Origin of the sequence: Kitasatospora sp. NPDC088264 (assembly GCF_040685715.1) — a bacterium.
Lineage (GTDB): Bacteria > Actinomycetota > Actinomycetes > Streptomycetales > Streptomycetaceae > Kitasatospora.
Genome location: NZ_JBFBIR010000009.1, coordinates 114,472 through 172,142 on the forward strand (window position 1 = coordinate 114,472; position 57,671 = coordinate 172,142).

44 protein-coding genes, 1 pseudogene and 1 riboswitch (2 of these 46 only partly in view) are annotated in these 57,671 nt (G+C 71.7%); of the genes and pseudogenes, 26 read left to right on the top strand and 19 right to left on the bottom strand.

From position 1 onward, the window contains the following. Positions 1 to 1,534, bottom strand: the 5' portion of a protein-coding gene (gene pta, locus AB0O82_RS10215; RefSeq protein ID WP_363582052.1) for a phosphate acetyltransferase. It extends 620 nt beyond the left edge of the window; only the first 1,534 of its 2,154 coding nucleotides appear in the window; the start codon lies at positions 1,532 to 1,534; its stop codon lies off the left edge, out of view. Between the two features lie 178 nt (positions 1,535 to 1,712). On the opposite strand from pta, the gene AB0O82_RS10220 reads away from it, so the two are divergent. After that, positions 1,713 to 1,994 (top strand): type II toxin-antitoxin system prevent-host-death family antitoxin, encoded by a 282-nt coding sequence (locus AB0O82_RS10220; RefSeq protein WP_363582054.1) that lies wholly within the window; start codon positions 1,713 to 1,715, stop codon positions 1,992 to 1,994. Beyond that, positions 1,991 to 2,395: a type II toxin-antitoxin system VapC family toxin gene (locus AB0O82_RS10225; RefSeq protein ID WP_363582056.1), complete on the top strand. Its 405-nt coding sequence runs from the start codon at positions 1,991 to 1,993 to the stop codon at positions 2,393 to 2,395. The genes AB0O82_RS10220 and AB0O82_RS10225 overlap by 4 nt, the downstream gene beginning before the upstream one ends. 48 nt (positions 2,396 to 2,443) lie before the next feature. On the opposite strand, the gene glgB is transcribed toward AB0O82_RS10225, so the two are convergent. From glgB to AB0O82_RS10245, 4 genes are all read right to left on the bottom strand, one after another. Then, entirely contained in the window at positions 2,444 to 4,846 is a 2,403-nt protein-coding gene (glgB, locus tag AB0O82_RS10230) for a 1,4-alpha-glucan branching enzyme (protein WP_363582058.1), read from the bottom strand. Between the two features lie 109 nt (positions 4,847 to 4,955). Further along, entirely contained in the window at positions 4,956 to 6,446 is a 1,491-nt protein-coding gene (locus tag AB0O82_RS10235) for a phosphotransferase (protein WP_363582060.1), read from the bottom strand. A 241-nt stretch (positions 6,447 to 6,687) separates the two neighbouring features. Then, positions 6,688 to 8,412 carry a maltose alpha-D-glucosyltransferase gene (treS, locus tag AB0O82_RS10240; RefSeq protein WP_063347760.1) on the bottom strand — a complete coding sequence of 575 codons (1,725 nt, stop codon included), beginning with the start codon at positions 8,410 to 8,412 and terminating at the stop codon, positions 6,688 to 6,690. Beyond that, positions 8,409 to 10,364: an alpha-1,4-glucan--maltose-1-phosphate maltosyltransferase gene (locus tag AB0O82_RS10245; protein ID WP_363582158.1), complete on the bottom strand. Its 1,956-nt coding sequence runs from the start codon at positions 10,362 to 10,364 to the stop codon at positions 8,409 to 8,411. Before AB0O82_RS10245 ends, treS begins: the two co-directional genes overlap by 4 nt. Positions 10,365 to 11,372: 1,008 nt before the next feature. Between AB0O82_RS10245 and glgP the strand changes: the two genes are divergently transcribed. Continuing rightward, on the top strand, positions 11,373 to 14,054 hold the full coding sequence (glgP, locus tag AB0O82_RS10250; protein ID WP_363582063.1) for an alpha-glucan family phosphorylase: 2,682 nt from the start codon (positions 11,373 to 11,375) through the stop codon (positions 14,052 to 14,054). 25 nt (positions 14,055 to 14,079) lie between these two features. Here glgP and AB0O82_RS10255 read toward each other — a convergent pair whose 3' ends face one another. The 3 genes from AB0O82_RS10255 to glgX all read right to left on the bottom strand — a co-directional run bounded on the left by AB0O82_RS10255 (position 14,080) and on the right by glgX (position 20,129). Beyond that, positions 14,080 to 15,936, bottom strand: a complete 1,857-nt coding sequence (locus tag AB0O82_RS10255; protein WP_363582065.1) for an ABC transporter ATP-binding protein — start codon at positions 15,934 to 15,936, stop codon at positions 14,080 to 14,082. Continuing rightward, the gene (locus AB0O82_RS10260; protein ID WP_363582067.1) at positions 15,933 to 17,753 is read right to left on the bottom strand and encodes an ABC transporter ATP-binding protein; all 1,821 of its coding nucleotides are present in this window, start codon (positions 17,751 to 17,753) and stop codon (positions 15,933 to 15,935) included. Before AB0O82_RS10260 ends, AB0O82_RS10255 begins: the two co-directional genes overlap by 4 nt. A 168-nt stretch (positions 17,754 to 17,921) precedes the next feature. Continuing rightward, positions 17,922 to 20,129 (bottom strand): glycogen debranching protein GlgX, encoded by a 2,208-nt coding sequence (gene glgX / locus AB0O82_RS10265; RefSeq protein WP_363582069.1) that lies wholly within the window; start codon positions 20,127 to 20,129, stop codon positions 17,922 to 17,924. A gap of 281 nt (positions 20,130 to 20,410) precedes the next feature. Between glgX and AB0O82_RS10270 the strand changes: the two genes are divergently transcribed. From AB0O82_RS10270 to AB0O82_RS10295, 6 genes and pseudogenes are all read left to right on the top strand, one after another. Further along, entirely contained in the window at positions 20,411 to 21,709 is a 1,299-nt protein-coding gene (locus AB0O82_RS10270; protein ID WP_363582071.1) for an Ig-like domain-containing protein, read from the top strand. Positions 21,710 to 21,885: 176 nt separating this feature from the next. Next, complete coding sequence (locus tag AB0O82_RS10275; RefSeq protein ID WP_363582073.1) at positions 21,886 to 23,160, top strand: Ig-like domain-containing protein; 1,275 nt, start codon at positions 21,886 to 21,888, stop codon at positions 23,158 to 23,160. A gap of 299 nt (positions 23,161 to 23,459) precedes the next feature. Further along, positions 23,460 to 24,698, top strand: coding sequence for an Ig-like domain-containing protein (locus tag AB0O82_RS10280; protein ID WP_363582075.1), 1,239 nt, complete (start codon positions 23,460 to 23,462; stop codon positions 24,696 to 24,698). Between the two features lie 279 nt (positions 24,699 to 24,977). Further along, positions 24,978 to 25,475 carry an ATP-binding protein gene (locus tag AB0O82_RS10285; RefSeq protein ID WP_244293363.1) on the top strand — a complete coding sequence of 166 codons (498 nt, stop codon included), beginning with the start codon at positions 24,978 to 24,980 and terminating at the stop codon, positions 25,473 to 25,475. A gap of 647 nt (positions 25,476 to 26,122) precedes the next feature. Then, positions 26,123 to 27,076: an EamA family transporter gene (locus AB0O82_RS10290; protein ID WP_363582077.1), complete on the top strand. Its 954-nt coding sequence runs from the start codon at positions 26,123 to 26,125 to the stop codon at positions 27,074 to 27,076. 278 nt (positions 27,077 to 27,354) lie between these two features. Then, positions 27,355 to 28,058: pseudogene (locus AB0O82_RS10295) on the top strand (class I SAM-dependent methyltransferase). Positions 28,059 to 28,326: 268 nt separating this feature from the next. Here the strand turns inward: AB0O82_RS10295 and AB0O82_RS10300 are convergent. Then, on the bottom strand, positions 28,327 to 29,070 hold the full coding sequence (locus AB0O82_RS10300; protein ID WP_363582079.1) for a TetR/AcrR family transcriptional regulator C-terminal domain-containing protein: 744 nt from the start codon (positions 29,068 to 29,070) through the stop codon (positions 28,327 to 28,329). Positions 29,071 to 29,208: 138 nt separating this feature from the next. On the opposite strand from AB0O82_RS10300, the gene AB0O82_RS10305 reads away from it, so the two are divergent. After that, entirely contained in the window at positions 29,209 to 29,811 is a 603-nt protein-coding gene (locus AB0O82_RS10305; protein WP_363582081.1) for an NAD(P)H-dependent oxidoreductase, read from the top strand. A gap of 75 nt (positions 29,812 to 29,886) precedes the next feature. On the opposite strand, the gene AB0O82_RS10310 is transcribed toward AB0O82_RS10305, so the two are convergent. The 4 genes from AB0O82_RS10310 to gcvT all read right to left on the bottom strand — a co-directional run bounded on the left by AB0O82_RS10310 (position 29,887) and on the right by gcvT (position 34,510). Next, on the bottom strand, positions 29,887 to 31,254 hold the full coding sequence (locus tag AB0O82_RS10310; RefSeq protein ID WP_363582083.1) for an L-serine ammonia-lyase: 1,368 nt from the start codon (positions 31,252 to 31,254) through the stop codon (positions 29,887 to 29,889). Between the two features lie 157 nt (positions 31,255 to 31,411). Then, on the bottom strand, positions 31,412 to 32,680 hold the full coding sequence (glyA, locus tag AB0O82_RS10315) for a serine hydroxymethyltransferase (RefSeq protein ID WP_363582085.1): 1,269 nt from the start codon (positions 32,678 to 32,680) through the stop codon (positions 31,412 to 31,414). A gap of 94 nt (positions 32,681 to 32,774) precedes the next feature. After that, positions 32,775 to 33,149, bottom strand: a complete 375-nt coding sequence (gene gcvH, locus AB0O82_RS10320) for a glycine cleavage system protein GcvH (protein WP_350884663.1) — start codon at positions 33,147 to 33,149, stop codon at positions 32,775 to 32,777. 239 nt (positions 33,150 to 33,388) lie between these two features. Continuing rightward, complete coding sequence (gcvT, locus tag AB0O82_RS10325) at positions 33,389 to 34,510, bottom strand: glycine cleavage system aminomethyltransferase GcvT (protein ID WP_363582160.1); 1,122 nt, start codon at positions 34,508 to 34,510, stop codon at positions 33,389 to 33,391. A gap of 231 nt (positions 34,511 to 34,741) precedes the next feature. After that, a riboswitch (glycine riboswitch) is annotated at positions 34,742 to 34,847 on the bottom strand. A gap of 202 nt (positions 34,848 to 35,049) precedes the next feature. Between gcvT and AB0O82_RS10330 the strand changes: the two genes are divergently transcribed. The 7 genes from AB0O82_RS10330 to AB0O82_RS10360 all read left to right on the top strand — a co-directional run bounded on the left by AB0O82_RS10330 (position 35,050) and on the right by AB0O82_RS10360 (position 43,448). Continuing rightward, positions 35,050 to 35,892, top strand: coding sequence for an enhanced serine sensitivity protein SseB C-terminal domain-containing protein (locus AB0O82_RS10330; protein WP_363582088.1), 843 nt, complete (start codon positions 35,050 to 35,052; stop codon positions 35,890 to 35,892). Positions 35,893 to 36,009: 117 nt separating this feature from the next. Then, positions 36,010 to 36,933 (top strand): enhanced serine sensitivity protein SseB C-terminal domain-containing protein, encoded by a 924-nt coding sequence (locus AB0O82_RS10335; RefSeq protein WP_363582090.1) that lies wholly within the window; start codon positions 36,010 to 36,012, stop codon positions 36,931 to 36,933. A 442-nt stretch (positions 36,934 to 37,375) separates the two neighbouring features. Further along, positions 37,376 to 38,365, top strand: a complete 990-nt coding sequence (locus tag AB0O82_RS10340; RefSeq protein WP_363582092.1) for an ABC transporter permease — start codon at positions 37,376 to 37,378, stop codon at positions 38,363 to 38,365. 51 nt (positions 38,366 to 38,416) lie between these two features. Then, complete coding sequence (locus AB0O82_RS10345; protein WP_363582094.1) at positions 38,417 to 40,192, top strand: ABC transporter substrate-binding protein; 1,776 nt, start codon at positions 38,417 to 38,419, stop codon at positions 40,190 to 40,192. Between the two features lie 100 nt (positions 40,193 to 40,292). Further along, positions 40,293 to 41,303: an ABC transporter permease gene (locus AB0O82_RS10350; RefSeq protein ID WP_363582096.1), complete on the top strand. Its 1,011-nt coding sequence runs from the start codon at positions 40,293 to 40,295 to the stop codon at positions 41,301 to 41,303. Then, on the top strand, positions 41,300 to 42,370 hold the full coding sequence (locus AB0O82_RS10355; RefSeq protein ID WP_363582098.1) for an ABC transporter ATP-binding protein: 1,071 nt from the start codon (positions 41,300 to 41,302) through the stop codon (positions 42,368 to 42,370). The genes AB0O82_RS10350 and AB0O82_RS10355 overlap by 4 nt, the downstream gene beginning before the upstream one ends. Before the next feature lie 34 nt (positions 42,371 to 42,404). Further along, the gene (locus AB0O82_RS10360; protein WP_363582100.1) at positions 42,405 to 43,448 is read left to right on the top strand and encodes a dipeptide ABC transporter ATP-binding protein; all 1,044 of its coding nucleotides are present in this window, start codon (positions 42,405 to 42,407) and stop codon (positions 43,446 to 43,448) included. Positions 43,449 to 43,569: 121 nt separating this feature from the next. On the opposite strand, the gene AB0O82_RS10365 is transcribed toward AB0O82_RS10360, so the two are convergent. Beyond that, complete coding sequence (locus AB0O82_RS10365; RefSeq protein ID WP_363582102.1) at positions 43,570 to 44,841, bottom strand: MFS transporter; 1,272 nt, start codon at positions 44,839 to 44,841, stop codon at positions 43,570 to 43,572. Further along, positions 44,838 to 46,043, bottom strand: coding sequence for a cytochrome P450 (locus AB0O82_RS10370; RefSeq protein ID WP_363582104.1), 1,206 nt, complete (start codon positions 46,041 to 46,043; stop codon positions 44,838 to 44,840). Before AB0O82_RS10370 ends, AB0O82_RS10365 begins: the two co-directional genes overlap by 4 nt. Before the next feature lie 628 nt (positions 46,044 to 46,671). On the opposite strand from AB0O82_RS10370, the gene AB0O82_RS10375 reads away from it, so the two are divergent. Further along, on the top strand, positions 46,672 to 47,331 hold the full coding sequence (locus AB0O82_RS10375) for a trimeric intracellular cation channel family protein (RefSeq protein ID WP_363582106.1): 660 nt from the start codon (positions 46,672 to 46,674) through the stop codon (positions 47,329 to 47,331). Here AB0O82_RS10375 and AB0O82_RS10380 read toward each other — a convergent pair. After that, the gene (locus tag AB0O82_RS10380) at positions 47,237 to 48,025 is read right to left on the bottom strand and encodes an IclR family transcriptional regulator (protein ID WP_363582108.1); all 789 of its coding nucleotides are present in this window, start codon (positions 48,023 to 48,025) and stop codon (positions 47,237 to 47,239) included. The two genes, AB0O82_RS10375 and AB0O82_RS10380, sit on opposite strands and share 95 nt — an antisense overlap. Positions 48,026 to 48,305: 280 nt before the next feature. Between AB0O82_RS10380 and AB0O82_RS10385 the strand changes: the two genes are divergently transcribed. Continuing rightward, positions 48,306 to 49,487 (top strand): cysteine desulfurase family protein, encoded by a 1,182-nt coding sequence (locus tag AB0O82_RS10385; RefSeq protein WP_363582110.1) that lies wholly within the window; start codon positions 48,306 to 48,308, stop codon positions 49,485 to 49,487. A 51-nt stretch (positions 49,488 to 49,538) separates the two neighbouring features. Beyond that, positions 49,539 to 50,675, top strand: a complete 1,137-nt coding sequence (mnmA, locus tag AB0O82_RS10390) for a tRNA 2-thiouridine(34) synthase MnmA (protein WP_363582112.1) — start codon at positions 49,539 to 49,541, stop codon at positions 50,673 to 50,675. A gap of 46 nt (positions 50,676 to 50,721) precedes the next feature. Here the strand turns inward: mnmA and AB0O82_RS10395 are convergent, their stop codons facing one another. The 3 genes from AB0O82_RS10395 to AB0O82_RS10405 form a co-directional block, all read right to left on the bottom strand. Next, on the bottom strand, positions 50,722 to 51,897 hold the full coding sequence (locus tag AB0O82_RS10395; protein WP_363582114.1) for a methyltransferase domain-containing protein: 1,176 nt from the start codon (positions 51,895 to 51,897) through the stop codon (positions 50,722 to 50,724). Between the two features lie 354 nt (positions 51,898 to 52,251). Beyond that, positions 52,252 to 52,449 carry a hypothetical protein gene (locus tag AB0O82_RS10400; protein ID WP_363582116.1) on the bottom strand — a complete coding sequence of 66 codons (198 nt, stop codon included), beginning with the start codon at positions 52,447 to 52,449 and terminating at the stop codon, positions 52,252 to 52,254. Then, on the bottom strand, positions 52,446 to 52,934 hold the full coding sequence (locus AB0O82_RS10405) for an ATP-binding protein (RefSeq protein WP_363582118.1): 489 nt from the start codon (positions 52,932 to 52,934) through the stop codon (positions 52,446 to 52,448). Before AB0O82_RS10405 ends, AB0O82_RS10400 begins: the two co-directional genes overlap by 4 nt. A gap of 153 nt (positions 52,935 to 53,087) precedes the next feature. Between AB0O82_RS10405 and AB0O82_RS10410 the strand changes: the two genes are divergently transcribed. The 6 genes from AB0O82_RS10410 to AB0O82_RS10435 form a co-directional block, all read left to right on the top strand. Continuing rightward, positions 53,088 to 54,350: a helix-turn-helix transcriptional regulator gene (locus AB0O82_RS10410; protein WP_363582120.1), complete on the top strand. Its 1,263-nt coding sequence runs from the start codon at positions 53,088 to 53,090 to the stop codon at positions 54,348 to 54,350. Then, the gene (locus tag AB0O82_RS10415) at positions 54,347 to 54,859 is read left to right on the top strand and encodes an NUDIX hydrolase (protein WP_363582122.1); all 513 of its coding nucleotides are present in this window, start codon (positions 54,347 to 54,349) and stop codon (positions 54,857 to 54,859) included. Before AB0O82_RS10410 ends, AB0O82_RS10415 begins: the two co-directional genes overlap by 4 nt. 108 nt (positions 54,860 to 54,967) lie before the next feature. Continuing rightward, on the top strand, positions 54,968 to 55,123 hold the full coding sequence (locus AB0O82_RS10420) for a hypothetical protein (RefSeq protein ID WP_363582124.1): 156 nt from the start codon (positions 54,968 to 54,970) through the stop codon (positions 55,121 to 55,123). Between the two features lie 227 nt (positions 55,124 to 55,350). Next, on the top strand, positions 55,351 to 56,328 hold the full coding sequence (locus AB0O82_RS10425) for a hypothetical protein (protein WP_363582126.1): 978 nt from the start codon (positions 55,351 to 55,353) through the stop codon (positions 56,326 to 56,328). 288 nt (positions 56,329 to 56,616) lie between these two features. After that, positions 56,617 to 57,141 carry a TIGR00730 family Rossman fold protein gene (locus AB0O82_RS10430; protein WP_363582128.1) on the top strand — a complete coding sequence of 175 codons (525 nt, stop codon included), beginning with the start codon at positions 56,617 to 56,619 and terminating at the stop codon, positions 57,139 to 57,141. A gap of 13 nt (positions 57,142 to 57,154) precedes the next feature. Further along, on the top strand, positions 57,155 to 57,671 hold the 5' portion of the coding sequence (locus AB0O82_RS10435) for an SDR family oxidoreductase (RefSeq protein WP_363582130.1). 173 nt of this gene lie beyond the right edge of the window; 517 of the gene's 690 nt are visible here — the first part of the coding sequence; it begins with the start codon at positions 57,155 to 57,157; the stop codon falls past the right edge of the window.

Genomic DNA, 57,671 nt, shown 5'->3' on the forward strand with positions numbered 1-57,671 from the left:
CGCCGGAGACCATGCCGTCGGCGATGCCCTCCTGGACCATCAGGGTGCCGAAGTACGAGACGTCGGTGACCACGTCCAGCGCCAGCTCGACGGTCATCCCCTTGTGGGCGCGCAGCCGGGCGTACAGCTCGGCGAACTGGCGGCGCAGCGGGCTGGTGGTCGGGTCGACGATCCGGACCTGGGCGCGGTCGGTGCCCGACTGCTCCTGCGGGAGGTCGATGCCGAGGCTCGCGGCCTTGCGGCGCACCGCGTCGGCCTCGCCGAGCAGGGTGAGGTCGCAGATGTTGCGGCGCAGCAGGATCTCGGCCGCGCGCAGCACCCGTTCCTCGGTGCCCTCCGGCAGGACGACGTGCCGCCGGCTCGCCCGGGCCCGCTCCAGCAGCTCGTGCTCGAACATCATCGGGGTGACGCGCTCGGACCGGCCGACCTCGATCAGGTTGGTCAACTCGGCCGTGTCGACGTGCAGTTCGAACAGCCCGAGGGCGATCTCGGCCTTCCGCGGACTGGCCGCGGTGAGCTTGCCCTCCAGGTGGGTGAGGGCCGCGGCGGTCGGCCAGCTGCCCTCCGGGACGACCGCGACCGGGGTGCCGGGGGCGAGTCGGGCGGCCAGCGCCATCACGTTCGGGCCGGGGTGCTGGCCGAGCGTCAGCAGCACGCCGGCGATCGGCGGGGCGCCGGCGGCGTGCGCGGCCAGCGAGCCGATCACCAGGTCGGCGCGGTCCCCGGGGGTGACGACCAGGGCGCCCTCGGTCAGGGCGTCCAGGAAGGTGGGCAGCATGGCGCCGCCGAAGACGAAGCCGCGGACGTCCCGGGCCAGGCCGGCGGCGTCCCCGAGCAGGACCTCGGCGCCGGTCGTCTCGACCAGCTGGGCGACGGTCGGCGCGGCCAGCGCCGGCTCCTCCGGGATGACGTAGGCGGGGATCGGCAGCTTCTCGGTGAGCTTGCGCTGGATCCGCTGCTTGGCGCCCGGGGCGACCCGGTTGGCGATCATCGCCAGGGTCTCGCAGCCCAGGTCGGTGAACGCCCGGTGGGCGTTGCGGACCTCGGCGATGACGGCCTCCGGGTCCTCGGCGTGCCCGCCGACGACCGGCAGCACGGCGGCGCCGAACTCGTTGGCCAGCCGGGCGTTGAAGGCCAGCTCGTCCGGGATGTTGGTGTCGGCGAAGTCGGTGCCGAGCACCAGCACCGCCTGGCAGCGCCGCTCCAGCGCGCGGAAGCGGTCGACCAGGGCGGAGACCAGCTCGTCCTGCCCCCGGGCGGCCTGCAGCGCGGCGGCCTCCTCGTAGCTGAGCCCGTACAGCTCGGAACTCGGCAGGTCGATCCGGTACCGGCCGCGCAGCAGCTCCACCACGTGGTCCGAGCCCGGCTCGGACCCGGCCCGGTGGCCGGCAGACGCCCCCGCGTGCGCGTGCACCAGCGGCCGGAACACCCCGACCCGGTCCACCTGGCGGGTGAGCAGTTCCATGACCCCGAGTTCGACCGCCTGCCGGCCGTCCCCCCGGTCGATACCGGTCACGTACACGCTGCGCGCCACGTGGGTGTCTCCGTCCCGTCGTCTCGGAATATGGCCATATCGACCATACCTTCGCACCACGAACGGGCGTCCGCGAGCAGAGCGGCCGAGTCGGGGCAAGGGCTGAACGTCCTGGGCGTGGGGTTTGCGCCGCCGCCCGCCCTTGATGTACCTACATGACGTAGTTACATTGGAGGGCATGGAGACCATGGGACTGCGTGAGCTGAACCAGAACCCGTCCAAGGCGGTCGCGCGGGTCCGGGCCGGCGCGACGATCGTCGTCACCGACCGCGGGCGGCCCGTGCTGAGACTCGTGCCGGAGGAACCCCCGGCGACGGTCCTCGAACGCATGGTCGCGGCCGGCGAGGTCACCCCGCCCGCCGAGGAGGGCATGCCCGAGCTGGCCCTCGACCTGTTGCCGGAGATCGGCAGCCTCTCGGACCTCCTGGTGGAGGACCGCGAACGGGAGCGGAACCGTTGATCTACCTCGACTCCTGCGCGCTGCTGAAGTTCATCAAGCCGGAGCCGGAGACGGCCGCAGTGCGGGCGTGGCGGCAGGCGCTGCCCGCCGGGACCGAGCTGATCACCAGCGCGCTGGCCCGGCTGGAGATCACCCGCGCCCTGCTCCGCGCGGGCCTGGCCCACCAGCAGGTCCCCTACTACGTGGACCAGGCGCTCCGGGGCAGCCACCAGGTCGACCTCAGCAGCGCGGTGCTCGCCCGGGCGCTCTCCTACCGCACTCCGCGCCTCGGCTCGCTGGACGCGTTGCACCTGGCCAGCGCGGACCCGTTCCGCACGGAGCTGACCGAGTTCATCACCTACGACCGCGAGCTGGGCAGGGCCGCGGAGGACCTCGGCTTCCCGGTGTCGGCGCCGAGCTGAGCGCCTGCCCGGCCGGGCAGGCGCTCAGACACTCTGGTGCTCAGGCCCTCAGCGGGCCGGGCGGAGCCAGAGGGTGGCGAGCGGGGGGAGGACCAGTTCGGCGGAGCGGGGCTGGTCGTGCCAGGGGGTCGGTTCGGCCTTGACCGGGTGGGAGTTGCCGATGCCGCCGCCGCCGTAGGCCTCGGCGTCGGTGTTGAGCAGTTCCTCCCACAGCTGGTCGCGGCCGTCCAGGTCGGGCAGACCGACCCGGTGGCCGTGCCGGACGACGGGGGAGAAGTTGCAGACCGCGACCAGCGGCGAGCCGTCGGCCCCGTACCGGACGAAGGAGAGCAGGTTGTCCTCGGCGGCGCCGCCGTCGAGCCAGCGGAAGCCGTCCGGGGTGGTGTCCCGCTCCCAGAGGGCGGGGGTGTCCAGGTAGTGCCGGTTGAGGTCGCGGACCAGCCGGCGGACGCCGCGGTGGTCCTGGTGGGCGGGCCACTGCTCGTCGAGCACCCACCACTGCGGGCCCTGCTCGTGGTCCCATTCAGCTCCCTGGGCGAACTCCTGTCCCATGAAGAGCAGTTGCTTGCCCGGGTGGGACCACATGAAGCCCAGGTAGGCGCGGTGGTTGGCGCGCTGCTGCCACCAGTCGCCGGGCATCTTGGAGACCAGCGCCTGCTTGCCGTGCACCACCTCGTCGTGCGAGATCGGCAGGACGTAGTTCTCCGAGTAGGCGTACACCATCGAGAAGGTGATCTCGTTGTGGTGGAACTTGCGGTGCACCGGCTCCTTGGACATGTAGACCAGCGAGTCGTGCATCCAGCCCATGTTCCACTTGAGCCCGAAGCCGAGGCCGCCGGCGTCGGTCGGGCGGGTGACGCCGTCCCAGGCGGTGGACTCCTCGGCGATGGTGACCACGCCGGGGCAGCGCCGGTAGACGGTGGCGTTCATCTCCTGGAGGAACGCGGCCGCGTCCGGGTTCTCCCGGCCGCCGTGCTGGTTGGGCGTCCAGGCGCCGCCCTCGCGGGAGTAGTCGAGGTAGAGCATCGAGGCGACGGCGTCCACCCGCAGGCCGTCGATGTGGAACTCCTCGCACCAGTAGACCGCGTTGGCGACGAGGAAGTTGCGCACCTCCGTGCGGCCGTAGTCGAACTCCAGGGTTCCCCAGTCGGGGTGCTCGGCGCGCAGCGGGTCGGCCGGCTCGTACAGCGGCTCGCCGTCGAAGCGGGCGAGCGCGAAGGCGTCCTTGGGGAAGTGGGCGGGCACCCAGTCGACGATCACGCCGATGCCGTGCCGGTGCAGGGTGTCGACCAGGTGGCGGAAGTCGTCGGGGCTGCCGAGCCGGGCGGTGGGGGCGTAGTAGCCGGACACCTGGTAGCCCCAGGAGCCGCCGAAGGGGTGCTCCATGACCGGCATGAACTCCACGTGGGTGAAGTTCAACTCCTTGAGGTAGCGCGGCAGTTCCTCGGCGATGGCGCGGTAGCTGGTGAGGTCGGGCCGCCAGGAGGCCAGGTGCAGCTCGTAGACGGACATCGGCGCCCGGTGGTGTGCGGCGCGGGCCCGGCGGGCCATCCAGTCGCCGTCCTGCCAGCGGTAGTCGGAGGAGGTGACCACCGAGGCGGTGGCGGGCGGGCACTGGGCGGCCCGGGCGAGCGGGTCGGCCTTGTCGAGCACCCAGCCCTGCCGGGTGTGGATCTCGTACTTGTACGCGGCGCCCTCGGCGAGGCCCGGGACGAAGAGCTCCCAGATGCCGGACGAGCCGAGCGAGCGCATCGGGTGCCCGGTGCCGTCCCAGTGGTTGAAGTCGCCGATCAGCCGGACGCCGACGGCGTTCGGCGCCCAGACCGCGAAGGCGGTGCCGGCGACGCCGTCGACGGTGCGCACGTGCGAGCCGAGGGCCTGCCATAGCTGCTCGTGCCGGCCTTCGGAGATCAGGTGCAGGTCGAGTTCGCCGAGGGTGGGCGGGGTGCGGTAGCCGTCGTGCTGGGCCAGCGGCTCGCCGCCGGGGTAGGTCACCAGCAGCCGGTAGTCCACGGCGTCGGCGCCGGCCACCAGCCCCGTGAACAACCCGCCCTGCTGATGGGTGAGTTCGGCCGGGCCCTGGGTGGTCTCGACGACCACCCGCTCGGCGAACGGGCGCAGCACCCGGATCGCGGTGCCGCCGTGCACCGGGTGCGCGCTGAGCAGGGCGTGCGGGTCGTGGTGCTGCCCGCCGACCAGCCGGTCCACCTCGGACGGCGGCAGCGGCGCCTCGGGCAGGCGCAGCGAGGCCGTGGGCGGGGCCGTGACCGGTGCGGACGCCGCGACTGGTGCGGACGCCGCGACTGGTACGGACTCCTCCGTCGGGGCGGGTTCGCCGGCCGGCCCGGACTCCTCGGCCGGGACGGGCTCGGGCCGGGGCGAGTCCGGGCCGGCCAGGAAGGTGGCCGGGACGGGGCGGGTGGTGCGGCCGGGCGGGTCGAGCGGCGTCACGGCTGGGTCCTCCTGCGACGGGGGGTGGGCTAACTCCAGGGCGGCGGAACCGGGGGTGCGGGTGGGGCAGGGGGCGGGCAGGGCAGGGGGTGCGGGCGGGCCGGAGCGGTCAGACGGTGAGGGCGAGCCGGTTGATCGCGGCGAGCGGGATCGGCAGCCAGCTCGGCCGGTGCCGGGCCTCGTACACGACCTCGTACACCGCCTTGTCGATCTCCAGGGCCCGCATCAGCTCCGGTGAGGCCGCCGGGTCGGCGCCGCCGCCGGCGGTGTAGCCGGCGCAGAAGGCGGTGCGGTTGCGCTGGGCCCAGGCGGCGGCGAGGTGGGCGAGTTCCGGATCGACCGGGCCGCCGGCGAGCAGGTGGGCGGCCGCGTAGTCGAAGGAGCGGAGCATGGCGGCGACGTCGCGCAGCGCGGGCTGGGGTTCGCGGCGTTCGTTGACGGACTTGGCGGGTTCGCCCTCGAAGTCCAGCAGCACCCAGCCGTGCGGGGTGCGCATGGCCTGTCCGAGGTGCAGGTCGCCGTGGATGCGCTGGACGGGCAGGCCGTCGGGGTGGGCGTCGGCGAGTTGCTGGAAGGCGGTGCGCAGTGCGGCCCGGTAGCGCAGCAGGCCGGGGACGGCGGCGACGGCGCTGTCCAGCCGGTCGGCCATGGTGGTGGCGAGCCGGCTGGTCTGGGCGCGGTCGAGCCGGGCGACCGGCATCGAGCGGGCCAGGACCCGGTGGACTTCGGCGGTGGCCCGGCCGAGCCGGTGGGCCTCGATGGCGAAGTTGCCGGGGGAGGGGTCGCCCTTGAGCCGGCCGACCTGGTCGAGGGCGAGCTCCCAGCCGTCCTCGGCGTCCGGCAGGTAGCGCTGGAGCAGCCCGAGGGTGGCGGGTTCGGCGCGTTCCAGCCGGCTCTCGAACCAGGCGGCGACCCGGGGGATCCGGGTGGAGCCGGCCCGGGAGAGGGCGAGGGAGAGTTCGAGGTCGGGGTTGGTGCCGGGGTGGATGCGGCGGAACAGCTTGAGGATGTACGAGGTGCCGTAGATGACCGAGCTGTTGGACTGCTCGGCGGTGGAGGCGCGGCCTGGGAGGTTGGCGGGGAGCCCGGAGCCGGGGGTCCGGCGGAAGGACAGCGAGCCGAACCGGTCGCCGGTGGCGAGGTGTTCCAGCAGCCGCCCGGTGAGTTCGGGGTCGTGGACGGCGTCGTAGAGCGCCGCGCCGTCGTACGGGCCCTGGTTGAGCCGGCCGAGCACGGCGCTGGGCTCGATGTCCGCGGGCCCCTCCGAGCGGATGCCGAGCAGGAGTTGGTAGATGTCGCCGTGCGGGGCGCCGGCCGTGGTGGCGTGCTCGACCCGCAGCAGCAGGTGCAGCAGGGCGGGGTCGCCGACCTGGAGCGGGGTTCCGACCATCGGGGTGAGGCCGGTGATGGGCCGTCCCTTTCCGGCGTACCACCGCTGGGTGGGGAGCCACTCGGCGATCAGCGGCAGCGCGGCCTGGACGAGTTCGCTGACCCCCAGGGCGGTTCTCCGGGCCCCGGTGCTCCGCGCGCCCGCCGGCGCGGCGGTGTCGGCGGGGGCGTCCTGCTGCACATGGGCTTGAGAACGGGAGGTTTCGGACATGACTCCCTTTCCCCGGAAGCGGGCGGACTGCCCGACGGGTCTGGCCGGGTCCGTCAGTCTTCCGGATTTCGGCGGCGCGGCGGCGGCGGCACGCGAGCGGGGCTCAGGTGTCACGCCTTCGTGTGGGTGGCCGTTGGGCTGTTCTCCGTACGCGGCGGTGCAGAGAACTCCGGGGGCGCAGGGGTTCAACTCGCGCCCCCGGAGGGTCTGGTGGTGCTGTGGGGCAGGGTGTGGCGGATCGTTACTTCGAGCGCCTGGTCCCGCTCAGCCGCGGCGGCTGCCGGAGCTGGAACCAGTAGAAGCCGTGGCCGGCCAGCGTGAGCAGGTAGGGCCACTCGCCGATGGAGGGGAAGCGCACCCCGCCGATCAGCTCGACCGGGTACCGTCCGCCGTACTGCCGCAGATCCAGCTCGGTCGGCTGCGCGAACCGCGAGAAGTTGTTCACGCACATGACCAGGTCCCCCTCGTGTTCGCGCACGAAGGCCAGCACGGCGGGGTTGCTGGAGGGCAGTTCGGTGTACGTACCGAGGCCGAACGCCGGATTGAGCTTGCGGATCTCGATCATGCGACGCGTCCAGTGCAGCAGCGAACTCGAACTGCTCTGCTGTGCCTCGACGTTGGTCACCTGGTAGCCGTACACCGGGTCCATGATGGGCGGCAGACTGAGCCTGCCCGGGTCGGCGGAGGAGAAACCCGCGTTGCGGTCCGGGGTCCACTGCATCGGTGTGCGCACGCCGTCCCGGTCGCCCAGCCAGATGTTGTCGCCCATGCCGATCTCGTCCCCGTAGTAGAGGACCGGCGAGCCGGGCAGCGAGAACAGCAGGGCGGTGAACAGCTCGATCTGGTTGCGGTCGTTCTCCAGCAGCGGGGCGAGCCGGCGGCGGATGCCCACGTTGGCGCGCATCCGGGGGTCCTTGGCGTACTCCGCGTACATGTAGTCGCGCTCCTCGTCGGTGACCATCTCCAGGGTCAGCTCGTCGTGGTTGCGCAGGAAGATGCCCCACTGGCAGCCGCCGGGGATCTGCGGGGTCTTGCTGAGGATCTCCGACACCGGGTAGCGGGACTCCCGCCGCACGGCCATGAAGATCCGGGGCATCACCGGGAAGTGGAACGCCATGTGGCACTCGTCGCCGCCCGCGGTGAAGTCGCCGAAGTAGTCGACGACGTCCTCGGGCCACTGGTTGGCCTCGGCCAGCAGGACGGTGTCGGGGTAGTCGGCGTCGATCTCCTTGCGGACCCGCTGGAGGAACTCGTGGGTCTCCGGCAGGTTCTCGCAGTTGGTGCCCTCGCGGGCGAACAGGTACGGCACCGCGTCCAGCCGGAAGCCGTCGATGCCGAGGTCGAGCCAGAACCGCAGTCCGGCGATCATCTCCTGCTGGACGCGGGGGTTGTCGTAGTTGAGGTCCGGCTGGTGGGAGAAGAACCGGTGCCAGAAGTACTGCTTGCGGACCGGGTCGTAGGTCCAGTTGGAGGTCTCGGTGTCGACGAAGATGATCCGGGCGTCCGGGTACTGCTTGTCGTCGTCGGCCCACATGTAGAAGTCGCCGTACGGGCCGTCCGGGTCCGTCCGGGAGGCCTGGAACCACGGGTGCTGGTCGCTGGTGTGGTTCATGACGAAGTCGATGATCACGCGCATGCCGCGGGCGTGCGCGGCGTCGACGAACTCCATGAAGTCGGCGAGGTCGCCGAACTCCGGCAGCACCGACTTGTAGTCGGCCACGTCGTACCCGCCGTCGCGCAGCGGCGAGGCGAAGAACGGCGGGAGCCAGAGGCAGTCGACCCCGAGCCACTGCAGGTAGTCGAGTTTGGTGGTGAGCCCCTTCAGGTCCCCGACCCCGTCGCCGTTGCTGTCCTGGAAGGACCGCACCAGCACCTCGTAGAAGACCGCACGCTTGAACCACTCCGGGTCCAGGTTCTTCTTCGAGGTCTCCGGGAAGGTGTCGGGGACGGGCTCGTTCACAGTCACGCTGGGTTCCTCCGAACCGTGAGGAGGTGAGCCGGCTCGGCTGAGGGATCGAGCCGGACGTAGTTGTGCCGGCCCCAGGTGTAGACGGCGCCGGTGAGCTCGTCGTGCACCGCGTACGGGCCGTCGCCGTCGAGGGTGACGGTGGCCTCCTGGACGTGGTGCGGGTCGAGGTTGACCACGGTGACGACCTGGTCGGTGAGGCCCTCGGGGGTGGTCGCGGTCTTGGAGTAGGCGAGCACCTGGTCGTTGTCGGTGGGGTGGAAGCGCAGGTTGCGCAGCTGCTGGAGGGCGGGGTGGCGCCGGCGCAGCCGGTTCAGCACGGTGAGCAGCGGGGCGAGGGAGTCGGTGCGGGTCCAGTCGCGCGGGCGCAGCTCGTACTTCTCCGAGTGCAGGTACTCCTCGGAGCCGGGGTGGGCCGGCTCGTCCTCGTACAGCTCGAAGCCGGCGTAGACGCCGTAGCTGGGGGCGAGGGTGGCGGCGAGCACGGCGCGGATCGCGAACGCGGCGCGGCCGCCGTGCTGGAGGTAGCCGTGCAGGATGTCCGGGGTGTTGGCGAAGAAGTTGGGCCGCATGTAGGCGGCGGCGTCACCGGTGAGTTCGGTGAGGTACTCGGTGAGTTCCGGCTTGGTGGTGCGCCAGGTGAAGTACGTGTACGACTGGTGGAAGCCGATCTTCCCCAGGGTGTGCATCATCGCGGGCCGGGTGAAGGCCTCCGCCAGGAACACGACGTCCGGGTCGGTGCGGGCGATGTCGGCGAGCACCTTCTCCCAGAACGCCACCGGTTTGGTGTGCGGGTTGTCGACCCGGAAGATCCGAACGCCGTGGGACATCCAGAACCGGAGGATCCGGATGGTTTCCTTGACGATTCCGTCCATGTCCTGGTCGAAGTTGATCGGATAGATGTCCTGGTACTTCTTCGGAGGGTTCTCGGCGTACGCGATGGTGCCGTCCGCGCGGTGGCTGAACCATTCCGGGTGCTTGTTCACCCACGGGTGGTCGGGGGAGCACTGGAGGGCGAAGTCCAGCGCCACCTCCAGGCGCAGGGCCTCGGCCTCGGCGACGAAGTGGTCGAAGTCCTCGATCGTGCCGAGGTCGGGGTGGACGGCGTCGTGGCCGCCCTCGGGGGAGCCGATCGCCCAGGGCGAGCCGACGTCGTGCGGACCGGCCGTCAGGGCGTTGTCCGGCCCCTTGCGGAAGGCTCGCCCGATCGGGTGCACCGGCGGCAGGTAGACCACGTCGAAGCCCATCGCGGCGACGGCCGGCAGCCGCTCGGCGGCGGTGCGCAGGGTGCCCGAACGCGGCGGCTCGACGCCGCTCGGATCCACCACCGCGCCCTCCGAGCGGGGGAAGAACTCGTACCAGGAGCCGTACAGCGCGCGCTCGCGGTCCACCTGGAGCGGCAGCGGGCGGGAGGCGCTGAGCAGTTCGCGCAGCGGGTACCGGGCCAGCAGGTCCAGCACCTCGGGGGCGAGCGCGGCGGCCAGCCGGGACAGCGGCGGCAGGCCGGGGTCGCGCAGCGCGTCGGCGGCCGCCAGCACGTGCGCGCGGCCCTCCTTCTTCGGCACGCCGACCGCGGCCTGCTCCAGCAGCCGGGCGCCGTCCTCCAGGACCAGCGCGGTGTCGATCCCGGCGGGCAGCTTCACGGCGGCGGTCCGGCGCCAGGTGGCGACCGGGTCGCTCCACGCCTCGACCAGGTACGACCAGCGGCCGGGCGCGGTCGGGGTGACGTGCGCGCCCCAGCGGTCGGTGCCCTCGGCCAGCTCGCGCATCGGCGTCCACGGGCCGCCGCGGCCGCGCGGGTCGCGCAGCACCACGTTGGCGTTGACGGCGTCGTGGCCCTCGCGGAACACGGTCGCGGTGACCAGGAAGGTCTCGCCGACGACGGCCTTGGCCGGGCGGCGGCCGGAGTCGACGAGGGGGCTGACGTCCAGGACGGGGATGCGGCCGATCACGGTGTCGCTCTCTGTCGTCTTGCGGGCGGCGGGCTTGCGGGCGGAGGCCTTGCGCGGCGCGGCGCCGGAGGCGCCCTCGGCGGTGGTCCCGGCGGTCCCGGCGGCGTCGGCGGGGGCCTTCGCGGTGGCGGCGGCGCGGCGCGTGGTGGTGGTGCGCCTGCGCGGTGCCGCGGTCCGGCCCTCCTCGGCCCCGGGTTGTCGGGCCGCTTCGGCCGGCTCGGTGCGGACCGCCCCGGCGGCCCGCGGTGCCGGCATCGCCGGATCCGTCCGAGTGTCAGAATCCATCCGTCCGGCGGATTCCGCGACCGCTGCGTCGTGGCTGTCGGCCACCGGTGTGGACTGGTCCCGCGTGTCGCCGTGCATGTCAAACTCCTGCCCGAGATCGGCGGCAGCTCCCGCGGGCCGGGGATGGGCCAGGGGAGTACCGGGAGGACTGCTGGGTGGGGAGGACGTGCGACCGGAAGCCTGCCCGCGCCGCCGTCCCCGGCAACCTGCCCGGCGCCCGCCGAGTCCTCGACGGGAGGCCCTGGAGCCGCGCGCGTCCCGGCGCGCGCCTCCAGGGGCACGCCCCTGGGCGACCCGGTCGACCCGTGAACGAGCAGGCCGAGTACGAGGACACGCGTCGGTGCGAGGTGAGCGCCGAATGGGCTAAGAAGAAGGGGAACGATCAACGCGAAAAGGATTCGGACGTGCTGCTTCAAGGCGGACGCCACCCGCCGCCGCACTCCCCGCAGCATCAACGACCTTGAGTCATCCTCGCACCGGGGACAAGACTTTTGCAGCGGTACGACAGTAGTTTCGGGCTTTGTCCTGAGCGGATGAGCCATCGGAAATGGACCTGTTCCGCAGTGTTCATGCATTGGTAGCGCAGGACCCCGGAAATGTGCGCCGCGCGCGCCCCCCGTGCAGACCAATGCGCCGAATGCGATCTCATCAATAGGCCGAACGGATGCCCAATAGCCCACTTGACGCACTGTCATGACGGACATCGCGGCTACGCTTCACGCCGTGAAGGCAATCCGCAGATTCACCGTCCGCACCGTCCTGCCCGAACAACTCCAGCCGCTGCACGAGCTGGCCCTCAACCTGCGCTGGTCCTGGCACCCCGAGACCAGGGACCTCTTCCGGTCCGTGGACCCGGAGGTCTGGGCCGCGACCGGCGAGGACCCGGTGCGGCTGCTCGGGGAGGTCCCGGCCGCCCGGCTCGCCGCCCTCGCCGCCGACCGGCGGTTCCTGCGCAGACTCGGCGACCTCGCCGACGACCTGCGCGAGTACCTCAGCGGCCCGCGCTGGTACCAGGCCCAGCAGGAGGCCGGCGCCACCCCGCTGCCCGCCGCCATCGCCTACTTCTCGCCCGAGTACGGCATCGCCGCCGCGCTGCCCCAGTACTCCGGCGGGCTCGGCATCCTGGCCGGCGACCACCTCAAGGCCGCCAGCGACCTCGGCGTCCCGATCATCGGCGTCGGCCTGTTCTACCGGCACGGCTACTTCCGGCAGTCCCTCAACCGGGACGGCTGGCAGCAGGAGCGCTACCCGCTGCTCGACCCGGACGAACTCGCGGTCAGCCTGCTCCGGGAGGACGACGGCACCCCCGGCCGGGTCGACCTCGCCCTGCCCGGCGGCCGCACCCTGGCCGCGCACATCTGGAAGGCCCAGGTCGGACGGGTCCCGCTGCTGCTCCTCGACTCCGACATCGAGGCCAACTCGCCCGCCGAGCGCGACGTCACCGACCGGCTCTACGGCGGCGGCAGCGAGCACCGGCTGCTCCAGGAGATGCTGCTCGGCATCGGCGGCGTCCGCGCCGTCCGCGCCTACTGCCGGCTCACCGGGCACCCCGCCCCCGAGGTGTTCCACACCAACGAGGGCCACGCGGGCTTCCTCGGCGTCGAACGGATCCGCGAGCTGGTCTCCACCGGCTCACCCGGCCCCGACAGCGTCGGCCTGGACTTCGCCGCCGCCCTGGAGTCCGTCCGGGCCGGCACCCTGTTCACCACCCACACACCCGTCCCGGCCGGCATCGACCGCTTCGACCGCGAGCTGGTCGCCCGCCACTTCAGCGGCGACGCCGCGCTGCCGGGCGTCCCGGTCGAGCCGGTGCTCGCGCTCGGCGCCGAGACCTGGCCCGGCGGGGACCCGAAGCTCTTCAACATGGCCGCCATGGGCCTGCGGCTCGCCCAGCGCGCCAACGGGGTCTCCACCCTGCACGGCGAGGTCAGCCGCTCCATGTTCAACGGCCTCTGGCCCGGCTTCGACGCCACCGAGGTGCCGATCACCTCCGTCACCAACGGCGTCCACGCCGCCACCTGGATCGACCCGGCGGTCGTGCGGCTCGGCGCCGCCGAGATCGGCGCCGACCGCGCCGAGGACGCCATGACCACCGGCGACGCCAAGCGCTGGACCGGCCTGGAGCGGATCGGCAACACCGAGATCTGGGACCTGCGCCGCAGCCTGCGCGCCCAACTGGTCGACGAGGCCCGCCGCCGACTGCGCGACTCCTGGCGCCAGCGCGGCGCCGGCGAGGCCGAACTCGGCTGGGTCTCCTCGGTGCTCGACCCCGACGTGCTCACCATCGGCTTCGCCCGCCGGGTGCCCTCGTACAAGCGGCTCACCCTGATGCTGCGCGACCCGGACCGGCTGCGCGCCCTGCTGCTGCACCCCGTCCGGCCGGTGCAGATCGTGGTCGCCGGCAAGGCCCACCCGGCCGACGACGGCGGCAAGCGGCTGATCCAGCAGATGGTCGCCTTCGCCGACGACCCGGCCGTCCGGCACCGGATCGTCTTCCTGCCGGACTACGACATGGCGATGGCCCGGCACCTCTACCCGGGCTGCGACGTCTGGCTGAACAACCCGCTGCGCCCGCTGGAGGCCTGCGGTACCTCCGGGATGAAGGCCGCGCTCAACGGCTGCCTCAACCTGTCCGTCCTGGACGGCTGGTGGGACGAGTGGTACGACGGCCAGAACGGCTGGGCGATCCCCACCGCCGACGAGACCGACGGCGTGCTCGACCCGGAGAGCAGCGAGGCCGAGCGCCGCGACGACATCGAGGCCGCCGCGCTGTACGACCTGATCGAGGACCAGGTCGCCGGCCGGTTCTACGACCGGGGCACGGACGGGCTGCCGCACCGCTGGATCGCCATGGTCCGGCACACCCTGGTCACCCTCGGCCCCAAGGTGCTGGCCGGGCGGATGGTCCGCGAGTACGTCGAACGGCTGTACACCCCGGCGGCGCTGGCCCAGCGGGAGCTGGCGGCGGCGGAGCACCACGGCGCCCTGGAGCTGGCGGCCTGGAAGGCGAAGGTCCGGGAGGCCTGGCCGGCCGTCCGGGTCGAGCACGTCGAGGCGGACTGTCCGGACGAGGCGCAGGAGCTGGGCAGCTCGCTGGCGCTGCGGGTGCAGGTCACGCTCGGGGCGCTGGAGCCGGGCGACGTCGAGGTGCAGGCGGTGTCCGGCCGGGTGGACGAGACGGACGGCATCTCGGACGGCTGCGTGCTCGCCCTCAAGCCGGTCGGCGGGTCCGACCTGGACGGCCGGACCCGCTACGAGGGCTCGCTGGAGCTGTGCCGGACCGGCCCGTTCGGCTACACCGTCCGGGTGCTGCCGGCCCACCCCCGGCTGGCCTCCCCGGCGGAGCTGGGGCTGGTGGCCCTGCCCGCCGAGTCGTCGGGGATGGACGCGGGGGTGCTGCGCTGAGGCCCTGCCGGGGGGAGCGCCGGCCCTAGACCAGGCTGTCCCGCCAGGCCTGGTGGAGGGCGGCGAAGCGGCCGGATCCGTCGATCAGCTCCTGCGGGGAGCCGTCCTCGACGATCCGGCCCTGGTCCATCACCAGGACGCGGTCGGCGATCTCCACGGTGGAGAGCCGGTGCGCGATGATCACCGCCGTCCGGCCGGCCAGCACCGTGCGCATGGCCCGCTGGACGGCCTGCTCGCCGGGGACGTCCAGCGAGCTGGTCGCCTCGTCGAGGATCAGCACCGCCGGGTCGGCGAGCAGGGCGCGGGCGAAGGCGACCAGCTGGCGCTGCCCGGCGGAGATCCGGCCGCCGCGCTTGCGCACGTCGGTGTCGAAGCCGTCCGGGAGCGCCGCGATGAACTCGTACGCGCCGATGTCCCGGGCGGCCTGCTCGACCTCCTCGCGGCCGGCGCCGGGGCGGCCGATCGCGATGTTCTCGGCGACGGTGCCGGAGAACAGGAAGGACTCCTGGGTCACCATCACCACGCCGCGCCGCAGCTCGGGGGTGGCGAGGTCGCGCAGGTCCACGCCGTCCAGCCGGATCCGGCCGTCGGTCGGGTCGTAGAAGCGGGCCAGCAGCTTGGCGACCGTCGACTTGCCGGCGCCGGTCGCGCCGACCACCGCCACCGTCTGCCCGGCCGGGATCACCAGGTCGAACGGCGGCAGCACCTGCTTGCCGGTGCGGTAGGCGAAACGGGTCTCCTCGAAGCGGACCTCGCGCCCCTTGCCGGCGGCCTGCGGCAGTTCGGCGGGCGCGGCCGGTTCGGCGACGGTCGGCTCGTGGGCGAGCAGGCCGGCGATCTTCTCCAGCGCGGCGGCGGCCGACTGGTAGCTGTTCAGGAACATCGCCAGCTGGTCGATCGGGTCGTAGAGCCGGCGCAGGTAGAGCACGAAGGCGGTGAGCACGCCCAGCTCGACCGTGCCGTCGGCGACCAGGTAGGCGCCGAGCAGCACCACGCCGGTGGTCCACAGGTTGGCGGTGACGCGGGAGAGGCCGACGTAGCGGGCGATCTCCAGCAGGCCGTCCGCCGTCGCGGTGGCGGACTGCCGGTTGACCACGGCGAAGGCCTCGTCGTTGGCCTTCTCGCGGCGGAAGGCCTGCACCGGGCGGATGCCGTTCATGGTCTCGGTGAAACGGACGATCAGTGAGGCGGCCGAGGTGCGGGAGCGGCGGTAGACCCGGCGCGAGCGGCTGCGGAAGGACCGGGCGATCAGCGCCAGCGGCAGGATCGACGCCAGCGAGACCAGTCCGAGCCGCCAGTCCAGCACCAGCAGCAGCACCGAGATGTAGCAAACCGACAGGAGGACGGTCAGCAGCTCCTGGAGGCCCTCGGAGAGCAGCTCGCGCAGCGCGTCCACGTCGCTGGTGGCGCGGGAGATGATCCGGCCCGAGGTGTAGCGCTCGTGGAAGTCCAGGCTCAGCCGCTGGGCGTGCCGGAAGATCCGGCCGCGCAGCTCCAGCAGGATGTCCTGGTTGACCCGGGCGCTGATCTTGATGAACGCCCACTGCAGCAGCAGGCTGAGCAGCGCGCAGCCCAGGTAGGCGCAGACCACCGCGATCAGCGGGCCGCTGTCGCTCTCGCGCAGTGCCGGGATGCCGCGGTCCATCGCGATGGCGACCAGCAGCGGGCCGGACTGCAGGGCCGCCTGCTGGATGAGGATCACCAGCATCGCGACGGCGATCCGGGCCCGGTGCGGGCCGAGCAGCGAGCGCAGCAGAGCCCGGGGCGCGCCGGGCGGGACGGGGATGTCCTCCTCGTCGGCCGGGGGCGGCGGCAGCTGTTCCTCGACCGGTTCGGCGGTCTCCCGTTCGGCGGGGCCGACGGGCGAGATGGTGGTGGTCATCGGGTGGTGCCCCCCTCGGAGACCAGGACGGCCTCGGGCATCGGGGCGGACTCGCCCGACATCAGTTCGCGGTAGTGCGCGCAGTCGCGCAGCAGGTCCTGGTGGGTGCCGACGGCCTCGATCCGGCCGTCGGAGAGCACCGCGACCCGGTCGGCGAGCAGCACGGTGCTCGGGCGGTGGGCGACCACCAGGGCGGTGGTGGCGCCGAGGACCTGGCGCAGCGCCCGTTCGACCAGGGCCTCGGTGTGCACGTCGAGGGCGGAGAGCGGGTCGTCCAGCACCAGGAAGGCCGGGTCGCCGACCACCGCACGGGCCAGGGCGAGGCGCTGGCGCTGGCCGCCGGACAGGCTCAGGCCCTGCTCGCCGACCTCGGTGTCCACGCCGTCCGGGAGCTTGTCCACGAAGGAGGCCTGGGCGGTGGCCAGGGCGGCGCGCAGCTGCTGGTCGTTCGCGCCCGGGGCGCCCATCAGGACGTTCTCCCGGACGGTGGCGGAGAACAGGGTGGGCTCCTCGAAGGCGACCGCGACCAGCTCGCGCAGCCGCTCCCGGGGGAGGTCGCGGATGTCCCGGCCGTCCAGGGTGATGGTGCCGGCGGTGGCCTCGTACAGGCGGGGGAGCAGCGCGGTGAGCGTGGTCTTGCCGCTGCCGGTGGCGCCGACCAGGGCCATCGTCTCGCCGCTGCGGATGTGCAGGTCGATGCCGGCCAGCAGGTCGGGGGTGTCGTCGGGGGCGTCGGGGTAGCGGAAGCGGACGCCGGTGAAGCGGATGCCGTCGGGGGCACCGCCGAGGCCGTCGGCGGTGCCCGGGTCGGCGGTCTCGGGCTCGTCCAGCACCTCGAAGAAGCGGTCGGTGGCGGTGGCGGCCTCGTTGGCGTAGGCGAGCAGCCAGCCCAGGGACTCGACCGGCCAGCGCAGCGCCAGCGCGGTGGAGAGGAAGGCGACCAGGGTGCCGGCGCTCAGCTCGTCGTGGGCGACCAGGTAGGCGCCGGCGGCGAGGGCGCAGCCGAGGGCGATCTCGGGCAGGCCGACGATGACCGCCCAGAGGTTGGCGAGCAGCCCGGCCTTGCGCAGTTCGGTGCGGCGCAGGTCGTGGGCCTGGGCGCGGAAGCGCTCGGCCATCGAGCGGTGGCGGCCGAAGGCCTTGAGGATGCGGATGCCGAGGACGGACTCCTCGATGACGGTGGCGAGGTCGCCGTTCTGGTCCTGGGCGCGGCGGGAGGCGCCGGAGTAGCCGGCCTCGAACCGCCGGGTGAGCACGAACAGCGGGACGGCGGGCAGCAGGATGATCAGGGCGAGCCGCCAGTCCTGGGTGAACATCACCGCCGTGCCGGCGAGGAACATCACCGAGTTGACGACCAGGAAGACCAGCGGGAAGGCCAGAAACAGCCGCATGGTGTACATGTCGGCGGTGGCCCGGGAGAGCAGCTGGCCGGATCCCCAGCGCTCGTGGAAGGAGATCGGCAGCCGCTGGAGCTTGGCGAAGAGGTCGCCGCGCATGGCCGTCTCCAGCCCGGCCAGCGGGCGGGCCAGGACCACCCGGCGGGTGTAGAACAGCGCGGCCTCGACCAGCCCGAGGACCAGCAGCAGGCCGATCAGCGGCCAGAGTCCGCTCAGGTCGTGTTCGGCGAGCGGACCGTCGACGATCCGGCCGAGGACCAGCGGGACGCCGAGGACGCTCAGCATGGCGACCAGGGCGGCGGCCACCGAGGTGGCCAACCGGCGGCGGACGGCTCGGGCGTAGGGCCACAGGCGCAGGAGGGAGCGGACCGTGGAGCGGTGCCCGGTCGCGGTGTCGTCGTGTTGTCGGTTCTCGGCCATCGTCGTGAGGGTAGGACGAGGTCGCGTCATTTCTCATCAGGTTTTTCACCCCTGACAGAACCCTTCGGCGAGAACCGGCCACCCGTACGGGTGGGGCGCGGGTGAACGGCGGGGCGCGTGGGGCCGGCCGTACGGGCCGGAGTGCGCCGCACGCGCGGCCGACGCCGCTCAGGCCGTGGCGGCGGGCGCGCGCAGCAGCCGCAGCGAGCGCCCGGCCAGCAGCGTCGCGCCCTGCGGACAGGGCTCGCCGCCGCCCTCGACGGCGGTGTCGACCACCGTCTCGTACGCCTCCTCCGGCGCGGCCCAGGGCTCGCCGGGGAGGGTGAACAACACCGGTTCGTGACCGGCGTTGAGCAGCAGCAGGAAGCTGTCGTCCAGCGTCGGCCGCCCGGCCTCGTCCCGTTCGGACATCGCGGTGCCGGACAGCAGCATGCCCAGGCAGGCGGTCGGGGCGAACCAGTCGGCCTCGGTCATCTCCTTGCCCAGCGGCGTGAACCAGGCGAGGTCCGGCTGGCCGCCCGGAGCGGCGGCCCGGCCGGAGAAGAACGCCCGCTGCCGCAGCACCGGGTGGGCCCGGCGCAGCCGGATCAGCCGGGCGGTCAGCTCGCACAGCCCGCGCCAGCGGGGATCCGCCAGGAGCGACCAGTCCAGCCAGCCGAGCTCGTTGTCCTGGCAGTAGGCGTTGTTGTTGCCGCCCTGGGTGCGGCCCAGCTCGTCCCCGGCGGTGAGCATGGGGACGCCGGTGGAGAGCAGCAGCGTGGCCAGCAGGTTGCGCAGTTGGCGCAGCCGCAGGGCGTTCACCTCCGGGTCGGTGGTCTCGCCCTCGACGCCGTGGTTCCAGGACCGGTTGTCGTCGGTGCCGTCCCGGTTGGCCTCGCCGTTGGCCTCGTTGTGCTTGCGGTCGTAGCTGACCAGGTCGCGCAGCGTGAAACCGTCGTGCGCGGTCACGTAGTTGACGGAGGCGTACGGGCGGCGGCCGCCGCGCTGGTAGAGGTCGGAGGAGCCGGACAGCCGGTAGCCCAGCTCGCGCACGTCCGGGCGGGCGCCGCGCCAGAAGTCCCGCACGGTGTCCCGGTACTTGTCGTTCCACTCGGCCCACAGCGGGGGGAAGCCGCCGACCTGGTAGCCGCCCGGGCCGACGTCCCAGGGCTCGGCGATCAGCTTCACCCGGCTGAGCAGCGGGTCCTGGGAGACGGCAGCGAGGAAGGGGTGGTCCATGTCGACCCCGTCGGTGCCGCGGGCGAGGGCGGCGGCGAGGTCGAAGCGGAAGCCGTCCACGCCCATCTCGGTGACCCAGTACCGCAGCGAGTCGGTGACCAGCCGGACCACCTGCGGGCGGCGGGTGTCCAGGGTGTTGCCGCAGCCGGTGAAGTCGGCGTAGCCGCGCGGGCGGTGCGGGGCCGGGCGGTAGTAGGCGGTGTTGTCGATGCCGCGCAGCGAGAGCATCGGGCCGAGTTCGGCGCCCTCCGCGGTGTGGTTGAACACCACGTCGAGGATCACCTCGATCCCGGCGGCGTGCAGGGCGCGGACCATCCGCTTGAACTCGCCGACCTGGCCGCCGCGCGAGCCGGCCGCCGAGTAGCCGGCGTGCGGGGCGAAGTAGCCGATCGTGTTGTAGCCCCAGTAGTTGACCAGGCCGCGCGACTGGAGGTGGTCCTCGCTGGCGTACTGGTGCACCGGCAGCAGCTCGACGGCGGTCACGCCGAGGCGGGTCAGGTGGGCGACGGCGGCCGGGTGGGCCAGGCCCGCGTAGGTGCCGCGGAGCTCCGGCGGGACGTCGGGGTGGCGCATGGTGAAGCCGCGCACGTGCAGTTCGTAGAGCACCGTCTCGGCCCACGGGGTCTTCGGGCGGTGGTCGTCGTACCAGTCGTCGTCATCGTGGACGACCACGGATCTGGGCACGTAGCGGGCGGAGTCGCGGTTGTCCCGGACGGTGTCGGCGACGTCCGCCTCCGGCCAGTTGCGGACGGCGGCGCAGACCGCGTCGTGGCTGGTGTAACAGCCGTCCACGGCACGGGCGTACGGGTCGAGCAGCAGCTTCGCCGGGTTCCAGCGGGCGCCGGTCCACGGGTCCCACCGGCCGTGCACGCGGAAGCCGTACCGGCTGCCGGGGCGGACGCCGGGCAGGAAGCCGTGCCAGGTCTGGAAGTCCTGCTCGGTGAGGCGGTGCCGGGCCTCCCGGCCGTCCTCGTCGAACAGGCAGAGGTCGACCGCCTCGGCGCCGGCCGCCCAGAGCGCGAAGTTGGTTCCCTGGCGGCCCTGTTGGTCGGTCCGGAAGCGGGCGCCGAGCGGCTGCCAGCTGCCGGGCCACGGTGGCTCGGCGGTGTCCCCGCCGGGCGGCCGCACTCCGGCTTCCAGCTCCTGCCCTGACGCCATGGCCGCACCCTCCCTGGACGGGGTGTCCCGGACCCCGTTCACTTCCTCTTTCCCGGATTGCGCAGATCGGAAGCGGCTGAACGGGGGCTTACCGGCGGATGGCGGCCGATGGATGGGGGGATTTCGCGCGGCTGCGCGTGTCCCCGCCGCGATTGCCCTCGTTGTTCCCGGTATCGGGCGTTCCCGCCACCGGACGTTCCTGGCATCGGGCGTCCCCGGTGGCGGAGGCTCCCGGTACCGGACCTTCCCGGTACCGGACGTGGACAGTGGGAGGCCCCGGGATGCGGCGCCGAGGACGGGTGTGGGCGCGGCGGGCGGCGGCGGTGGCCTGGGGCCTCGCCGTCCTGACGGGGTGCGGCGGCTCCCCGGCGGCCCCCGCGCAGGACGCCGCCGGGCCCGGGGCGCACACCCCGCCCCCGCCGCCGTCCCGGGCGGTCGTCACGGCGCTGCCCGCCGACGGCGCCCAGGACGTGCCGCCGGAGGGCCCGGTCCGGGTGACGGCGGCGCAGGGCCGGCTGGTCACCGTCCGGCTGGCCGACACCAAGGGCACCGAGGTCCCCGGCACGATCGCCCCGGACGGCGCCGCCTGGACGCCCGACGGCCCGCTGCCGCTGGGCACCGCGTACACCCTGGACGCCGTCGCCGAGGACGACCAGGGCCAACGGGCGGCCCAGCACTCGGCGTTCTCCACGATGGCCCGGGCGCACACCTTCGTCGCCTTCTTCACCCCGGAGGACGGCTCCACCGTCGGTGTCGGCATGCCGGTGTCGTTGCGCTTCAGCCGGCCGATCACGGACCGGGCGGCGGTGGAGAAGGCCGTCCAGGTGAGCGCCGACCCGCCCGTCCCGGTGGCCGCGCACTGGTTCGGCAACCAGCGGCTGGACGTCCGCCCGCAGCAGTACTGGGCGGCGGGCACCAAGGTGACGGTGGCGCTGCGGCTGAAGGACGTGCAGGGCGCGCCGGGCGAGTTCGGGACCCAGACCAAGGACCTGCACTTCACCGTCGGCCGGGCCCAGGTCTCCACCGTCGACCTGGACGCGCACACCCTGACCGTCCGGGCCGGGCAGGGCGGCAAGGTGGTGCGGGTGCTCAAGGTGTCCGGCGGCAGCCGTGACCACTCCACCTACCGGGGCGTCATGGTGGTGTCGGAGAAGTACAAGGTGACCCGGATGAACTCGCAGACCGTCGGGATGGGCGACGAGTACGACATCAAGGACGTGCCGCACGCGATGCGGCTGACCAACTCCGGCACCTTCGTGCACGGCAACTACTGGGCGGACCCCGGGGTGTTCGGCGCCGCCAACACCAGCCACGGCTGCATCGGCCTGGCCGACGCCAAGGGCGGAGCGAGCAAGGACTCCCCGGCGGGCTGGCTGTTCGAGCACACCATCCCGGGCGACGTGCTGGAGGCGAAGGCCTCCGCGGGGGACTTCGTGCCGCCACAGAACGGCCTCAACGGCTGGAACATGCCGTGGGAGCAGTGGGTGGCGGGCAGCGCCCTCGGGCCGGTCGCCGGGCCGGTTGCCGGGCCCACGGCCGGGCCCACGGCCGGGCCCGCCTCCAGCCCCGTCGCGCAGTAGTCGATCTTCACCGCCGATTCACCCCCGATCCACCCACCTCCCCCCGGGACCCGCTCAGACGGCCCGGCTATCCTGCTCCGGCGTGCGCCCTGGTCCGGCGCGAAAGATCGGCGTCCGGTGCAACTCATGGGGGCACTCAACGCGTCGAGAGAGTGAATACCGGGAGGGGAGAAACCGTGAAGACGGGGAAGACGGCCGACGCCGCGATACGTACCACCAGCCGTTACGGGCGCAGGGGTGCGATGGCGTTGGTCATGGGCGGGGTGCTGCTGCTCACCGCGGCCTGCGGCGACGACAAGGGCGGAACGGGCGGCGGGGGCGACAACGCGGCGCCCGCGGCGACGGCGGGTGCGGGCGGGACGGCGGCCCCGGCGGGCGCGTCGGGCGAGCCGAAGGCCTCCGCCGCGGTGCTGGCCGTCGAGCCGAAGGACGGCGCCCAGGACGTCGCACCGAGCAACGCGTTGCAGGTGTCCGTCTCGAACGGCAAGCTCACCACGGTCGAGGTGACCGACAAGAACGGCAAGCCGGTCGACGGGGCGATCACTCCGGACGGCATCGGCTGGAAGCCCGCCGCCGCGCTCACCGTCGGCATGGCGTACAAGGTGAACGCGCAGGCCAAGGACGCCGACGGCCTGGTGACCGCGTCCACCACGACGTTCACCACGCTGACGCCGGACAAGAAGGTCTCCACCAACGACAACATCAGCGACGGCGCCACCTACGGCGTCGGCATGATCGTCTCGGTGAACTTCAGCAAGACCGTCAAGAACAAGGACGCCGTCCTCAAGGGCATCACCTTCGAGACGAACAACGGCACCGAGGTGAAGGGCCACTGGTTCGGCGACAACCGGCTGGACTTCCGCCCGGCCGAGTACTGGAAGCCGGACACCAAGGTCACCATCAAGTACCGGCTGAAGAGCGTCGAGGTCGCCCCGGGCGTCTACGGCGACGTGGACAAGGACGAGCCGTTCACCATCGGCCGCTCCCAGATCGCCACCGCCGACGCCAAGGCGCACCAGATGACGATCGAGCGGGGCGGCAAGAGCACCACCGTGCCGGTCACCATGGGCGCGGAGGCGACGCCGTCCTGGAGCGGGACGATGGTGATCATGTCCAAGGAGAAGGTCACCCGGATGAACTCGCAGACCGTCGGCCTCGGCGGCGAGTACGACATCCAGGACGTGCCGCACGCGATGCGGCTGACCACCTCCGGCACCTTCGTGCACGGCAACTACTGGTCCAACGCGACCAATCCGTTCGGCAGGACCAACGCCAGCCACGGCTGCGTCGCGATGGTGGACGAGAAGGGCGGCAGCGACACCTCCGTCGCGGGCAAGTTCTTCAACGACTCGATGATCGGCGACGTGGTCAAGGTCGTGAACAGCAAGGAGAAGACCGTCGCGCCCTCCAACGGGCTGGGCGGCTGGAACATCGCCTGGGCGAACTGGTAGATCCTGCCCGCCGACTGACCGGATAGTCCCGGTTCGTCGGCGCGGTGCGGACGAGCGGCCCGATCCTCACCCGTTGGGGTCGGGCCGTTCGCGTTCTCGGAGCGCACCGGGCCCCGAATGGCGCAACCTTTCCGGAGGCCGGCGCGTGTAGTGGTCGAGCCCGTCGTGTGCGCGGGGTTCTGTGCGGGGTTCCGGGTCGTGGGGTTCCGGGTCGTGGGGTTTCGGCCCGCGGGTTTCGGTCTGCGGGTTTCGGTTCGTGGGGTTCGGTTCGTGGGGTTTCTGAGGGAGAGGGATCGACGTTGAGGTCGATACGCAGAGTGGTGGCCGTCGGTCTGGTGGGCGGCGCGATGGCGCTGACGGCCGCGTGCGGCGGCGGGAGTGGCGGGAGCGGTAGCGGGGGCGGGAGTGCGGCCAAGGCGGACCTGGGGGCCGGAGCGGCCGCCGGAACGGCCTCCCCGGGCGCCGCGGCGGCGAGCAGCGCGGCGCCGAAGGTGTCGCAGGCCGTGGTGAACATCGAGCCCAAGCCCGGCACGGTGGACGTCGCGCCCGACGCGCTCAAGGTCGGCGCGACCGGCGGCAAGCTCACCACCGTCAAGGTCAGTGACAAGACCGGCGCGGAGGTGCCCGGCACCATCGCCGCCGACGGCTCCAGCTGGACCCCGTCGGCGGGCCTCGCCGTGGGCAGCACCTACCAGGTCAGCGCGATGGCCGCGGACGCCAACGGCGTGGTCGCCAGCGCGGACAGCAACTTCTCCACGCTGACGCCGACGGCCCTCGCCAAGGCCGCCGACAACGTGGACAACAACGCGACGTACGGCGTCGGCATGATCGTCTCGGTGAACTTCAGCAAGGACGTCAAGAACAAGGACGTCGTCGCGAAGGGCATCACCTTCGAGACCGACAACGGCACCGTGGTCAAGGGCCACTGGTTCGGCAACCGCCGGCTGGACTTCCGCCCCGAGCAGTACTGGAAGTCCGGCACCAAGGTGACCGTGCACTACCGCCTCAAGAGCGTCGAGATCGCCCCTGGGGTGTACGGCACCGACCGGGACGAGCCCTTCACGATCGGGCGATCTCAGATTTCGACGGTTGACGCCGCCGCGCACAGGATGACCGTCGAACTCGACGGCAAACCGTCGGACATCGACATCACCTCCGGCTCGCCCGAACACCCGACCTGGAACGGCACGATGGTCGTCATGTCCAAGGAGGGCGTGGTGCGGATGCAGTCCAGCACCCTCCCCGGCATGAGCGGCTCCCCGTACGACCTCCAGGTGCCGCACTCGATGCGGCTCACCGACAGCGGCACCTACCTGCACGGCAATTACTGGAGCAAGCTCATCGGTGAGGACAACGTCAGCCACGGCTGCGTCGCCCTCAAGGACGTCGAGGGCGGCGGCGAATCCACCTCGATGGGCAAGTTCTACGCCGGCTCGCTCGTCGGTGACGTGGTGGTCGTGAAGAACTCCACCAAGAAGGAGACCCTCGACCCGGCGAACGGCCTGAGTGGCTGGAACGTGCCCTGGAGCGCCTGGTAGGCCGACCGGTAGCCGCCCTGGTCGGGGCGGTTCCGTGGCAACCCGGGATTGACGGCGGACGCGCCCCGGGTTGCCTGCTCCCCACCCTCTCCCGACCCCTTCCGGGCCCCCTCCAGGCCCCCGCCTGGCACTCTCCGCGGGGTCTCCTTGCACGCGGCATATGCCGACTCGGAGGAGATCGTTTGCTCATTGTCCGTACGCGGCCGCTTGCGTTCCGCAATGATGGACCGCATGGCGGGTTGGGGCGAAACAGATCAGTCATCAGTTCCCGGGGCCGGATTGGTCGCCGAGGCGTCGTGGATCGATGTCCAGGGCGCGCTGGCGGCGCTGGAGCGGCTCAGCTCGGAGGAACTGGAGGAGATGTATTGCGGCAGGCTGAGCGATCAGTCCGTGCCGAACGAGGTGCGACTGCCGTCCCGGCCGGAGACCGGCCCGGTGGCCCGCCGACTGGTGCTGTCGGTCCTGGAGTCCTGGGACCTCCACCAGCACCTGGAGGCCGGTGAGTTACTCACCAGCGAGCTGGTCTCCAACGCCGTCCGGCACGCCGCCGGACGCACCATCGGACTCCAGGTGATCCGCAAGCCGGGCTGGCTCCGCGTCGAGGTCCGCGACTCCTCCCGGGCGCTGCCCTGCATGATCCTCGCCGAGCCGAAGCCGGTGACCGAGCGGGGGCGGGGCCTGCGGGTCATCGACGACCTGGCCGACCGCTGGGGCGCCGACCTGCTGCCGCGCGGCAAGGGCGTCTGGTTCGAGCTGAAGGTCCGCGAGCGACACTGACCGTTTCGGGTTTTCCCGGGTCTTTCTCGGTCTTCCGGGCTGTCCGGGTCTTTTCCGGCTGTCCGGGTCTTCCGGGTCTTCCCGGGAAAACGCGCAGGGCCCCCGAAGTCGCCGTGGTCCGGCGGATGGGGGCCCCTGCAAGTCATCGCGCCGGCCAAGGGGGTGCGTGCCGTGCGATGGGCGTCGGCCGTGCCAGGTCGGGCCAGCCGAAGTCTCCACGCCCAGGCCGGCGTGCTGTGCCGCCCGCCGTTGGGCTGCTTCGACTATCGCACGGATCTCAGCATGTGGGCAAACCAGGTGACTTGGATTGAAAGGTTTGTAACCTAGTTCACCTTTGGATTTTGCATAGGTTCACGCTGTTGCCTGTGAATATTCACCATCCTTGCCGTCGGGCCTCCGGTGTTTCGTCGCCCGGCCGCCAATTCCTCCGTGCACCCCACCACGCCGGAACTGCCGGGTAGCATCAGGCCCGTGGACCTGTACTGGCACGTCGTACTGCCACCGCTCAGCGCCTGATCGGGCGCACACGCCGGTGGCTCGAGCCCCGCGCTCCCTGCTGCGGCCCCTTCGGCCGTCAGGGGGCCGCCGTGTGCGCCCGGTGCGAAACCAACTCCCCTGACGGTCTTCGACGACGGAAGTTCACGACTGTGCCGAACCGCACCTCCACGCCCGCGCCCACCCGGCCCACCACCACCCCCACCGCCCGCCGCACCAGCCCGCTCGGCGGGCCGGTCCCGATCCTGGTCGCCGCACTGCTGTGGGGCACCACCGGGACGGCCAGCTCCCTCGCACCCGACGGCGCCCCTTCGGCGGGCATCGGCGCCGCCGCGCTGGTCCTCGGCGGACTCCTCCTCTTCCTCTCCACCCGCAGCGCCCGCGCGCTGCCCCGGGCCTGCGGCCGCCGGGAGCGGTGGCAACTCGCCGTCGGCGCCGTCGCGGTGGTCGGCTACCCGGTCACCTTCTACCCGGCGGTGACCCGCGCCGGGGTGGCGGTGGCCACCGTGATCGCACTGGGCAGTGCCCCCGTCTTCGCCGGCCTGCTCGGCTGGCTCACCCGGCAGGGGCGGCCGAGCGGCCGGTGGGCCGGTGCCACGGTGACGGCGGTCGTCGGCTGCGCCGTCCTGGTGCTGGGCCCCGAACTCACCGGCGACGGCGCGGCGGTGGACGCCGTGGGGGTGGCGCTGGCCGCGCTCTCCGGCCTCTCGTACGCCGTGTACTCGCTCGTCGGCGGGAGGCTCATCTCGCGCGGGCACCCGTCCGCCGGGGTGATGGGGGCGATGTTCGGCGCGGCCGCGCTGCTCGTCCTGCCGGTGCTGTTCCTCGGCGACCTGCGGTGGCTCGCCTCGCCGCGCGGCGCGGCGGTGGTGCTCCACCTCGCGGTGATCACCACCTTCCTCGCCTACCGCCTCTTCGGCCACGGGCTGCGCCGCACCTCCGCCCAGACCGCCACCACCCTCACCCTCGCCGAACCCGCCGTCGCCGCCCTCCTCGGCGTCGCCGTCCTCGGCGAACGCCTCCCCGCCGCCTCCTGGTGCGGCCTCGCCATCCTCGCCGCGGGCCTCGCCGTCCTCACCGTGCCCGTGGGCACCCGCCGTCGCTGACCTGCGGGTGGCCCCACTCGCAGGAAGTCGGACGGGCCGACTTCCTGCGCGGGTGCCTCGCGACCGGCCACCCGGCCCTCCGGTGCCGCCCTCCGGCGCCGTCCTCCGATCGCCGATGCCGTTCGGCGGTCGGCGGGCCAGCACGCCGTGCTTCACCCGCTCTTGCGTCGAACCGCTTGCCGCCGGGCGCCCCGCTTGGTGGGCTTGACCGCGTGGAGGAGACCACGGACGGCCGACCGCAGGCGACGTACGACCGCATCGGGGTCGGCTACCGCGCCATCCGCCGGCCCGATCCCCGACTGCACGCCCCGATCGGTGCCGCCCTCCAGAGGGCCCGGTCGGTGGTGAACGTCGGTGCGGGCGCCGGATCCTACGAGCCCGAGGGCGCCGCCGTCACCGCCGTCGACCCCTCCCAGGTCATGCTCGACCAGCACCCGGGGCACCGGAAGGTCAAGGCCGGAGCCGAGCGACTGCCCTTCCCGGACGGCTCCTTCGATGCGGCGATGGCCGTCATGACCGTCCACCACTGGCCGGATCCCGAACGGGGCCTCGCGGAGCTGCGGCGGGTCGCCCGGCGGCAGGTCGTCTTCACCTGGGACCCGGCCCACCGTCCGCAACTATGGCTGCTGGAGGAGTACCTGCCCGAGATCCGGGAGCTGGAGGAGAGCCGCTTCACGCCGCTGGCCCAGGTCGTCGACGCGCTGGACGCGCACACGGTGCTGCCCTTCCCCGTCCCGCACGATTTCACGGACGGTTACCAGATCGCCTACTGGCGGCGGCCCGAGTTCTACCTCGACCCGGTCGTCCGGCCGGCTCGACCTTCGCCCAGTTGCCGCTCGCAGTGGTGCGGCCGGCGATCGCCCGCTTGCGCGCCGACCTCGAATCCGGCGCCTGGCACCGCCGCCATGCCGAACTCCTCGACCAGGAGCACATGGACTACGGGTACCGGCTGCTCATCGCGGGGGTGCTCTCCTCGGAGTAGGAAGTCGGACGGGCCGACTTTCTGCGCGCGAGGCTGGATAGCGCGTTCGCGCGGGGCCGGAGAAAATATATCGACCGGTCTACATAGGGTGCGTTCGTGGAGGGTTGGGGTGCGCAGGAAGTCGGCGGGGCCGACTTCCTGCGCAGGAGGTGCGTGGGGGTGCACTGAAGAGGTAGACCGGTCTACATATTCCACACCTGGAATGTAGACCGGTCTACATAATTTCCTCCACCTGGGGGCCGGGTCGCGCTCGGATGTCCAGGCGCGCTCAGATGTCGAGGTGGGTGGCGATGCCGGTGAGGACGCAGTCGAGGCCGGTCTCGAACTGCCAGGTGGGGTCGTCCTTGCGGGTGGCCTCGTGGAGGTAGCGCTGGTAGGTGGGGTAGCGGCCGGTGTCCATCAGGAAGGACATCCGGGGGGCGAGGCCGGCGCGGGTCTCGTCACCGTCGGACCAGCCGTGCTCGCGCTGGAGGATGCGCAGGGCGAGCTCGGCGGCGACGGAGCCGTGGACGTAGCCGGTGACGGTGCGGAAGACCGCCATGGTGGTGTCGGCGTCCAGGCCGTGGTCGGCGAGGGCGGCGAAGGCGCGTTCGGGGATGGCGAGCTGGTTGGGGGTGAGGGGGACGGCGCCGGCGCGGACGACCCACGGGTGGGCCAGGTTCATGGCGCGCAGGTGGAGCGCCAGGGTGCGCATGGTGTCGCGCCAGCCGCTGGAGGGAGTGTCCAGGGAGAGTTCGCCGTAGACGAAGTCGACCATCAGGTCGATGAGTTCGTCCTTGCCGGAGACGTACCGGTAGGCGGCCATCGGGGCGACGCCGAGGGTGGTGGCGAGTCGGCGCATGGTGACGGCGTCGAGGCCTTCGGCGTCGGCGATCGCGATCGCGGCCTCGGCGATCCGCTGCGGGGTGAGGGTGGTGCGCGGCGCGGGGGCCGGGCGGGCGAGGCGCTCCCAGAGCGAGGCCTGGGGCTTGGTCTGGTCGTCGTCCCCGGTGGGGGCCTGCTGGGCGGGCATGACGGCGGGCTCCTTCCGGCTGGGGTTCCCACCGTACCACCGGCGTGTACGGCGTATCGGGAGTAGACGGCGTACGCGCCGATGTGTACGTTGCATCCGGAAGATACGTTGTACACATCGTCCCGGAGGGGGATGTTCATGGCCAAGGACGTTTCGGAGAAGAGCCTGAAGGTCGCGGTCGTCGTCGGCAGCACTCGGAGCGGCCGGTTCGCGCCCGTCGTCGCCGACTGGCTGCTCGGCCACCTCGGCGCGCGCGGCGACATGACCGCCGACCTGATCGATCTGGTCGAGACCCCGCTGCCGACCACCTTCCCGTCCTTCGGTGGTGAACTGGAGCCGGGCGCAGCCGAGTTGCTCGCTGCCGTCACGCCCCGGCTGGAGGCTGCCGACGCCTTCGTGGTCGTCACGCCCGAGTACAACCACAGCTTCCCGGCCCCGCTGAAGAACGCCATCGACTGGCACAACAGCCAGTGGCACGGCAAGCCGGTCGGCTTCGTCTCCTACGGCGGCCTCTCCGGCGGTCTGCGCGCCGTCGAGCAACTGCGAGTGGTGCTCGCCGAGTTGAACGCCATGACGATTCGCAACACGGTCAGCTTCCACGGCGCCGCCCAGTGCTTCGGCGTCGACGGCAAGCCGCTCGACCCGGCCGCCGACGCCGCCGCCAAGGCCATGCTCGACCAACTCGCCTGGTGGGCGGAGGCGTTGCGGGACGCCCGGCGCGTCCGCCCGTTCGCGGCCTGAGCACGCGCCTCGGGACGCCTCGGGACGCCGAGAGCCCCCGGACGGGTCCGGGGGCTCAGGCGACAGCGGGTGTGATCAGCACTCGATGACGTTGACGGCGAGGCCGCCGCGCGAGGTCTCCTTGTACTTGATCTTCATGTCGGCGCCGGTCTCCTTCATCGTCTTGATCGCCTTGTCGAGCGAGACGTGGTGCCGGCCGTCGCCGCGCAGGGCCATCCGGGCGGCGGTGACGGCCTTGACGGAGGCCATGCCGTTGCGCTCGATGCAGGGGATCTGGACGAGCCCGCCGACCGGGTCGCAGGTGAGGCCGAGGTTGTGCTCGATGCCGATCTCGGCGGCGTTCTCGACCTGTTCGGGGGTGCCGCCGAGGACCTCGGCGAGGCCGCCGGCGGCCATCGAGCAGGCGGAGCCGACCTCGCCCTGGCAGCCGACCTCGGCGCCGGAGATGGAGGCGTTCTCCTTGAAGAGCATGCCGATGGCGCCGGCCGCGAGGAGGAAGCGGACGATGCCGTCCTCGTCGGCGCCCGGGATGAAGTTCAGGTAGTAGTGCAGGACGGCGGGGATGATCCCGGCCGCGCCGTTGGTCGGAGCGGTGACCACCCGGCGGCCGGAGGCGTTCTCCTCGTTGACCGCCATCGCGTAGAGGGTCACCCACTCCATCGCGTTGGCCGGGCCGATGCCCTCGGCGCGCATCGCGCGGGCGGCGGCGGCGGCGCGGCGGCGGACCTTGAGGCCACCGGGCAGGATGCCCTCGCGGGACATGCCGGCCCGCACGCACTCCTGCATGACCTGCCAGATCTCCAGCAGCCCGGTCCGGATCTCCTCCTCGGAGCGCCAGGCCTTCTCGTTCTCCAGCATCAGGCCGGAGATCGACAGCCCGGTCTCCCGGGTGAGCCGCAGCAGCTCCTCGCCGGTGCGGAAGGGGTAGCGCAGCGCGGTGTCGTCGGGCTTGACCCGGTCCGCGCCGATGGCGTCCTCGTCGACGACGAAGCCGCCGCCGACCGAGTAGTAGGTCTTCTCCAGCAGCGTGGAGCCGTCCGCCGCGTACGCCCAGATGGTCATGCCGTTGGCGTGGTACGGCAGCGAGCGGCGGCGGTGCAGGACCACCTGGGTGCCCGGGTCGAAGTCGATGGGGTGGGTGCCGAGGAGGTTGAGCCGCTTCTCGGTGGTGATCCGCTCGACGTCCTTGTCCGCCTGGTCGACGTCGACCGTGCGGGGGGAGTTGTTCTCCAGGCCGAGCAGGACGGCCTTCGGGGTGCCGTGGCCGTGGCCGGTGGCGCCCAGCGAGCCGTACAGCTCGGCGCGCACGCTCGCCACCTCGGCGAGCAGGTCCTCGGACCGCAGGCGCCGGGCGAACATCCGGGCGGCACGCATCGGGCCGACGGTGTGGGAGCTCGACGGGCCGATGCCGATGGAGAAGAGGTCGAAGACGCTGAGGGCCACGGGGGACGTCCTTGTCTGTCTCGTGGAAGGACTGGCGGGCGGGGGACGACACGGGTCGGGGCACCGCGCGCACTGTCCAGTGTGCGCGGTGCCCCGGGATCCCAGGTGCCGTGGCGGGGTGAGGCCGGTCACCCCGCCCGAACGATCACCGCGGTGATCAGAGGTTCGGGTAGAGCGGGTACTTCTCGGCCAGCGCGGTGACGCGGGCCTTGAGCGCGGTGGCGGCGTCCTCGTCGAAGGCGGGCTTGAGCGCCTCGGCGATGATGTCGGCGACCTCGCGGAAGTCCTCGGCCTGGAAGCCGCGGGTGGCGAGCGCGGGGGTGCCGATGCGCAGGCCGGAGGTGACCATCGGCGGCCGCGGGTCGTTCGGGACGGCGTTGCGGTTGACCGTGATGCCGACCTCGTGCAGGCGGTCCTCGGCCTGTTGGCCGTCGAGCTGGCTGTTGCGCAGGTCGACCAGGACCAGGTGCACGTCGGTGCCGCCGGACAGCACCGAGGCGCCGGCCTCGGCGACGTCGGCCTGGAGCAGGCGCTCGGCGAGGATCTTGGCGCCCTCCAGGGTGCGCTGCTGGCGCTCCTTGAACTCCTCGGACGCGGCGACCTTGAAGGCGACGGCCTTGCCGGCGATCACGTGCTCCAGCGGGCCGCCCTGCTGGCCGGGGAACACCGCGGAGTTGATCTTCTTGGCGTACTCGGCCTTGGACAGGATGACACCGCCGCGCGGGCCGCCCAGGGTCTTGTGGGTGGTGGTGGTGACCACGTCCGCGTACGGCACCGGGTTGGGGTGCAGGCCGGCGGCGACCAGGCCGGCGAAGTGCGCCATGTCCACCATCAGCAGCGCGCCGACCTCGTCGGCGACCCGGCGGAACGCGGCGAAGTCCAGCTGGCGCGGGTAGGCGGACCAGCCGGCGATGATCAGCTTCGGCTGGTGCTCCTTGGCCAGGCGCTCGACCTCGGCCATGTCGACCTGGCCGGTCTTCTCGTCCACGTGGTACGCGGCCACGTTGTAGAGCTTGCCGGAGAAGTTGATCTTCATGCCGTGGGTCAGGTGACCGCCGTGGGCCAGGTCCAGGCCCAGGATGGTGTCGCCCGGCTTGATCAGCGCGAACATCGCGGCGGCGTTGGCCTGCGCGCCCGAGTGCGGCTGGACGTTGGCGTGCTCGGCGCCGAACAGGGCCTTGATGCGGTCGATCGCGATCTGCTCGACCACGTCGACGTGCTCGCAGCCGCCGTAGTAGCGGCGGCCGGGGTAGCCCTCGGCGTACTTGTTGGTGAGCACCGAGCCCTGGGCCTCCATGACCGCCACCGGGGCGAAGTTCTCGGAGGCGATCATCTCCAGGGTGGTCTGCTGGCGGTGCAGCTCGGCGTCGACCGCGGCGGCGATCTCCGGGTCGAGGGAGTGCAGGGACTGGTTCAGAACCGTCATGGTGTGGTCTTCCCGGGAGGAGAGAGACGGGAGCGGAGAAGGGGGGAGCCTGGCGGGGCGGCCGCCGCGCTGCGACCGCCCCGTCACGAGCGGGTCAGCCGCCGATGAAGGCGGTGTACTCGTCCGCGCTGAGCAGCTCGTCGGTGGACTCCACCTGGACCTTGAACAGCCAGCCGCCCTCGAACGGGGCGCTGTTGACCAGGCTGTTGTCGTCCAGGACGTCCTGGTTGATCTCGACGATCTTCCCGGTCACCGGGGAGAACAGGTCGCTGACCGACTTGGTGGACTCCAGCTCGCCACAGGACTCGCCCGCGGTCACGTCGGCGCCGACCTCGGGCAGCTGCACGTAGACGATGTCACCGAGCGCGTCGGCCGCGTGGGCGGTGATGCCGACCGTGGAGACACCGCCCTCGACGGCGGTCAGCCACTCGTGCTCCTTGGTGTACTGCAGGTGCTGGGGGTTGCTCATGGCGTCATTCTCCAGGATGGGAAGCGGGTACGACGAAGCGGGCCGCCGCACGGACGGCTTCGACGCGGATCAGGCGTGGTTCGGGCCTGGGTCAGGCCTGGGTCAGACCTGGATCAGGCGTGGATCAGGCGTGGATCAGGCGTGGATCAGGCGTGGATCAGGCGTGGCTCAAGCCCGGGTCGGGCATGGTGCAGGCCCGGGTCCACGGGGTCTACGGGGTCTACGGGGAGGGCGGGGCCTCAGCGGCCGCGCTTGTAGAACGGCAGCGCCACGACCTCGACCGGCTCGTGCTTGCCGCGCACGTCCACCGCGACGGCGGTGCCGGGGGTGGCGTGGGCCGCGTCCACGTAGGCGATCGCGATCGGCCGGCCCAGGGTCGGGGACGGGGCGCCCGAGGTGATCCGGCCGATCGGGGCGCCGTCGGCGGAGACCACGGTGTACTCGGCGCGCGGGACGCGCTTGCCCTCGGAGACCAGGCCGACCAGCACCCGCGGCGGGTTGGCCTCGGCCTCGGCGGCGGCCTTCTCCAGCGCCTTGCGGCCGACGAAGGTGCCCTCGTTGGTGGTCTTGTCGAAGCGCACGACCCGGCCCAGGCCCGCGTCGAACGGGGTCAGGTCGGTGGAGAGCTCGTGCCCGTACAGCGGCATGCCGGCCTCCAGGCGCAGCGTGTCGCGGCACGACAGGCCGCACGGGACCAGGCCGCGGCCCTCGCCGGCGGCGGTCAGCGCCTGCCAGACCCCCTCGGCGTCGCCCGGGTTGCAGAAGATCTCGAAGCCGTCCTCGCCGGTGTAGCCGGTCCGGGCGAGCAGCACGTCGCGGCCGGCGACCTGGGCCGGGAGGATCGCGTAGTACTTCAGGCCGGGCAGGTCGGCGTCGGTGGTCCCGGCCAGGATCGCGGTGGCCTCCGGGCCCTGGACGGCGATCAGCGCGTAGGTGTCGCGGTCGTCCGTGACGACGGCGTCGAAGCCCTTGGCGCGGGCGATCAGCTCGTCCAGCACCAGCTGGGCGTTGGAGGCGTTGGCGACGACCAGGAAGGCGTCCTCGCGCAGGCGGTAGACGATCAGGTCGTCCAGGATGCCGCCGTCCTCGGCGCAGATCATGGTGTAGCGGGCGCGCAGCACGCCCAGCGCGGAGACGAAGCCGACCAGCGCGTGGTCCAGCATCTCGCCGGCCTGCTGGCCGGTGACGGTGATCTCGCCCATGTGGGAGAGGTCGAACAGTCCGGCCCGGGTGCGGACGGCGAGGTGTTCCTCGCGCTCGCTGCCGTAGCGCAGCGGCATGTCCCAGCCGGCGAAGTCGGTCATGGTCGCGCCGAGGGCGCGGTGCAGCGCGTCGAGCGCGGTGAGGCGGAGGGACGACATGGCCTGGAACTCCTCGGTCTGGGCACTCATGGGTGCACGCGCCGGAACCGGACCCGCTCGGGGGCCGACCCTGCGCGCGGGCATGCGGCGGCGTGGGTCTCCCCATCTGTCGTCGAACCTGAGAGCTTCACCGCCCACCTGCCCGCAGCTGTTTCCAGCATCCAGGACAGCATGGTGGCTTGCACCGTGGGTGGGCGCGCGACAGGGCCGTGCGCCACTTTCCAGATGTGCCTAACCCGTGCGGTAAGGGGGCCTGAGAGATTCCGGGGAGGAGTTGCTCCTTCGGCGCCGGCTGTGCCGCCTGACGGGGCACTCCGGGCTCTCCCGCGCGGGTTCGAGCGGCCGGTATGGAGTTGTCGGTCCGCCGGCGCGCCGCGCCGTCGAACGCGCACATCATGGCACGTCCGCGCCGACGACGGGAGAGGGGACCCGGTCACACCGCGCCACCGCGAACCGGCGCCCCCGGGGCGTGCGCCCTAGACTGCTGCGCGTCGGCGCAGCAGAGGGCGGCCGACCGGCAGAGGGCGGATCAGGCGCGCATGGGGTACCCGGTGGAGCAGCAGCAGGGGTGGGGCGGGCCGGAGTCGGCGCCGCCGGGCGGCGGGTGGCCGGCCAACGAGCTGGAGCAGGTGCTGACCGCCGCGCTGGGCGATCCGGGTGCGACGCCGCGGGTGATCGAGGTGCTGGCCCGCAGCCAGGTGTGGATCCCGCTGCCGGCCGGCGGCGACCCGCGGGGGCCCGCGCTGGACCTGCCGACCATCGAGCTGGCCGGCGAGCCGTACGTGCCGGTGTTCTCCTCGCAGGAGGTGTTCCTGCGGCAGGCGCCGGGGATGGCCTTCGCGGTGGCGCCGGTCTGGGAGTTCGCCCGCGGGCTGCCGCTGGGCGTGGGCATCGCGGTCAACCCGGAGGCGGCGGTGGGCATCCCGGTGCCGCCGCAGGGTGTGGCGGAGCTGCGGCGCGGCCCGCGCGAGGAGCGCCTGGCCGACCAGGAGCAGAGCCAGAGTCAGAACCAGAACCAGAACCAGGGACAGGGCCCGGAGGCGCCGACCGGTGGCCGGGTGGCGCTGCGCGAGCCGGTGCCGGGGGAGGACCCGGAGCACTTCCTGGCCGCCTGCCGGGCCGAACTGTCCGCCCTGCCCGGAGTGTTGACCGCGCGCCGGGCGCTCGCCAGCATCGAGGGCGAGCCGACCGTGATGTTCGTGGGCGTCCAGCTGGACCAGACGGCCCCGGCCGACCCGGGTGCGGTGAACGAGGCGCTCGGCCGCGCGCTGGGAACCGCGCCGCTGCCGGGGGGCGTCCACCTCGTACTGCTCGATCTCGCCGATGACCCGGTGGTCGAGTGGCTGCTCACCCGGGTACTCCCTTTCTACGCGCGGGGTTGAGCGGGGTTCGTATCGGAGGCACGTCGCCGTGGCGGTGGCCGGTGCCGCGCCATAGGGTGCGTGCAGACGGCCGACGGGTCGGCAGGCTTGAGGAATGAGGCGCGGCGAGGTGGGCGCATGAGTGCGGGAGCGGTAGCGGGCGGTGCACCGGGGCCCTGGGGCCAGGCACCCGCCGGGCGCCCCGGAGCGGATCCGGGCGCGCTGGAGCGCGCCCTGCGCGAGGTCGCGCCGGAGCGCTACGAGGCGTACGAGCAACTGCTGCACGCACTGGCCGACGGCCAGGTCTGGATGCTGCTGTGGCACGGTGCGCCGGGCAGCGCTGACGCCCAGTACGGGAACATGGAGATCAGCGGCCACGGCTACGCGCCGGCCGTCACCTCGTCCGAGCAGTTGGCGTCGTCCGGCTGGGCGCGGGCCCACGAGGTCATCTCCGGGCGGGAGATCGCCGCTTCGCTGTACCGGACCCGCTGGGGCCTGTGGCTCAACCCGCACGCGCCCGGCGGCGGGGTCGGGGTGCCCTGGGCGGACCTGCGGCGGATCGCCGCGGGCCTGGAGCGGCTGCCGGCCGGGCCGTTGAAGCTGAGCGAGCCGCAGCTGAACGCCCAGCCGTTCTTCGCGCTCCTGGAGCGGCAGGCCGGTGAGGTGCGCGCGGTGCGGGCGCTGCGCCGGGCCTGGGTGCAGCCGGCCGTGGGGGAGCCGTACCTGGCGATCGGCCTGGAGCTGTACGAGAGTTCACCGCCGGCGGTGGAGGCCGTGCGGGCGCTGATGCAGCGGGCGATCGCGGTGGCCCCGGAGGGGCTGGCGGTGTCCACGGTGGCGATGGCGGACGAGTACGACCCGGTGGCGCTGTGGATGCGGGCCCATGCGCGCCCGTTCTTCGACCGGGAGGCGGGGCGGCCGCCGACCGGCCCGTACCCGCCGGTGCCGCCTCCGCCGTACCCCGCGCAGCAGGGGCCGGGCTACGGCTACGGCACGCAGCAGCCCGCGCAGGGCTGGACCGGGCAGCCGCAGCAGCCGTGGCCCGGATACCCGGGGCGCTGACAACCAAAACCTTTTTCCAGAAGCCGACTTGATCTTGCATCAGGTCGGCTTCGGTGCTTTCCAGACGAACTTCCGGCCGTTACCGTCGATCATCTTGACATGCCAGTTACAGCCGTGTGAAGAGGGATATGCCGAAGACGGAGGAGGTGCATGCGCACAGATCACAGTTGGGCATCTGTCGGTTGTCAGGGCTGGCGCAAGCCAGTTCGGATGGCAGAGAGTTCTGCGCAACGCACCGCGCGTACTGGGAACCCCACGAAGGTGAACGCGCACGCCGACCGCCAGAACCACGCGAAGCCCATCCCGCGTTGGGGCAGTACCCGTGCACGACGTACTGCCGCGAACACCCGTTCCAAGCACCTCCGCACGTCCGCAGCCGTACCGCCGAACCGGTGACCGGCGCCCGTGGGCCGGCCACCGTCGGCGAGGGGACCAACTGACCATGACCGCACCCATCGCAACCACCGGGAACGAACCGGAGGCACCCGCCCCCGCGAGCCCGGCCAAGAAGATCGAGGGCCGCTCCCTCGGCCAGATCGCCTGGACCCGCTTCAAGCGCGACAAACTCGCCGTCGCCGGCGGCGTCGTGGTGATCCTGCTGATCCTGCTGGCCGTACTGGCCAAGCCCATCGAGGCCCTGTTCGGCCTCGACCCCGACGCCCTGAACCAGGACCTGCTCGACGCCAACCTGGGCGGCATCCCGCTCGGTGACTGGGGCGGGATGAGCTGGGACCACCCGCTCGGCGTCGACCCGCTCCAGGGCCGCGACCTGCTCTCCCGCGTGATCGAGGGCTCCTGGGTCTCCCTGCTGGTCGCCTTCGGCGCGACCCTGTTGTCGAACACGATCGGCACCGTGCTCGGTGTCATGGCCGGCTACTACGGCGGCTGGGTGGACACCGTGATCAGCCGCGTCATGGACGTCTTCCTCGCCTTCCCGCTGCTGCTCTTCGCCATCGCGATCTCGACCTCGCTGCAGGGCGGCGCGTTCGGCCTGCACGGCCTCCCGCTGCACATCATGGTGCTGATCTTCGTGATCGGCTTCTTCAACTGGCCCTACATGGGCCGGATCGTGCGCGGACAGACGCTGTCGCTGCGCGAGCGGGAGTTCGTCCACGCGGCCCGCAGCCTGGGCGCCCGCGGCCCGTTCATCCTGTTCAAGGAACTGCTGCCGAACCTGGTCGGTCCGATCCTGGTCTACTCGACCCTGCTGATCCCGACCAACATCCTCTTCGAGGCGGGCCTCAGCTTCCTCGGCGTCGGCATCCAGCCGCCGCAGGCCTCCTGGGGCGGGATCCTCCAGGACGCGATCAAGTACTACCAGGTGGACCCCCAGTACATGGTGGTCCCCGGTCTGGCGATCTTCCTCACCGTGCTCGCCTTCAACCTGCTCGGCGACGGGCTGCGTGACGCCCTCGATCCCAAGAGCAACTGACGCAACGTCAGGCCCTCCCTCCTTCCCATCCTCAAGGGGTTGATCTCACCCATGCGCAGGTCCCGTACCGTCGCCCTGACCGCGGCGGCAGCCGCCGCGGTCCTGATCGTGACCGGCTGCACCTCCGGCAGCAAGGGCTCCGGCTCGTCCTCCTCCGCCAGCGGCAGCAGCGCCGGTGGCGGCGGTGCCGACGCCGCCACCAAGGGCATCGTCAACGCCTCGGACAAGAAGGGCGGGACGGTCACCTACGAGATGAAGGGCGCCCCGGACTCCTTCGACCCGGGCAACACGTACTACGCCTACATCTACAACTTCTCGCGCCTGTACGGGCGTCCGCTGACCACCTTCGCCCCGGGCGCCGGCTCGAACGGCAACAAGCTGGTCCCGGACCTCGCCGAGAGCCTGGGCAAGGTCAGCGCGGACGGCCTGACCTGGACGTACAAGCTGCGCGCGGGCCTGAAGTTCGACGACGGCACCCCGATCAGCTCGAAGGACGTCAAGTACGCCGTCGAGCGCTCCAACTTCGCGCCGGACGTGAACTCCAACGGCCCCACCTACTTCCACGACCTGCTGGTCGACAACGAGACCCCGTACCAGGGCCCGTACAAGGACAAGACCGGCGGCCTGAACTCGATCGAGACGCCGGACGACCAGACCATCGTCTTCCACCTGAAGCAGCCGTTCGCGGACTTCGACTACCTGGTCGGCTCCCCGCAGACCGTCCCGGTCCCGCAGGCCAAGGACGACGGCGCCGGCTACGTGAAGCACGTGGTCGCCTCGGGTGCCTACAAGTTCGAGTCCTACGAGGACGGCAAGCAGCTCACCCTGGTGCCGAACACCAACTGGGACCCGAGCACCGACCCGATCCGCAAGCAGCTCGCGGACAAGATCGTGGTCCGGATGGGCATGGAGCAGTCCACCATCGACAAGGACCTGATCGCGGGCAACGCCCAGGTGGACCTGGTCGGCAGCGGCGTCGACCCGCAGACCCAGGCGCAGATCCTGCAGAACCAGAAGCTCAAGGCGAACACCGACAACGCCTACGGCGGTCGCCTGGCGTACGTCGCGATCAACACCAAGGTCGCGCCGTTCGACAACCTGGAGTGCCGCAAGGCCGTCCAGTACGCGATCGACAAGGTCTCCGTGCAGACCACGCTCGGCGGCCCGATCCGCGGCCAGATCGCCAACACGGTGATCCCGCCGGACGTCCCGGGCCACCAGGACTTCAACACCTGGGCGACCAACGGCAACAAGGGTGACGAGGCCAAGGCCAAGGACGCCCTCAAGGCCTGCGGCAAGTCCGACGGGTTCAGCACGGTGATCACCGCCCGCACCGAGCGTGACCCGGAGGTCCAGGCCGCGACTGCGATCCAGGCCGCGCTGAAGAAGATCAACATCAACGTCGAGATCCAGAAGTACGCGCAGGGCAAGTACTTCTCGGACGCCGCCGGTGTCCCGCAGTTCACCCAGGACCACAACATCGGTCTGATGATGATGCAGTGGAGCGCCGACTGGCCGACCGGCTACGGCTTCCTGCAGCAGATCTCCGACGGCCGCGCCATCAAGGCCTCCGGCAACAGCAACCTGGCCCAGCTCAACGACCCCGAGGTCAACAAGCTGCTCGACGACGCCATCACCAACACCGACCAGTCGGCGCGCGAGAAGATCTACGGCCAGATCGACAAGAAGATCATGGACCAGGCGGTCTACGTCCCGCTGACCTACTTCAAGGTCTTCCTGTACCGCCCGGACAGCGCCACCAACCTGGTGTCCACCTCGGGCTTCTCGGGTGAGTACGACTACCTGAACATCGGCACCACCAAGTAAAGAGCCTGGCTCCACATCCCTGAAGGCAGGTGAAGGCAGCGGCCGCCCGCCGCCGTCCGGAAGACCCCGGACGGCGGCGGGCCGCCGGAGCCGCCCAACTGTGTTTGCCTACATCATCCGCAGGATCTTCGCGGCCGTCGTGCTGCTGCTGGTGGTCAGCGCTGTCACCTTCGCGATCTTCTTCCTGCTCCCGCGCATCGCCGGCGAGACCACCGACCAACTGGCCACGCAGTACGTCGGGAAGAACCCCTCCCCCGAGGCGATCGCCGCGGTCAAGAAGAACCTCGGGTTCGACCAGCCGCTGTACACCCAGTACTGGAACTTCCTCAAGGGCCTGGTCAGCGGCGCCGAGTACAAGTTCGGCCCGGACCCGGTCACCTGCCACGTACCGTGCTTCGGCTACTCCTTCAAGAACCACCTGGAGGTCTGGCCCGAGCTGATCAAGCGCGTCCCGATCACCCTCTCGCTCGCCGTCGGCGCGGCCGTGCTCTGGCTGGTCTCCGGCGTCGCCACCGGCGTCGTCTCCGCGCTCAAGCCGCGCTCGGTCTTCGACCGGATCGCCATGGGCATCTCCCTCGCCGGCGTCTCGCTGCCGGTCTTCTTCACCGGCGCGGTGCTGCTCGCCCTGTTCAGCTACGAGTGGCCGATCCTGGACAACCTCCAGTACGTCGACTTCGCCGACGACCCGCTGATGTGGGCCCGCAACCTGATCCTCCCGTGGATCTCGCTGGCCTTCCTCTACTCCGCGCTCTACGCCCGGCTCACCCGCGCCGGAATGCTGGAGACCATGAGCGAGGACTACATCCGCACCGCCCGGGCCAAGGGCCTGGTCGAGCGCAAGGTCGTCGCCCGGCACGGACTGCGCGCCGCGCTGACACCCGTCATCACCATCTTCGGCATGGACCTCGGCCTGCTCCTCGGCGGCGCCCTCATCACCGAGCAGGTCTTCTCGCTCCAGGGCGTCGGCGCCTTCGCCGTCCAGGCGATCGCCGACAACGACCTGCCCAAGATCCTCGGCGTCACCCTGCTCGCCGCCTTCTTCATCGTCGCCTGCAACCTCGTGGTCGACCTCCTGTACGCACTCGTCGACCCCCGGGTGAGGCTCTCGTGACCGAGCTCCAGAAGACCGAGGCGGTCGCCGCCCAGGCCCCGTCCGGCGACCCCTTCCTCTCCGTCCGCGACCTGCGGATCCACTTCGACACCGACGACGGCCTGGTCCGCTCGGTGGACGGGGTCAGCTTCGACCTGCACAAGGGCCGCACCCTCGGCATCGTCGGCGAGTCCGGCTCCGGCAAGTCCGTCACCTCGCTCGGCATCATGGGCCTGCACCGCACCAAGCGGGCCCGGATCACCGGCGAGATCCGGCTGGACGGCGAGGACCTGATCGCGGCGGGCCCCGAACGGGTGCGCCAACTGCGCGGCCGCGAGATGGCGATGATCTTCCAGGACCCGCTGACCGCGATGCACCCCTACTACACCGTCGGCGCGCAGATCGTCGAGGCGTACCGGGTGCACCACCCCCAGGCATCCAAGAAGCAGGCCCGGGCCCGCGCGGTCGAGATGCTCGACCGGGTCGGCATCCCGCAGCCCGACCGCCGGGTGGACGACTACCCGCACCAGTTCTCCGGCGGCATGCGCCAGCGCGCCATGATCGCCATGGCGCTGGTCAACGACCCCTCGCTGCTGATCGCCGACGAGCCCACCACCGCCCTGGACGTCACCGTCCAGGCGCAGATCCTGGACCTCATCCGCGACCTCCAGGACGAGTTCGGCTCGGCCGTCATCATCATCACCCACGACCTCGGGGTGGTCGCCGAACTGGCCGACGACATCCTGGTCATGTACGGCGGCAAGTGCATCGAGCGCGGCCCCGCCGAGACCCTCTTCGACGCGCCCGAACACCCCTACACCTGGGGCCTGCTGGGCTCCATGCCGCGCCTGGACCGCGAACTCCAGGACCGCCTCGTCCCGGTCAAGGGCACCCCGCCCAGCCTGATCAACGTGCCGTCCGGCTGCGCCTTCCACCCGCGCTGCCCGTACGCCGACCGGACCGGCGGGCGCTCCGCGAGCGAGCTCCCGGTGCTGGCCGAAGCCTCGCCCGGCCACTACGCGGCCTGCCACCTCCCGGCCGCCGAACGGCACCGCATCTTCGCCGAAGAGATCGCGCCCCGGCTGTGAGCCCGGCCTCGTACCACCTTTCTGGAGAGAACCGATGACGGACACTCAGGCAGCCACGGCCACCGCGCCCGCGCCCGCCCCCGACCGCGAGCCGCTGCTCCGGGTGACCGGCCTGACCCGGCACTTCCCGATCCGAGGCGGACTGCTGCGCCGCCAGACCGGTGCGGTGCGGGCCGTCGACGGCATCGACTTCACCGTCAACGCCGGTGAGACGCTCGGGGTCGTCGGCGAGTCCGGCTGCGGCAAGTCGACGATGGGCCGACTGGTCACCCGGCTCGACGAACCGACCGGCGGGAAGGTCGAGTTCGAGGGCACCGACATCACCCACCTGGGCGTCGGCGCGATGCGGCCGCTGCGCCGCGACATCCAGATGATCTTCCAGGACCCGTACTCCTCGCTCAACCCGCGGCACACCGTCGGCACCATCGTCGGCGCGCCGTTCCGGTTGCAGAAGGTGGAGCCCGAGGGTGGCACCAAGAAGGCCGTCCAGGAACTGCTGGAACTGTGCGGGCTCAGCCCCGAGCACTACAACCGCTACCCGCACGAGTTCTCCGGCGGCCAGCGCCAGCGCATCGGCATCGCCCGGGCACTCGCCCTCCGGCCGAAGATGATCATCGCGGACGAGCCGGTCTCCGCCCTGGACGTCTCCATCCAGGCCCAGGTGGTCAACCTGCTGGACGACCTCCAGCGCGAACTCGGCCTGACCTACCTGATCATCGCGCACGACCTCTCGGTGGTCCGGCACGTCTCGGACCGGGTCGCGGTGATGTACCTCGGCAAGATCGTCGAGATCGCCGACCGCGACTCCCTCTACGCGAGCCCGCTGCACCCGTACACCAACGCGCTGATGTCCGCGGTGCCGGTGCCCGACCCGCGCCGGCGCCAGCGGGCCGGCCGGGAGCGGATCCTGCTCACGGGCGACGTCCCCTCGCCGATCAACCCGCCCAGCGGCTGCCGCTTCCGCACCCGCTGCTGGAAGGCCCAGGACGTCTGCGCCGGCCAGGAGCCGCCGCTGACGGTGCTGAAGACCGGGCACGAGGTGGCGTGCCACTTCCCCGAGCTGGGCGAGGGGAAGTAGGGCGTGGGCCCACGCGCACGATGCGCCGCACCGGAACACCGGCTTTGATCAGCCGGTCGTTCCGGTGCGGCGCATCGTGGCATCCGGGACCCTCATCCCGGTCGGGGCGGTGCGGTGTTGATCACGCGTCAGGGTCGGGGCCCTTGCCGGCGGGCAGCCGGGTCGCCGCAGGCATCGCGAGCCCGGCCGCGAGGAAGACGGCCGCCAGCGCCACCCACCCGTACTGACCGGCCCCGACGACCGCGACCAGGGCGACCGGCGCGGCCACATTGGCGGCTCCGCGGCCGATGGCCAGGACGCCCTGGTACTGGCCGGTGGCGTGCTCGGGAGCGAGCTGGAAGCTGAGCCCCCACTCGCCGGAGACCTGGTACATCTCCCCCCACGTGTGGGCGATCATCCCCAGGCCGAGGATGCCGGTCGCGACCAGGGCGTTCCCCCAGCCTGCGACGCCGTACAGCAGGCAGGCGCAGCCGAGGAAGAACCCGCCGAGGCGGGAGATCCGCCCCCACAGGCCCGGGGTGGTGTCGTTGCCCTTGGAGCTCACCTGGACCTGGAAGATCACCACCAGGATCGTGTTCAGGACGATCAGGGCGCTGAACAGCCAGGCGGGTGCCTTGGTGTGGGTGACCAGCCACAGCGGAACGGCGATCTCCATGAGGGCGCCGTTCAGCGACAGCACGGCGTTCAGCCCGGTGAACCGCAGGTACCGGAGGTCCTTGAGCGCTGCTCCCAGCGGCTGCTTCTCGATGTGCGCGGGAGGCGGATGCCGTACGGGCATCCGGTTCAGCACGAGGGCCGACCCCGCGTAGGCCAGCGCCGCGACGACCACCATCGCCTCGTACGCGGCCCGGGTGTCCAGGTACAGGGCCAGGCCGGCGGCTCCCGCGCCGAGTGAGATCCCGATGTTGCTCACGACCTGCTGGTGTGCGCGCGCGGTCACCCGCTCCTCGGCCGAGGCGATCAGGGACACCAGGGCGGGCAGGACCGTGCGGCAGCCCCGCTGCACGACGCCCACCGCGCACGCCGTGACGGCGAACGGCCAGAAGGAGCCGACGGCCAGGTAGCACAGCACCGCCGGCCCCGCGGCGACGGTGAGGACGAGCAGGACCCGCCGCGGCCCGATGCGGTCGGAGAGGTGTCCGATCGGCAGGGCCGCCAGCAGGCCGGCCAGGCTGGCAACCGTGAGCCCGATGCCCACGTCCACCATCCGCAGACCCACCACCCGGGTGAAGAACAGAACGCTGACGGTGGCGAACAGCCCGTCCCCGAGGGTGGTCAGGAACGTGGACAGCGTCAGTCCGCGCACCGGCCCGGCCGGCGGGACCGCCCTGGCGAGGGCCAGCCGGGCAGCGCTCGTCCGGGTCGGGGGAGCCGTCGTATCCGTTTTCGTCACGTGGCGGCAGCCGCCTGGAAGGTGACCGGCAACGTCGCCAGGTAGCGCATGGTCGCGGTGCGCTGGCGCAGTGGCTCCCCGGTCATCCGCAGGCGTGTGGGGCGCCTCAGAATGGCCTTGATCAGCGCCTGCAGCGTCACCTGGGTGAACAGGTTTCCGACGCAGGTGTGCGGGCCCCGGCCGAATGCCATGTGCTGATTCGGTGTCCGGTCCAGAATGATTTCGTCGGGACGGGTGAATTTTTCGGGATCGCGGTTTGCCGCGCCGAAAAGCACCACGACGACGTCTCCGCGCTTGAGCTGGACGGATCCGACGACGACGGGCTCGGTGACGATGCGGCTGGTCCCCTGAACCGACGCGTCGTAGCGCATGAGTTCGTCGAAACCACTCGACAGCAGCGCCGGGTCGCGCATCGCCTCGAATTTGTCGGGGTTCTCCAGCAGCGCCAGCATGGCATTTCCGGCACCGGCGACGATCGAGCTGTAGCCGGACTGGAAGACGACCCGCACCGTGTTCCGGACGAAGGAATCGGCGACATCCACCTCGGCACGGTTGCCGGCGACATGGGCCAGCAGTCCGGGGCGCGGATTGGCCGTGAACCAGGACTCGACCATTTCGCTCAGTCGGCCGCGCGCCTCGATGCCGAGTTTCCTGAGTTCCGTACCGGTCTCGATTCCGTCCCCGGCGGTTTCGGGCGCCAATCCGGCGTCCATGCTCCGCACGATGGCATCCGATATCGCGGCGAAGGTCCTGACGTCCGGCTGCTCGATGCCCATGAGCTCCGAGATGGTCGCCAGGGCGAGCGGCTCGACGGCCTCCGACATGAGATCGAACTCCGCCCTGCCCTCCAGGCCGTCGAGCAGCGACCCGACGAGGGCCTCGCCCTGCTCGCCGACGGCCTCCAGGTCCTGGGCGCGCAGGGCGTTCATGAAGAGGCTGCGGAGCGGGCCGTGGTCCGGCGGGTCGAGGGTCTGGAGGCTCAGCCACGGCTCGGAGACCGACTCGCCGGCACGCCGCCAGTCCGTCGCGAACACCGCGGGGTCCTGCAGCACCATCTGGCAGTCGCGGTACCGGGTCAGCACCCAGCTCTGCATCTTCTCGTGCCAGTGCACAGGCTCCGACGCGCGCAGCTCCGCGTAGACCGAATAGGGATCGGCGAGAGTGGAGCTGTCGAGGGGGTCATAGCGGACCGGGAGTTTCATGGACAATTCCTAGGATTCTTGAACGGCCTATGAGGCCCATGTTCCCGCTGGGCCAAGAGCGTGCGCCGGACCCGGACGCATCCGGGTCCGGCGCCAATTCTCGCCGACGATACCGGGCTCTGCCGCGGTTCGGGCAATATAATTAGTCGTTGTAACGCATGGAAATTCACCTACCCGAGCTAAATGTCCCGGCCATTGGCGCGGACTGTCGACGTTCGGACATCGGGGATGCCGGTGCAATCGGCATCAGGGATTTCAGTCGTTGTAGCGCACGGAAGTCTCCTCTCCGGTTGTTCATGTTCGAAGCCCCAGTGCTTCTCTCGATGGAAATGAAACTACCACCGGCATTCGGCCCCGTCCATGAGTTATTTCCGGGATCAATTTCCCAAACCAGCCAACCCGGGCAAAGGGTGCATCGAATTCGGGAGGGAAATGCGAATTGTATTCTCCATACCGTACGACCCGCAGTATTTCGCGAATATGTCGAAATTTGGTGTTCACGTCAACTCTGCGCAGAGTGTCCGGACCGGCGGCGGTCGTCGCCCGGGCCCGCGCGTCCGAGGCGGGGCCACTGGACCGCGGCCGTACGCGGAGGGGGGAAGGGTTTCGTACGGGGCATAGTTGTTCGGTGACCTCGCAGATCTTCCCCTCCGACGTGCAGCAGTCGCTGGACCTCGTCGGCATCTTCGTCTTCGCCCTCTCCGGGGGGCTGCTCGCCGTCCGCAAGAACATGGACATCTTCGGCATCGCGGTGCTGGCCGAGGTCACCGCGCTCGGGGGCGGCGTGATCCGGGACCTGGTGATCGGGGCGACGCCCGTCGCGGCGTTCAGCAACCTCGGGTACTTCATCACCCCGCTGGTCGCCGCGCTGGTGGTGTTCTTCCTGCACCCCGAGGTCGAGCGGATCAACCGGGCGGTGCAGACCCTGGACGCCCTCGGCCTCGGCCTGTTCTGCGTCACCGGCACCGCCAAGGCGCACGACTACGGGCTCGGCGCGGTGTCGGCCGTCGCACTCGGCATGGTCACCGCGGCCGGCGGCGGGGTGATCCGCGACGTGCTGGCCGGCGAGATCCCCTCGCTGCTGCGCTGGGACCGGGAGATCTACGCCGTCCCGGCCCTGGTCGGCGCCGCCCTGGTGGCGGTGCTGATCGGCGTCGACCGGCTGACCGGCGCCACCGGCACCGCCGCCGCGCTCACCGCCTTCGGGCTGCGGATGCTCGCGCTGAAGTACGGCTGGCGCGCCCCGAGGGCCTGGCACCGCAACGGTTCTCGCACCAGCGAGGAGTAGGCGAGCCGCCGTACGCGAGCGAGATCGCCTCCGCCGTGCAGAGCAGTTCCGGCACCATCCGGGCGAGTTCGGCCGGCGGCACCTGGCTCGCCGGGGCGCTCAGCGCGCAGGCCGCGACCGTCCGGCCGCCGCTGCCCGCCACCGGCGCGGCCACGCACGTCACCGGCTCCCGGTGCTCGGCCGACTCCGCCGCCCAGCCCCGCAGCCGCACCGCCGCCAGTTCGGCCGGCAACTCCTCGTCGGGGGTGCCGTCCTCGGGCAGCCCGGCCAGCAGCACCCGGCCGACCGCCGTCCCGCCGGCCGGCGCCCGCCGCCCGATCCGGGACGCCCGGGCGGTGCCCGGCCCGGCCCAGCTCCCGGCCACCTCGTCCAGGTACAGCACCTCGCCGTCCTGGAGCACGGCCAGCTGGACGGTGTAGCCGCAGCGCGCGTTGAGCGCCGCCAGGTACGGCGCGGCGACCTGCCGGACGTCGATCTCCTCCAGCGCCCGGTGGGCCAGTGAGAGCACCCGGCCGCCGAGGCGGTAGCGCAGATCGGGCTGGCGCTGCGCGAAGCCGTGCTCCTCCAGGGTGCGCAGCAGCCGCAGCGCGGTGGACTTGTGCACCCCGATGCTGGTCGCGGCCTGCTCCAGGGAGACCGGCCCGTCGCCGAGCGACCCGAGCAGGGTCAGGGCGCGGTCGACCGACTGCGACATGGCGCACCGCTCCTGTCCGCGCCGATGGGAAGTGAGAGTGGGACGTGATCCCGGGCCGTGCCCGCGGGCCGGGCCGGGGCCCGTCCGCGGGAAGCGTTCGTCAGGCTAACCGCTCGCCCGCGCGGTGGGTCAAACGGGTGCCGGACACCGGTGTCCGGTGGGCGCGCGGTCCGGGAACCGCCCGGGCGACACCCGGGAGTCGTCCGGTGGACGTCCGGTGGCCGGATCGGTGCGCACACCGGGACGGGGCCCGGGGAGTGCCCTCTACAATCGGATGGTTATGCCATACCTGGACCATGCGGCGACCACGCCGATGCTGCCCGAGGCGATCGCCGCGATGTCGGCGCACCTGGGGGTGGTCGGCAACGCCTCGTCCCTGCACGCGGCCGGCCGCCGGGCCCGCCGGGTGGTCGAGGAGGCCCGCGAGTCGCTGGCCGACTCGCTGGGCGCCCGCCCGAGCGAGATCGTGCTCACCGGCGGGGGCACCGAGTCCGACAACCTCGCCGTCAAGGGCCTGTACTGGGCCCGCCGGGACGCCGACCCGGCCCGCACCCGGGTGCTGTGCAGCCCGGTCGAGCACCACGCGGTGCTGGACGCGGTGCACTGGCTCTCCGAGCACGAGGGCGCCGACGTCGAGTACCTGCCGGTCGACCTGCTCGGCCGGGTGCACCCGCAGGCGCTGCGCGAGGCGATCGAGCGGGACCCGTACTCGGTCGCGCTGGTCACCGTGATGTGGGCCAACAACGAGGTCGGCACCGTCCAGCCGGTGCGCGAACTCGCCGCCGTCGCGGCCGAGTACGGCATCCCGATGCACGCCGACGCGGTGCAGGCGCTCGGGCAGGTCCCGGTCTCCTTCGCCGAGTCGGGGCTCACCGCGCTCACCGTCACCGGACACAAGATCGGCGGACCGTTCGGCATCGGCGCGCTGCTGCTCTCGCGCGGCGCCGCGCCCGTCCCGCTGCTGCACGGCGGCGGCCAGGAACGCGACGTCCGCTCCGGCACCCTGGACGCGCCCGCCGCCGCCGGCTTCGCCGCCGCCGCGGCCCTCGCGGTCGAGCGCCAGCCGGAGCACGCGGTCGTGCTCGGCGCGCTGCGCGACGAGCTGATCGCCGCCGTGCTGGCCACCGTCCCCGCCGCGGTGCTCAACGGCGACCCGGCCGCCGAGGGGCGGCTGCCCGCCAACGCGCACTTCTCCTTCCCCGGCTGCGAGGGCGACGCGCTGCTGATGCTGCTCGACGCCCAGGGCATCGAGTGCTCCACCGGCTCGGCCTGCTCGGCCGGGGTGCCGCAGCCCAGCCACGTACTGCTCGCGATGGGCGTCGACCCGGCGCTGGCCCGGGCCTCGCTGCGGTTCTCGCTCGGGCACACCTCGGTGCGCGAGGACGTGACGGCGCTGGTCGAGGCGCTCGCCCCGGCCGTCCAGCGGGCCCACAACGCGGGGCTGGCCTCGGTGCGGCGGTAGTTCCTCCGGGCGGCCGGGCATGGACGGCGGCCCCGTACTCTTGTAGTCACCATGACTGACTTCCCGGGTGCCCCGACAGCTCCGTCCACCGGCCGTCTGCGCGTGCTCGCGGCGATGTCCGGCGGCGTCGACTCCGCCGTCGCCGCCGCCCGCGCCGTCGAAGCGGGGCACGAGGTGACGGGCGTCCACCTGGCGCTGTCCGCCAATCCGCAGTCCTTCCGCACCGGGGCCCGCGGCTGCTGCACCATCGAGGACTCCCGGGACGCGTGGCGGGCGGCCGACGTGATCGGCATCCCGTTCTACGTCTGGGACCTCGCCGAGCGCTTCCGCGAGGACGTCATCGACGACTTCGTCGCCGAGTACGCGGCCGGCCGCACCCCCAATCCCTGCCTGCGCTGCAACGAGAAGATCAAGTTTGCCGCGCTGCTCGACAAGGCGATCGCGCTCGGCTTCGACGCGGTCTGCACCGGCCACTACGCCCGGATCGTCGACCTGCCGTCCGGGGAGCGCCAGCTGCACCGCGCCGTCGACGCGGCGAAGGACCAGTCGTACGTCCTCGGCGTGCTCGACGCCGACCAGCTCGCCCACTCGCTGTTCCCGCTCGGCGACACCACCAAGGACGCCATCCGCGAGGAGGCCGAGCGCCGCGGCCTGGCCGTCGCCAAGAAGCCGGACAGCCACGACATCTGCTTCATCGCCGACGGCGACACCCAGGGCTTCCTGGCCAAGCACCTCGGCACCGCCACCGGCGACATCCTCGACGCCGACGGCACCAAGCTCGGCGAGCACGACGGCGCGTACGGCTTCACCATCGGCCAGCGCAAGGGCCTGCGGATCGGCCGCCCGGCGGCGGACGGCAAGCCCCGCTACGTCCTCGACATCTCGCCGGTGAACAACACCGTCACGGTCGGCCCGCTGGAGGGTCTGGACGTCACCGGGCTCACCGCGATCCGGCCGCGCTGGTGCGGCACCGAGCCGCTCGCCGACGGCCGGTACACCGCCCAACTGCGCGCCCACGGCGAGGAGGTGCCGGTCTCCGCCTCCGTCGTGGACGGCGAGCTGCGGGTGCAGTTGGACAGCCCGGTGCGCGGCATCGCCCCCGGCCAGGCCGTGGTGCTGTACGACGGCACCCGCGTCGTCGGCTCGGCCACCATCGCCGGCACCGAGCGGCCGGCAGTCCGGGCGTAGTCCGGCTCTGAGTGCCCGGCCGTCCGGTGCGGACGGCCGGGCTCGCTCAGTGCTGCGGGACGGGGCTGCCCGGGGAGTCCAGCCAGACGTGCTGGCCCTCCAAGGTGACCGTCAGGCCGAACCGCCCGCACCCGGGGCGGCCCTGGTCCGCCCACCACCGGTAGGCCGCTTCCAGCTCATCCCAGAGGTTCCGGGGGCCGGACTGGTACACCTCGTACCTCGTGCGGTCGCGCTCGTAGTCGGCGGAGGCCCAGGAGAGGGTGTCGCGGCTGTAGAGCCACAGTGTGTAGGCGTCGTTGTCGTAACGCTCTGTCCGCCAGAACGTACCGGGTACGCCGGATCCGATGACGAACTGCTCGAACCACCCGCCCGTGGCCCGAGGGGACAGACTGGTGGTGCTCCGCACCCCGTGTGCTGGCCACTCCTTCCCGTGCAGGTAGGCGTCGAACGACGGCCGGTCCGTGCGCTGGTGGCGGAGTCGCATGAACGCGGAGCCTCGGGTGAACTTGCCGCTCGCGCTGGTCCCGTCGTCGTTCACGGTCAGACGGATGATCTGCTCGCCGCCGTACTCGGTGCCGAACGGGGCGACGATGATTCCGCCGGGGGCCGTCTGTTCCAGCCATGCGGGAGGGATCTCCAGCAGGGAGCAGGTGGCGATGATCCGGCTGTAGGGGGTGTCGTCCGGCCAGCCGTGGCGTCCGTCGCCCTCGATCACGGTCGGTGCGAGTCCGGCCCGGTGCAGGTTCTCGCGGGCGCCGCGTGCGACGTGAGGGTCGTACTCGACGGTCACCACGTTGTGGTTGCCCAGGCGGTGGGCGAGGAGGCCCGCGTTCCAGCCGGTGCCGGCTCCGACCTCCAACACCTTGTGGCCCGGGCGGACGTCGAGGTCCTGGAGCATCGAGAACACCATGGTCGGCATGGAGTTGGAGGAACTCGGGGTGGTGCCGAGCCCGTCGCCCTGGTGGTTGCCGTCGTCCCACTGGGTGGTCAGCGGGATGTCCGAGTAGACGGCCCTGCGCCACGCCTCGGGGTCCTGTGACCGGTACAGCACGGGGTTCTGGCGGGTGCCGTCCGCGATGCCCGGCCAGATGCGGTCCGGGACGAACAGCTCGCGGGGTACCGCGTTGAAGGAGGGGAGCCAGTCCGAGGAGAGTGCGCCGCCGGCCACCAGCGCGGAGGCGAGCCCCTGGGGGCCCGCCTCCTGGTGCGTTTCGCCGGTCACTCCGCCGGGGCCTTGCCGTCGCTGCTGTTGCCGCCTTCGTCGGAGCCCCCGCCGCCGTGTCCGGCGCCCTTGTTGGAGTCGTCCTGCTGCTTGCCGCCCTGGCCGTCGCCGGAGCCGCCGCTGCGCTTACCTATCTCTGTACCTCCGTGTGCTGGTTGGTTGCGACAGGCGGATGCCTGCCGGGTGATGCTCAGCCGCCTCGGGTATACCGGGCGGCAGCTCCCCGAGGGCGCGCGACCGCCCTCGGGGATGCCTCCGCTGTCGACCGTGGATTGCCACTTCGCCGGACGGCGGGAGCCGGTGGGGTTACTGCCTGCCGCCCGTGCCGCTGGCCCGGCGGCACGGGCGGGGGTTTCAGTGGGAGCGGTTGATCAGAATCAGGGCCGCAACGACGATGTGCAGCCCGGCAGCGGCGGACACCCCCAGGGCAGCCCAGACTCGGTCGGGATCGGGATCGGGATCGGGATCGGGATCGGGATCGGGATCGGGGTCGGAAACGGACGGCGGCGCGTCTTCGGGATCGAAACCGTCGTCCGGCGGCTGCCGGCTCACGGAGAGGTCGGCTTGGGCGTCGGGAGGTCGGCGTGCACGACCTTCCCGAACGGGCGGGGGCTGGCGCCCCAACGGCCCTGGGTGAGCCGGTGGACCATCGCCAAGCCTCGACCCGACGTGGCGTCGGGCTCGGCCTGGATCATCACGGGCATCGAGCAAGAGCCGTCACCGACGAGGATGCGGATGATTCGGTCGCTCGGGCGGCGCACGGCGACAATCATGCGTGTCTGACAGCCGGTCCTGACGGCGTTGGTGGCCAACTCGCTGGCGATCAGGGAGGCATCGTCCACCAGATCGTCCAACCCCCACTCCCGAAGCTTCGCCACGACGAACCGACGCGCGGCGCCCACCGACTCGGCCTGGTACGGCAGGCGGATGGTCGCCGGTGTGGTGAAGCGAGCGGTATCCGGTGTAGCGACGGCAGTCAGCAGCGTTTCCCCAGTGCAGCCGATCACGTTGGTCGGCAAAGCGGTGAGTGGAGACATCAAGATTCGCTCCCGTGGATGGATCAGGGCGGCTGATGCTCATTCAACGGTCACGTTGCGGTCGCAGGAGACTCCGATCCGGTGACTCCAAATCGGAGTCAGGGCTGGCACCGTGGACCTACGATCAGTACACGCTGTAAGGGGAGCGAGACCATGGGTGTTCAGCCAAGTGTGCGTGAAGTGGCCGCTGGGCTACTCCAGGACGAGCGTCTGCTGCGAGCGTGTGCGACCCGCGACATGGGCGCCGTATTCCGGCTCCTCAACGCGCGCGGCATCAGTACCCGGCGGATTGCAGCCGCTGTGGAGATCAGCCAGGGACGGCTTTACGACTACATGAACGGCAAGACCAGGGTCGAGAAGTTGGCGTTGTTCGAGCAGATCGCCGACGCCTTCCACATTCCGGGGCAACTGCTCGGTCTTGCCCGCAGGTCATGGGAGCCGGACGCCACTCCTGGACCCTCGCCCCTTGCGCAGGCTTTACCGGAAGCCGACGGCGACGACCTGGCCACCGTGGATGCCTTTCGCCATGCGGATCGGCAGGCGGGAGGTGGACGCCTGTACTCGGCTGTGGTTCACCATCTCTCCGGCAAGGTTGCGCCGCGTCTGGTCGATGTTGCGAGCGGCCCGCAGGTGTTCGCTGCCGCCGCTGCGCTCACTGAGATGGCCGGCTGGATGGCCCACGACTCCGGCCGTGACGACCTGGCTGCCCGGCACTTCGCTCGCGCGCTCCCTCTCGCCCGCGCCTCCGGCGATCTGCCGTTGATGGCACACGTAGCAGCCAGCACCAGCCACCTTTCCCTCCAGGCCGGCGATTCGGCGGATGCCGTGCACTGGGCTACCGTCGGCATCGAAATGGCCTGCCAGGGCCCGCATCTGCCAGGCCTCATGGCTCGGCTGAACGCCGTGATGGCCCGAGCGTTGGCAGCCTCTCGGCAGCACGGTCCGGCGGCGCGGGCACTCGACCACGCTCACACCGCACTTGCGGTTGGAGCTGATGATGAGCATCCGTGGTTGAGCCCTTTCGACGACGCTACCCTCGCCAGCGAGTCCGCGTTGGCGTTCAGTGACCTGGGCCGCTCCAAGCTTGCCCTTCGATGCGGTGAGCAGGCTGTGGTCCTACGGGAAGAAGGCCGCGCGCGTTCGCTCACATTCAGCCGCATCACCCTCGCACGCATCCACGCCGATTGCGGAGACTTGGACGCCGCAATCGGCGTCGGAACAGAACTTCTGACCACCAGCCCGACCCTCGGGTCCGTCCGAGTCGTCCATCAGATGGATGGCCTCGGTGAACTCTTCGGGCGGTACCGCGAGTACGGCCCGGTGCGTGAATACCTGGCACGATTCGATGAGGCGCGCAGAGCCCGGCTGCTCCTGCTCGCCGACATCATCCCGTCGCCTCGGGGAGGTTCAACGTGAGACCCGCACCCACCGACACCGATGCCTGGCACGCCTACCTCGCCGAGGGCAATGCCCGGCAGGCTCGCAAGCGCGTCTCTGCGGACGTGATCCTGCGCGACCAGGCTGGTCGCATCCTGACCGTCAACCCGACCTACAAGGAGGGTTGGGACCTGCCCGGAGGGATGGCTGAGGCCAATGAGTCGCCGGACGAGGCCGCAGTGCGGGAACTGTGCGAGGAACTGGGCCTGGAGATCACGGTCCACCGCCTGCTGGTCGTGGACTGGGTTGCCCCGCACGGCCCGTGGGACGACCAGATCGCGTTCATCTTCGACGCGGGCACCCTCTCGTCCGACCTGGCCGCGCGGGTGCGGCCGCACGACGACGAACTGTCCGAGGCCGTCTTCCTGTCCGCGCCGGAGGCCGCCGACCGGCTGCGAACCCGCCAGCGGAACCGGCTGAACGCGGCTGTGAGAGCGATCGCGGATGGCGGCTCACGGTATCTGCGGGACGGGGTGGAGACGTGGTGATGGATCCGGGACAGGAGAAGGACGGCCATGGTTGAGAACGGCAGGCAAAGGGCGCGGCGGGTACCTCTTCGAGGCGGGGATGCTCAAGCGGGCGAAGCGGTCGGGCTGGTGGATCGCCGGGGTGAAGGATCCCGAGACCATCGCGGAGCACTCCTGTGGATCGACAGCAGTCTCGGCAGCCTCAAGACCGAGTCCGCCCGCCAACTCGCCGAGGCGGCACTGTCGATGACCTCGCTGGAGTGGCAGCAGGCCTACCTCGCGTAGCGTGCATCCCGAACTCATGCGCGAGCACTCGCCGCAGTGAATTCATGACTGTCCGTCAAATCCGCTGATCTGTCGGCGTAAACTGCAATGGCCACCGCCCAGTTGGGCGGTGGCCATTCCCGCGTACGCCCGTAAACTTGGCGGTTCCGGCGCACGCGCATAACACCTCGGCCAGTATGCCAGCCCGGACGCGCTCCGGCTCGCATATCGGCCACGAAAGGCCGAACGTGCCCGTCGCCGTCACCACCGAAGCCCTCGCCCTCTCCCGCCCCACCGGCACCCCGCCCGCCAACGAGTTCCGGGTCCGCATCGGGCAGTGGATGCAGAGCGTCCCGACCGGTGGGCCCTGGAAGTCCCTCGGGCCGTCCTTCGTCCTCTTCCTCATGCACGCCGCGCAGAAGGCCGACGCGGACGGGACCAACCTCCACTGCCCGCCGTCCAACCTCTGGTTCTCCCGGGCCTGCCGGGTCTCCAAGGGCTCCGTCCCCGGCTTCTACCGGGCCGCCGAGGCGGCCGGGGTCATGGCCCTCGTCCACGGCCCCTCCGGCACCCGGGTTCGCGGCTACGCCGTCACCGTGCCCCTGGGCGGCGTCCCCGACTGGGACGCCGCCCTCGCCGTCCTGCGCGCCGACGCCCGGCGCGTCAAGCAGGAGCAACTCCGCTGCGCCGCCGGTAAGTCCGCACGTGCGGAGTCGGTGAAGTCCGCACCTGCGGCGCTGCCGAGGCCGCGCTGCGGCGAACGGAAGTCCGCACGTGCGGAGCCGGACAAATCCGCACGTGCGGGCTCGTCGCTCCGCACGTGCGGACGCAACCAGGAAGTCCCTTACCAGGACAAGAAGATGGTTGCTGTTGTAGTGACGGGTACCACTCCGCGCGCGAGCGAACAGCCCGCACCGGCACCGCTGCCGCCGCCGCCCGACCCCACGGGCTGGGAGCGGATGACCGAGCACCTGCCGCCCGACCTCCAGGAGCCCGCCCGCGCCGTCCCGGAGGACGACCTGCTGCGCCGGTTCACCACCATGGCCGTCCGGGCGGGCTGGGCGTCCCCGGGTTGGCTGGCCGCCCGCCTGGCGTCCCACCGGCCCGAGAACACGCCCGGCGCCGACCCCGCGGACCGTCTCGCCGCCGCTCTGGTCGCCGTCCTGGGTGTCCTCTCGGACCGACACGCCCACCCGGGCCGGGGGCTCCTGCCCTCCTGCGCGTGAGCAGCAGTGCCGGCCAAGGGGGACGATCACCCTGTCGACCCGGCCGGATCGAACGCTCCTGGCATACTCGCAGTGCCGGCTGCGCGGCTTCCTCGCACGGGACAACGTGACTGCCCGGGCCCGGGAGGTGGACTGCTACCAGCTCTCAGCAGCCCGAAGGCCGAATCGGCAACTCGCCGCGGCCGCCGGCACACCCTCCGGAGAGGACGGCATGATGCTCGGAGGAGGCTGGCCGAGGCCTAAAGCCGGTGAGTGAGTGCGCCGGGGCGTGATAGACCAGATGGCACTATGAACATCACAGTCTTCTGCTCCGCGTACTCGCTCGACGACCGCTACACCGCCCCCGCCGCCGAGTTCGCGCGGCTCCTCGGCGAAGGTGGCCACACCCTGGTGTGGGGCGGGTCCAACGCCGGGCTGATGGGGCTGCTGGCCGACGAGGTGAAGGCGGCCGGCGGGAAGCTGGTCGGGGTGCTGGTCGAGATGCTCAAGCACAAGGGGTACGTCGGTGCCGACGAGCTGGTCATGACCCGTGACCTGGCCGAGCGGAAGTCGGAGCTGGCGTCCCGGGCGGACGCGATCGTCGTGCTCGTGGGCGGGCTGGGCACCCTCGACGAGGTGACCGAGGTGCTGGAGCTCAAGAAGCACGGCATGTTCGACAAGCCGGTGGTCGTCCTGGACACCGAGGGCTTCTACACGGGCCTGCGCACGCAGATGGAGCGGATGGACGTCGAGGGCTTCCTGCCCCGCCCGCTCGCCGAGCTGATCCGGTTCGCCGACACCCCGGCCGAGGTCTTCGCGCAGCTCAAGGCCTGAGAGGATCACCACCATGGCCACTCATCTGATCACCGGCGCCGGCTCCGGCATCGGCGCCGTCCTCGCCGAACGCCTCGCCGAGCGCGGGGACGACCTCTGGCTGCTGGCCCGCGACGCCCGCCGCGCCGCCGAACTGCGCGAGCGCTTCCCCGGGGCGAAGACCCTGGTCGGGGACCTCGGCGACCCGGCCAAGCTCTCCTGGGCCTTCGGCCACCAGGCGCTGCCCGTCGAGCTGGACTCCGTGCTGCACGTCGCGGGCATGGTCGAGCTGGGCACGGTCGGCGACCTGTCGGTCAAGGCCTGGCAGGAGACGCTGAACGTCAACCTGGTCGCCCCCGCCGAGCTGACCCGGCTCCTGCTGCCCTCGCTGCGCCTGGTCAAGGGGCACGTGGTGTTCGTCAACTCCGGTGCCGGGCTCTCCGCCCATGCCGAGTGGTCGGCCTACGCGGCGAGCAAGCACGGCCTCAAGGCGCTGGCCGACGCGCTGCGCCAGGAGGAGCACCCGAACGGCGTCCGGGTCACCTCGGTCT

Excerpts from the sequence above, each read along its gene's own strand:
- AB0O82_RS10220 (WP_363582054.1), top strand. The coding sequence starts at position 1,713 with ATGGAGACCATGGGACTGCGTGAGCTGAACCAGAACCCGTCCAAGGCG.
- AB0O82_RS10235 (WP_363582060.1), bottom strand. The coding sequence starts at position 6,446 with ATGTCCGAAACCTCCCGTTCTCAAGCCCATGTGCAGCAGGACGCCCCC.
- AB0O82_RS10255 (WP_363582065.1), bottom strand. The coding sequence starts at position 15,936 with ATGACCACCACCATCTCGCCCGTCGGCCCCGCCGAACGGGAGACCGCC.
- AB0O82_RS10260 (WP_363582067.1), bottom strand. The coding sequence starts at position 17,753 with ATGGCCGAGAACCGACAACACGACGACACCGCGACCGGGCACCGCTCC.
- glgX (WP_363582069.1), bottom strand. The coding sequence starts at position 20,129 with ATGGCGTCAGGGCAGGAGCTGGAAGCCGGAGTGCGGCCGCCCGGCGGG.
- AB0O82_RS10270 (WP_363582071.1), top strand. The coding sequence starts at position 20,411 with ATGCGGCGCCGAGGACGGGTGTGGGCGCGGCGGGCGGCGGCGGTGGCC.
- AB0O82_RS10300 (WP_363582079.1), bottom strand. The coding sequence starts at position 29,070 with ATGCCCGCCCAGCAGGCCCCCACCGGGGACGACGACCAGACCAAGCCC.
- AB0O82_RS10305 (WP_363582081.1), top strand. The coding sequence starts at position 29,209 with ATGGCCAAGGACGTTTCGGAGAAGAGCCTGAAGGTCGCGGTCGTCGTC.
- glyA (WP_363582085.1), bottom strand. The coding sequence starts at position 32,680 with ATGACGGTTCTGAACCAGTCCCTGCACTCCCTCGACCCGGAGATCGCC.
- gcvH (WP_350884663.1), bottom strand. The coding sequence starts at position 33,149 with ATGAGCAACCCCCAGCACCTGCAGTACACCAAGGAGCACGAGTGGCTG.
- gcvT (WP_363582160.1), bottom strand. The coding sequence starts at position 34,510 with ATGTCGTCCCTCCGCCTCACCGCGCTCGACGCGCTGCACCGCGCCCTC.
- AB0O82_RS10330 (WP_363582088.1), top strand. The coding sequence starts at position 35,050 with ATGGGGTACCCGGTGGAGCAGCAGCAGGGGTGGGGCGGGCCGGAGTCG.
- AB0O82_RS10335 (WP_363582090.1), top strand. The coding sequence starts at position 36,010 with ATGAGTGCGGGAGCGGTAGCGGGCGGTGCACCGGGGCCCTGGGGCCAG.
- AB0O82_RS10340 (WP_363582092.1), top strand. The coding sequence starts at position 37,376 with ATGACCGCACCCATCGCAACCACCGGGAACGAACCGGAGGCACCCGCC.
- AB0O82_RS10345 (WP_363582094.1), top strand. The coding sequence starts at position 38,417 with ATGCGCAGGTCCCGTACCGTCGCCCTGACCGCGGCGGCAGCCGCCGCG.
- AB0O82_RS10360 (WP_363582100.1), top strand. The coding sequence starts at position 42,405 with ATGACGGACACTCAGGCAGCCACGGCCACCGCGCCCGCGCCCGCCCCC.
- AB0O82_RS10370 (WP_363582104.1), bottom strand. The coding sequence starts at position 46,043 with ATGAAACTCCCGGTCCGCTATGACCCCCTCGACAGCTCCACTCTCGCC.
- AB0O82_RS10380 (WP_363582108.1), bottom strand. The coding sequence starts at position 48,025 with ATGTCGCAGTCGGTCGACCGCGCCCTGACCCTGCTCGGGTCGCTCGGC.
- AB0O82_RS10385 (WP_363582110.1), top strand. The coding sequence starts at position 48,306 with ATGCCATACCTGGACCATGCGGCGACCACGCCGATGCTGCCCGAGGCG.
- mnmA (WP_363582112.1), top strand. The coding sequence starts at position 49,539 with ATGACTGACTTCCCGGGTGCCCCGACAGCTCCGTCCACCGGCCGTCTG.
- AB0O82_RS10405 (WP_363582118.1), bottom strand. The coding sequence starts at position 52,934 with ATGTCTCCACTCACCGCTTTGCCGACCAACGTGATCGGCTGCACTGGG.
- AB0O82_RS10410 (WP_363582120.1), top strand. The coding sequence starts at position 53,088 with ATGGGTGTTCAGCCAAGTGTGCGTGAAGTGGCCGCTGGGCTACTCCAG.
- AB0O82_RS10430 (WP_363582128.1), top strand. The coding sequence starts at position 56,617 with ATGAACATCACAGTCTTCTGCTCCGCGTACTCGCTCGACGACCGCTAC.